Origin of the sequence: Curtobacterium sp. MMLR14_010, assembly GCF_001865015.1 — a bacterium.
Taxonomy (GTDB): domain Bacteria; phylum Actinomycetota; class Actinomycetes; order Actinomycetales; family Microbacteriaceae; genus Curtobacterium.
Genome location: NZ_MJGV01000012.1, coordinates 1 through 49,287, shown reverse-complemented (window position 1 = coordinate 49,287; position 49,287 = coordinate 1). Strand labels below are relative to the sequence as shown.

The 49,287-nt window shown below is 71.2% G+C and carries 43 protein-coding genes and 2 tRNA genes; 27 read left to right on the top strand and 18 right to left on the bottom strand.

Features of this window, described 5'->3' with window-relative positions:
- The first annotated feature begins 56 nt into the window (after positions 1–56).
- Entirely contained in the window at positions 57–890 is an 834-nt protein-coding gene (locus tag BIU98_RS02060) for an NAD-dependent epimerase/dehydratase family protein (RefSeq protein ID WP_071270704.1), read from the top strand.
- Between the two features lie 86 nt (positions 891–976).
- Here the strand turns inward: BIU98_RS02060 and BIU98_RS02055 are convergent, their stop codons facing one another.
- From BIU98_RS02055 to pepN, 3 genes are all read right to left on the bottom strand, one after another.
- On the bottom strand, positions 977–1,381 hold the full coding sequence (locus BIU98_RS02055; RefSeq protein WP_071270755.1) for a globin: 405 nt from the start codon (positions 1,379–1,381) through the stop codon (positions 977–979).
- 128 nt (positions 1,382–1,509) lie between these two features.
- Entirely contained in the window at positions 1,510–2,583 is a 1,074-nt protein-coding gene (locus BIU98_RS02050; RefSeq protein ID WP_071270701.1) for a mechanosensitive ion channel family protein, read from the bottom strand.
- Between the two features lie 78 nt (positions 2,584–2,661).
- A complete protein-coding gene (gene pepN / locus BIU98_RS02045; protein ID WP_071270752.1) occupies positions 2,662–5,241 on the bottom strand; it encodes an aminopeptidase N in 2,580 nt (859 codons plus the stop codon).
- 205 nt (positions 5,242–5,446) lie between these two features.
- Here pepN and BIU98_RS02040 point away from each other — a divergent pair, with 205 nt between their 5' ends.
- On the top strand, positions 5,447–6,016 hold the full coding sequence (locus BIU98_RS02040; RefSeq protein WP_254787766.1) for a disulfide bond formation protein DsbA: 570 nt from the start codon (positions 5,447–5,449) through the stop codon (positions 6,014–6,016).
- Between the two features lie 159 nt (positions 6,017–6,175).
- Here the strand turns inward: BIU98_RS02040 and BIU98_RS02035 are convergent, their stop codons facing one another.
- The gene (locus BIU98_RS02035; protein WP_071270695.1) at positions 6,176–6,703 is read right to left on the bottom strand and encodes a GNAT family N-acetyltransferase; all 528 of its coding nucleotides are present in this window, start codon (positions 6,701–6,703) and stop codon (positions 6,176–6,178) included.
- Here BIU98_RS02035 and BIU98_RS02030 point away from each other — a divergent pair.
- Genes BIU98_RS02030 through BIU98_RS02020 form a run of 3 tightly spaced genes read left to right on the top strand, consistent with a single transcriptional unit; the run spans position 6,702 to position 8,861 of the window.
- The gene (locus BIU98_RS02030; RefSeq protein WP_083392885.1) at positions 6,702–7,382 is read left to right on the top strand and encodes a helix-turn-helix domain-containing protein; all 681 of its coding nucleotides are present in this window, start codon (positions 6,702–6,704) and stop codon (positions 7,380–7,382) included. The two genes, BIU98_RS02035 and BIU98_RS02030, sit on opposite strands and share 2 nt — an antisense overlap.
- Before the next feature lie 9 nt (positions 7,383–7,391).
- Positions 7,392–7,880, top strand: a complete 489-nt coding sequence (locus BIU98_RS02025; protein WP_071270692.1) for a ribose-5-phosphate isomerase — start codon at positions 7,392–7,394, stop codon at positions 7,878–7,880.
- Positions 7,881–7,931: 51 nt separating this feature from the next.
- Complete coding sequence (locus BIU98_RS02020; protein WP_071270689.1) at positions 7,932–8,861, top strand: Fpg/Nei family DNA glycosylase; 930 nt, start codon at positions 7,932–7,934, stop codon at positions 8,859–8,861.
- A gap of 9 nt (positions 8,862–8,870) precedes the next feature.
- On the opposite strand, the gene BIU98_RS02015 is transcribed toward BIU98_RS02020, so the two are convergent.
- Together BIU98_RS02015 and BIU98_RS02010 are read right to left on the bottom strand one after the other, a co-directional pair.
- The gene (locus tag BIU98_RS02015; protein WP_071270686.1) at positions 8,871–10,340 is read right to left on the bottom strand and encodes an amidohydrolase; all 1,470 of its coding nucleotides are present in this window, start codon (positions 10,338–10,340) and stop codon (positions 8,871–8,873) included.
- The gene (locus tag BIU98_RS02010) at positions 10,337–10,987 is read right to left on the bottom strand and encodes an FMN-binding negative transcriptional regulator (protein ID WP_071270683.1); all 651 of its coding nucleotides are present in this window, start codon (positions 10,985–10,987) and stop codon (positions 10,337–10,339) included. Before BIU98_RS02010 ends, BIU98_RS02015 begins: the two co-directional genes overlap by 4 nt.
- Before the next feature lie 183 nt (positions 10,988–11,170).
- Between BIU98_RS02010 and BIU98_RS02005 the strand changes: the two genes are divergently transcribed.
- The 9 genes from BIU98_RS02005 to BIU98_RS19230 all read left to right on the top strand — a co-directional run bounded on the left by BIU98_RS02005 (position 11,171) and on the right by BIU98_RS19230 (position 20,434).
- Positions 11,171–12,757 carry an ABC transporter substrate-binding protein gene (locus BIU98_RS02005; RefSeq protein WP_071270680.1) on the top strand — a complete coding sequence of 529 codons (1,587 nt, stop codon included), beginning with the start codon at positions 11,171–11,173 and terminating at the stop codon, positions 12,755–12,757.
- A gap of 8 nt (positions 12,758–12,765) precedes the next feature.
- Positions 12,766–14,163, top strand: a complete 1,398-nt coding sequence (locus tag BIU98_RS02000; protein ID WP_071270677.1) for a M14 family zinc carboxypeptidase — start codon at positions 12,766–12,768, stop codon at positions 14,161–14,163.
- Complete coding sequence (locus BIU98_RS01995; RefSeq protein WP_071270674.1) at positions 14,163–15,104, top strand: ABC transporter permease; 942 nt, start codon at positions 14,163–14,165, stop codon at positions 15,102–15,104. Before BIU98_RS02000 ends, BIU98_RS01995 begins: the two co-directional genes overlap by 1 nt.
- A complete protein-coding gene (locus BIU98_RS01990; protein WP_071270672.1) occupies positions 15,101–15,991 on the top strand; it encodes an ABC transporter permease in 891 nt (296 codons plus the stop codon). The genes BIU98_RS01995 and BIU98_RS01990 overlap by 4 nt, the downstream gene beginning before the upstream one ends.
- 40 nt (positions 15,992–16,031) lie before the next feature.
- The gene (locus BIU98_RS01985) at positions 16,032–17,447 is read left to right on the top strand and encodes a serine hydrolase (protein WP_254787764.1); all 1,416 of its coding nucleotides are present in this window, start codon (positions 16,032–16,034) and stop codon (positions 17,445–17,447) included.
- Positions 17,448–17,482: 35 nt separating this feature from the next.
- Positions 17,483–18,049, top strand: a complete 567-nt coding sequence (locus BIU98_RS01980) for a GbsR/MarR family transcriptional regulator (RefSeq protein ID WP_071270669.1) — start codon at positions 17,483–17,485, stop codon at positions 18,047–18,049.
- Entirely contained in the window at positions 18,046–19,710 is a 1,665-nt protein-coding gene (locus BIU98_RS01975) for an ABC transporter ATP-binding protein (protein WP_071270666.1), read from the top strand. Before BIU98_RS01980 ends, BIU98_RS01975 begins: the two co-directional genes overlap by 4 nt.
- Positions 19,711–19,841: 131 nt before the next feature.
- Positions 19,842–20,165: a hypothetical protein gene (locus tag BIU98_RS01970; RefSeq protein WP_071270663.1), complete on the top strand. Its 324-nt coding sequence runs from the start codon at positions 19,842–19,844 to the stop codon at positions 20,163–20,165.
- 116 nt (positions 20,166–20,281) lie between these two features.
- Positions 20,282–20,434, top strand: coding sequence for a hypothetical protein (locus tag BIU98_RS19230; RefSeq protein WP_175481266.1), 153 nt, complete (start codon positions 20,282–20,284; stop codon positions 20,432–20,434).
- Here BIU98_RS19230 and BIU98_RS01965 read toward each other — a convergent pair.
- Genes BIU98_RS01965 through BIU98_RS01955 form a run of 3 tightly spaced genes read right to left on the bottom strand, consistent with a single transcriptional unit; the run spans position 20,407 to position 23,402 of the window.
- Positions 20,407–21,255, bottom strand: a complete 849-nt coding sequence (locus BIU98_RS01965; protein WP_071270660.1) for a DMT family transporter — start codon at positions 21,253–21,255, stop codon at positions 20,407–20,409. The genes BIU98_RS19230 and BIU98_RS01965 overlap by 28 nt on opposite strands.
- On the bottom strand, positions 21,252–21,914 hold the full coding sequence (locus BIU98_RS01960) for a response regulator transcription factor (RefSeq protein WP_071270657.1): 663 nt from the start codon (positions 21,912–21,914) through the stop codon (positions 21,252–21,254). The genes BIU98_RS01965 and BIU98_RS01960 overlap by 4 nt, the downstream gene beginning before the upstream one ends.
- A 30-nt stretch (positions 21,915–21,944) precedes the next feature.
- Entirely contained in the window at positions 21,945–23,402 is a 1,458-nt protein-coding gene (locus tag BIU98_RS01955) for a histidine kinase (protein ID WP_071270654.1), read from the bottom strand.
- An 83-nt stretch (positions 23,403–23,485) separates the two neighbouring features.
- On the opposite strand from BIU98_RS01955, the gene BIU98_RS01950 reads away from it, so the two are divergent.
- Positions 23,486–24,088 carry a hypothetical protein gene (locus tag BIU98_RS01950; protein WP_071270651.1) on the top strand — a complete coding sequence of 201 codons (603 nt, stop codon included), beginning with the start codon at positions 23,486–23,488 and terminating at the stop codon, positions 24,086–24,088.
- 131 nt (positions 24,089–24,219) lie between these two features.
- On the opposite strand, the gene BIU98_RS01945 is transcribed toward BIU98_RS01950, so the two are convergent.
- Positions 24,220–25,251: a LacI family DNA-binding transcriptional regulator gene (locus BIU98_RS01945; RefSeq protein WP_071270648.1), complete on the bottom strand. Its 1,032-nt coding sequence runs from the start codon at positions 25,249–25,251 to the stop codon at positions 24,220–24,222.
- Between the two features lie 136 nt (positions 25,252–25,387).
- Between BIU98_RS01945 and BIU98_RS01940 the strand changes: the two genes are divergently transcribed.
- The 7 genes from BIU98_RS01940 to BIU98_RS01910 all read left to right on the top strand — a co-directional run bounded on the left by BIU98_RS01940 (position 25,388) and on the right by BIU98_RS01910 (position 34,977).
- A complete protein-coding gene (locus BIU98_RS01940) occupies positions 25,388–26,680 on the top strand; it encodes a sugar ABC transporter substrate-binding protein (protein WP_071270645.1) in 1,293 nt (430 codons plus the stop codon).
- A gap of 36 nt (positions 26,681–26,716) precedes the next feature.
- On the top strand, positions 26,717–27,595 hold the full coding sequence (locus tag BIU98_RS01935) for a carbohydrate ABC transporter permease (RefSeq protein WP_071270642.1): 879 nt from the start codon (positions 26,717–26,719) through the stop codon (positions 27,593–27,595).
- Positions 27,592–28,551 (top strand): carbohydrate ABC transporter permease, encoded by a 960-nt coding sequence (locus tag BIU98_RS01930; RefSeq protein WP_217635653.1) that lies wholly within the window; start codon positions 27,592–27,594, stop codon positions 28,549–28,551. Before BIU98_RS01935 ends, BIU98_RS01930 begins: the two co-directional genes overlap by 4 nt.
- Positions 28,551–29,924 (top strand): glycosyl hydrolase, encoded by a 1,374-nt coding sequence (locus BIU98_RS01925; protein ID WP_071270639.1) that lies wholly within the window; start codon positions 28,551–28,553, stop codon positions 29,922–29,924. Before BIU98_RS01930 ends, BIU98_RS01925 begins: the two co-directional genes overlap by 1 nt.
- Before the next feature lie 25 nt (positions 29,925–29,949).
- Positions 29,950–32,973 carry a glycoside hydrolase family 38 C-terminal domain-containing protein gene (locus tag BIU98_RS01920; RefSeq protein ID WP_071270636.1) on the top strand — a complete coding sequence of 1,008 codons (3,024 nt, stop codon included), beginning with the start codon at positions 29,950–29,952 and terminating at the stop codon, positions 32,971–32,973.
- 13 nt (positions 32,974–32,986) lie between these two features.
- A complete protein-coding gene (locus BIU98_RS01915) occupies positions 32,987–33,970 on the top strand; it encodes an endo-beta-N-acetylglucosaminidase H (RefSeq protein ID WP_071270633.1) in 984 nt (327 codons plus the stop codon).
- Between the two features lie 92 nt (positions 33,971–34,062).
- Positions 34,063–34,977 (top strand): hypothetical protein, encoded by a 915-nt coding sequence (locus BIU98_RS01910; protein WP_071270630.1) that lies wholly within the window; start codon positions 34,063–34,065, stop codon positions 34,975–34,977.
- A gap of 166 nt (positions 34,978–35,143) precedes the next feature.
- Here the strand turns inward: BIU98_RS01910 and BIU98_RS01905 are convergent, their stop codons facing one another.
- Positions 35,144–37,039: a glycoside hydrolase family 2 protein gene (locus BIU98_RS01905; protein ID WP_083392883.1), complete on the bottom strand. Its 1,896-nt coding sequence runs from the start codon at positions 37,037–37,039 to the stop codon at positions 35,144–35,146.
- Between the two features lie 50 nt (positions 37,040–37,089).
- Here BIU98_RS01905 and BIU98_RS01900 point away from each other — a divergent pair, with 50 nt between their 5' ends.
- Positions 37,090–38,115 (top strand): LacI family DNA-binding transcriptional regulator, encoded by a 1,026-nt coding sequence (locus tag BIU98_RS01900; protein ID WP_083392882.1) that lies wholly within the window; start codon positions 37,090–37,092, stop codon positions 38,113–38,115.
- A 148-nt stretch (positions 38,116–38,263) separates the two neighbouring features.
- Here BIU98_RS01900 and BIU98_RS01895 read toward each other — a convergent pair whose 3' ends face one another.
- The 6 genes from BIU98_RS01895 to BIU98_RS01870 form a co-directional block, all read right to left on the bottom strand.
- Entirely contained in the window at positions 38,264–40,684 is a 2,421-nt protein-coding gene (locus BIU98_RS01895; protein WP_254787763.1) for a TIM-barrel domain-containing protein, read from the bottom strand.
- Positions 40,684–41,589 carry a carbohydrate ABC transporter permease gene (locus BIU98_RS01890; protein WP_071270627.1) on the bottom strand — a complete coding sequence of 302 codons (906 nt, stop codon included), beginning with the start codon at positions 41,587–41,589 and terminating at the stop codon, positions 40,684–40,686. The genes BIU98_RS01895 and BIU98_RS01890 overlap by 1 nt, the downstream gene beginning before the upstream one ends.
- Entirely contained in the window at positions 41,586–42,542 is a 957-nt protein-coding gene (locus tag BIU98_RS01885) for a carbohydrate ABC transporter permease (RefSeq protein ID WP_083392881.1), read from the bottom strand. Before BIU98_RS01885 ends, BIU98_RS01890 begins: the two co-directional genes overlap by 4 nt.
- A 32-nt stretch (positions 42,543–42,574) precedes the next feature.
- Positions 42,575–43,882 carry an ABC transporter substrate-binding protein gene (locus BIU98_RS01880; protein ID WP_071270624.1) on the bottom strand — a complete coding sequence of 436 codons (1,308 nt, stop codon included), beginning with the start codon at positions 43,880–43,882 and terminating at the stop codon, positions 42,575–42,577.
- A 470-nt stretch (positions 43,883–44,352) separates the two neighbouring features.
- Complete coding sequence (locus BIU98_RS01875) at positions 44,353–44,760, bottom strand: DUF3566 domain-containing protein (RefSeq protein ID WP_071270621.1); 408 nt, start codon at positions 44,758–44,760, stop codon at positions 44,353–44,355.
- Positions 44,761–44,970: 210 nt separating this feature from the next.
- On the bottom strand, positions 44,971–45,795 hold the full coding sequence (locus BIU98_RS01870) for an alpha/beta fold hydrolase (RefSeq protein WP_071270618.1): 825 nt from the start codon (positions 45,793–45,795) through the stop codon (positions 44,971–44,973).
- Between the two features lie 208 nt (positions 45,796–46,003).
- Between BIU98_RS01870 and BIU98_RS01865 the strand changes: the two genes are divergently transcribed.
- Positions 46,004–47,227, top strand: coding sequence for an endo-1,4-beta-xylanase (locus tag BIU98_RS01865; RefSeq protein WP_071270615.1), 1,224 nt, complete (start codon positions 46,004–46,006; stop codon positions 47,225–47,227).
- A gap of 39 nt (positions 47,228–47,266) precedes the next feature.
- On the opposite strand, the gene BIU98_RS01860 is transcribed toward BIU98_RS01865, so the two are convergent.
- Positions 47,267–47,340: transfer RNA gene (locus tag BIU98_RS01860), tRNA-Gly, on the bottom strand.
- 49 nt (positions 47,341–47,389) lie between these two features.
- Here BIU98_RS01860 and BIU98_RS01855 point away from each other — a divergent pair.
- From BIU98_RS01855 to tig, 3 genes are all read left to right on the top strand, one after another.
- The gene (locus BIU98_RS01855) at positions 47,390–47,746 is read left to right on the top strand and encodes a hypothetical protein (protein WP_139200519.1); all 357 of its coding nucleotides are present in this window, start codon (positions 47,390–47,392) and stop codon (positions 47,744–47,746) included.
- A 57-nt stretch (positions 47,747–47,803) separates the two neighbouring features.
- Positions 47,804–47,880, top strand: a tRNA-Pro gene (locus tag BIU98_RS01850).
- Between the two features lie 35 nt (positions 47,881–47,915).
- A complete protein-coding gene (tig, locus tag BIU98_RS01845) occupies positions 47,916–49,223 on the top strand; it encodes a trigger factor (protein WP_071270609.1) in 1,308 nt (435 codons plus the stop codon).
- The last annotated feature ends 64 nt before the right edge of the window (positions 49,224–49,287 follow it).

The window sequence follows — 49,287 nt, the reverse complement described above, 5'->3', positions numbered from 1 at the left end:
AGTGACGGCCTGACGCCGCCCACCACCCTGACCAGCACGCGTGGTTGTCTGGACCGATGCACGTCTTCCTGACCGGCGCGTCCGGCTACATCGGCTCCTCCGTCCTCCGCGCACTCGTCACCCACGGGCACCGCGTCACCGCCATCGTCCGCTCCGACGAGAAGGCCCAGGTCGTCCGTGACGCGGGCGGCCACGCCCTCGTCGAGGACGTCACCGACACCGAGGTCGTCGAACGACTCGCACACGAGGCCGACGGGGTCGTCCACACCGCCAGCGCCGCCGAGGTCGACCCGGACTTCGTGCGCACGGTCCTCGGCGCGCTCGAGGGCACCCCGAAGCCGTTCGTGCACACCGGGGGGATCTTCACCTTCGGTAACTCGACGGACATCTCGGAGCAGTCGCCCGTCTCCCCGCCAGCGCTCACCGCGTGGCGTGGCCCGAACGAGGCCCTCGTCCGTGCCAGCAGCGCGCGCACGACGATCGTCGCCCCGGGCATCGTCCACGGCCGTGGCGCCGGCATCCCCCAGATGTTCGTCGGCGACGGTGAGCACGAGGTCCGACTGGTCGGCGACGGCTCACAGCGCTGGACGACGGTGCACGTCGATGACCTGGCCGAGCTCTACGTCCTCGCGCTCGAACGCGGCGAGCAGGACGGGTACGTCCTCGCCGCGACCGGGGACAACCCCACCGTGCGGGAGATCGCCGAGGCCGGAGCACACGGGTCACCGGTCGTCGCCGAGAGCGTCGACGCGTCCCGCGAGCGGCTGGGCGCCGACTTCGCGGACGCCCTGCTCATGCACCAGGAGTGCTCCGGTGCGCACGCGCGCTCGGCCTACGGGTGGTCGCCGACCCGCCCCACGCTGCTGCAGGACCTGGCCGCGACCCACTGACGGACGGGAGGCTCGGTGCCAGCTGGCACCGAGCCTCCAGTCCGCCCTGTGGTCGCGACCGCGACCGCGACCGCGACCGCGACCGCTCAGTCGAACGTGTTCGTCATCGCGTGCGCAGCGCGGTCCAGGTAGCCCCAGAGCTCGGCCTCGTCGAGGGGCGCGAGCTCGAGTGACTCGACCGCGTCGCGCATGTGGAGCAGCCAGTGCTCCCGGGCCTCGGAGGTGATGCGGAACGGGTTGTGCCGCATGCGGAGGCGGGGATGACCGCGTTCCTCGCTGTAGGTGCCCGGGCCGCCCCAGTACTGCTGCAGGAACAGCGACAGGCGGCTGATGGCGCCCTCGAGGTCGTCCTGCGGGTACATCGGCCAGATGACGTCGTCGGTCTGCACGCCCTCGTAGAAGCGGCGGACCAGGCGGTCGAAGGTCGGGGCGCCGCCGATGCGGTCGAAGAACGACCCCGACGCCGACGAGCCACCGAGCCCGACCCGCAGCGTGATCGGCTGCCCGGCAACACCAGCAGCCCCGCTGACAGGAAGGCCACCGGGACCGCCGACGGGGAGACCTGCCGGCCTGCCGACGGGGGGACCGCCGGGGGCACCGCTCGGGGAGGGCAGGTCGGTCATCGGTCGTCCTTCCGGGGCTCAGGCTGGCCGGTGTCGATCGGCTGCCCGTACACGTTCGTCTTCCGGCCACGACGCGGCTGCTTCGTCTGCGGCACGGGGGTCGGCTGCGTCCGCGCGGTGCGGAGGCCGTTGATCGAGGTGGCGTTCTCCCAGCCCTCCGGCATGATCATCGCCATCGCCGGCAGGGTCACGCCGAGCTCGTCGACCGCGCGCTTGAGCCGGATGCGGAGCTCGCGGCCGACCACGTCGAGCTCGGATGCACGGGTCTTCACGACGAGGCGGAACACCATGCCGTCCTCGCTGATGGACTGCAGGCCCCAGATCTCCGGCTTCTCGACGATGCGCTGGCGCCACCGGGGCTCCTGCGACATCCGGACGGCGGCGGCGAGCAGGGCGTCCTGCACGGCGTCGATGTCGGTGTCGTACGGCACGGTGATGTCGACGAGCACCCGGGACCACCCCTGCGAGAGGTTGCCGACCCGCAGGATCTGGCCGTTCGGCACGAACCAGAGGATGCCGTTCACGTCGCGGATCTGCATGACGCGCAGCCCGACGTTCTCGACGACGCCGGTGGCCGGCCCGGTGTCGACGACGTCACCGACGCCGGCCTGGTCCTCGAGGATCATGAAGACGCCGGAGAGCAGGTCCTTCACGATGGACTGCGCTCCGACGGCCAGGCCCGCCGCGACGAGCGACGCGCCACCGACGATGCCGACGGCGGCGTTCGGGATGGCGACGGGGATGATGATCGCGAGCGCGATCACCACGACGATGACCGTCGCGAGGTTCTCGAGCACGCTGCCGAGCGTGCGCGTGCGCTGGACCACGCGGGCGGTCTGGATCGGGGACGCGATGAGCGCCTGGGTGTCGTCGGCGCCCTGGCGCTTCTTGACGCCGTTCACGATGCGCCCGACGACCTGGTTGATCATCCGACGCAGGATCAGCCGGAGCAGGATCGCCGCCAGGATCGTGATCACGATCGTGATCGGTGTCTGCCAGGCGTCGACGAACTGGGTGAAGGTGTTCGACGCCCACTTCGGGACGTCCGTGGTGTCTGCAGCCAAGATCATGTCCGGTCGATGGTAAGCGGACGGGGTGTGGTGTCCCTGGAGGAACACCACACCCCGTCGTGGTTCAGCGGTTCGGACTCAGACGTCCGCGGCCTGCACCCGGAGGGCACGCTCGGTGCCCGCGAGGTTCTCGGTCACGATGCGTCGGAGCGCCGGGGTCTCCGGGTGGGCCTCGAGCCAGGCGGCCGCGGCGTCACGGAGTTCGACCGAGGCGAGCGGCGCCGGGTAGAGCCCGGTGACGATCGTGTCGGCCATGTGGTAGCTCCGTTCGGCCCAGATGCGCGTCAGCACGTCGAAGTACCGGGGGACCAGGCCCTCGAGCACGACGGGCGCGTTCGTGTGCTGGAACCCGACCGTGATCTGGCGGACGATCGCGTTCGGCAGGGCGTCCGAGTCGACGAGCGACGAGAACGCGGCGAGCTTGCCCTCGGCGGTGGGGATCGTCGCACGAGCACGTGCGGCGGCCTGCTCGCCCGACGCGGTGCGGTCGGCGGCGAGTTCGGCGTCCACCTCGGCGTCACCAGCGGCGCCCGCGAGCACGAGGCCCTCGAGCAGCTCCCAGCGCAGGTCGGTGTCGATCTCGAGTCCGCTCAGCGTGACGGAACCGTCGCGCAGGCCGGAGAGCGTCGCGACGTGCTCCGGGGTCGACGCCACCTGGGCGAAGAACTTCACGAACTGGAACTGGGCGTCCGAGCCGGCCTCGGCCGAGGACGCCAGCTGCCAGAGCGTGTCGCCGACCGTGTGGACGGTCGCGTCGGACGTCGCCGGGGCGACGTAGTTCCGCGCGGTCAGCAGCAGCTGCGAGAGCGTGGTGCGGATCGTCGTGGACTCGGTCTCCGTGGCGATGTTGCCGAGGACCAGGCGGACGTAGTCGCCGGCGGGGGACTCGGCGTCGCGGGTGGCGTCCCACATCGCACCCCAGACGATCGAGCGGGCGAGCGGGTTCGCGATCGAGGCGAGGTGCTCGATCGTGGTGCGACGGGACTGCTCGTCGAGGCGGATCTTGGCGTACGCCAGGTCGTCGTCGTTGAGCAGCACGAGGTCACCGCGGTGGGTGCCGACGAGCTCGGGGACCTCGGTGCGGGCACCGTCGACGTCGATCTCGACACGGGCGGCCCGCTCGAGCTTGCCGCCGGCGGACGCGGTGTCCGCACCGAACGGGGCCGAGGGGTCGTTCGTGAACGCGTAGACGCCGATCGCCAGGCGGTGCGGGCGCAGCGTCGGGTAGTCCGCCGGGGCTTCCTGCAGCACGGCGAAGGACGTGATGACACCGTCCGCGTCGGTCTCGATCTCGGGGCGCAGGGTGTTCACGCCGGCGGTCTCGAGCCAGAGCTTCGACCACTCGCCGAGCTCACGGCCGCTGGTGGCCTCGAGCTCGACGAGCAGGTCCGCGAGCTCGGTGTTGGAGTGGTGGTGCTTCTTGAAGTACGCGGAGACCCCGGCGAAGAAGGCGTCGATGCCGACCCACGCGACGAGCTGCTTCAGGACGGAGCCGCCCTTCGCGTAGGTGATGCCGTCGAAGTTGACCTGGACGTCCTCGAGGTCGTTGATCGTCGCGACGATCGGGTGCGTCGAGGGGAGCTGGTCCTGGCGGTAGGCCCACGACTTCTCCATGGCCTGGAAGGTGGTCCAGGCCTCGGTCCACTCGGTCGCTTCTGCGGTGGCGATCGTCGACGCCCACTCCGCGAAGGACTCGTTGAGCCAGAGGTCGTTCCACCACTTCATCGTCACGAGGTCGCCGAACCACATGTGCGCGAGCTCGTGCAGGATCGTGACGACCCGGCGCTCCTTGATGGCGTCCGTGACCTTCGAGCGGAACACGTAGGTCTCGGTGAAGGTCACCGCGCCGGCGTTCTCCATCGCACCCGCGTTGAACTCGGGCACGAAGAGCTGGTCGTACTTCTCGAAGGGGTACGGGACGTCGAACTTGTCCTCGTAGTACGCGAAGCCCTTGCGGGTGGTCTCGAAGACGTAGTCGGCGTCGAGGTACTCGGCGAGCGACTTCCGGGCGAAGACGCCGAGGGGGATCGTGCGGCCGTCGCTGGAGGTCAGCTCGCTGCGGACCACGGCGTACGGGCCGGCGATGAGCGCGGTGATGTAGCTCGAGATGCGGGTGGTCGGCGGGAACGCCCACGTGGCGACGTCACCGTTGACGGTGGGCTCGGGCGTGGGGGAGTTCGAGACGACCTGCCAGCGCGACGGCGCGGTGACGGTGAAGGTGAACTCGGCCTTGAGGTCGGGCTGCTCGAACACCGCGAACATCCGGCGGGAGTCCGGGACCTCGAACTGGGAGTACAGGTAGACCTCGTCGTCGACGGGGTCGACGAAGCGGTGCAGGCCCTCGCCGGTGTTCGTGTAGAGCGCGTCGCTGACGACGACGAGCTCGTTGGTCTCCTGCAGGTCGGCGAGCTGGATGCGGACGCCGTCGTTGACCGCTGCCACGTCGAGCTCGGTGCCGTTCAGCGTGACCGAGTGCACCGTCCTGGTGATCGCGTCGATGAACGTCGACGCGCCGGGCGTCGCGGTGAAGCGCACGCGGGTGGTGCTGCCGAAGGACTCGGCGCCGCGCGTGAGGTCGAGCTCGACGTCGTACGACTGGACGTCGACTTCGCGTGCGCGTTCCTGGGCTTCGATTCGGGTGAGGTTCTCTCCGGGCACGGACGCTCCATCTTCGATGCGGGCGCGGACGATCGATGTCCGCGCAGCTGTGTCCCACTCGGCGTCGTGCACCGCGGGACGTGTCGGAACCAGCCTAGCGAGCGCGCGTACGCTCGCACCCGTGACCGAGACGACTGTGGACAAGACCGAGACGACCCGTACGGCTGTGGACTTCTGGTTCGACCCGAACTGCCCGTGGGCCTGGATGACGAGCCGGTGGGTGGAGGAAGTGGAGCGCCACCGCGACCTCGACGTGACCTGGCACGTGATGAGCCTGTTCGTGCTGAACGAGCACCAGGACATGCCGCCGGAGTACAAGGAACGCCTCGAGCAGGGCCAGGTCTACCCGCGCCTGGTCACGGCAGCGCGGCTCCGGCTCGGCGACCAGGTCGTCAAGCCCCTCTACGACGCCCTCGGTGAGCACATCCACCACCGCCAGGAGAAGGACCCCGCGCAGGTCGTCCCCGCCGTCCTCGCGGAACTCGGCCTCGACGCCGACCTCGCCGACGCGGCCTGGTCGGACGAGGCCGACGCCGCCACCCGCGAGAGCCACCGCGACGGCATCGAGCGCGTCGGTCAGGACGTCGGCACGCCGGTCATCGCCGTCGACGGCGTCGCGTTCTTCGGCCCCGTCATCTCCCCGGCGCCGAAGGGCCAGCAGGCACTCGACCTCTGGGACGGCGTCGTCGCAGTAGCCCGGTACCCGGGCTTCTTCGAGCTCAAGCGCTCCAGGGACGTCGGCCCGATCTTCGACACGGCCGCCGCCACCGACTGACGGGAGGCTCGGCTCGGCCCCGCCCCGCGCCCCGCGTCCGGCGAGACTCGGCTCCGCGGACACCGCGCGGCTTCCGGAAGCCGCATGCTGTCCGCCGGGCCGAGACTCGGGCGCGCGGCGGCCGCGCGGCGCGCGGCGGCCGCGCCGCCGCCGCGGCCGTCAGGACAGCGGCAGGCGCATGAGGGTGAGGTCGAGCCAGCGGTCGAACTTGCGCCCGACCTCGGGCAGCACGGCCACGACCTCGAACCCGAGGCGCTCGTGCAGGGCGATCGACCCGGTGTTCGTGCTGCAGATGCCGGCCATCATCACGTGCAGGTCCTGCCCTCGGGCATGGGCGACCAGGGCGCGCATGAGCTCGGAGGCGATGCCGCGTCCCCGGAACGCCGGCACCACGTAGACGCTGTGCTCGACGGTGTGCCGGTAGCCCGGGTGAGGGCGGAACGGCCCGTACGACACGTAGCCGGCGACCTGCCCGTCGACCTCGGCGACGAACACCGGCAGCCCCGCCGCACGGCGCTCGGCGAGCCAGCCGTCGAACCACTCCCGCGGCCAGGGCTCGTCCTGCCAGATGGCCGTCGTGTGCAGCACCGCGTCGACGTGCAGGGCGTGGACGACGTCGAGGTCGCGCGGCTCGCAGTCCCGGACCGTGACCGCTCCCGGCTCGTCCGTCGCATATGCTGTCGTCATGTCTCAGATCGTAGACGACGCGGGCGCGGAAGCGGAACACGACGCCGGGGCGGAAGCGGGACACGAGCCCGCGGACGCCGCCGACCAGCGCCGCCTCGGTGCCCGCTTGCACGCGCTCCGCGACGACCGTCGGTGGAGCCTCACGGAGCTCGCCGAGGAGTCGGGCGTCTCGCGCGCCATGATCAACCGCGTCGAGCGCGGGGTGTCCAGCCCGACGGCGACCATCCTCGGCCGGCTGTCCGGCGCGTTCGGCCTGACGATCTCCCAGCTGCTCGACGGCTCCCACGAGACACACGCGCACGCCGAGACGGAGCCAGCCGACCCCGACGACGCGACCGGCGTGCAGCGCGCCGCGACCGCCGACCACTGGACCGACCCGGACACCGGGTACCGTCGCCGTCCGCTCTCGAGCGCGGAGTTCCCCGTGGACGTCACAGAGGTGCGCCTCCCGGCGGGTCGTGCCGTGACCTACCCGGCGTCGGCGTACGCGTTCCTGCGCCACTGCATCTGGGTCGTCGACGGCGCGCTCGAGCTGGTCGTCGGCGGCGTGCCGACGACCCTCGGAGCCGGCGACCGGATCGAGCTCGGCGACCCCGCCAAGGTGACCTACCGGAACGACGGTGAGACCGAGTGCCGGTACGTCGTGGTCGTGGCGAGGGGCGCGCGCGGCCGGGAATAGGATCGGTCCATGCGCATCCACCTCGGAACGGACCACGCCGGCCTCGAGTTCGCCAAGACCCTCGCCTCGCACCTCGCCGAGGCCGGACACGAGGTCGTCGACCACGGCCCGACCGAGTACGACGCGCTCGACGACTACCCCTCGTTCTGCATCAACGCCGCACACGCCGTCGTCGCCGACCAGCGCGCGGGCGTCCAGGCGCTCGGCGTCGTCTTCGGCGGCTCGGGCAACGGCGAGGCGATCGCCGCGAACAAGGTCGAGGGCGTCCGGGCAGCGCTCGTGTGGAACGAGTCGACCGCGCTCCTCGCCCGCCAGCACAACGACGCCAACGTCATCTCGCTCGGGGCCCGTCAGCACACCGAGGCCGAGGTCATCGACTTCGTGGACCTGTTCATCGCCGAGCCGTTCTCCGGCGAGGAACGCCACGCCCGTCGCATCGCGCAGCTCGCCGAGTACGAGCAGACCGGCACCATCGCCGGCAAGCAGGTCGACGCGTAGCAGGCCGTCGGGGGACACGGACCGTCAGCGGCACCGGGTAGAACAGGACGCATGCCCGAGGGTCACTCCGTCCACCGAATCGCCAACCAGTTCACCCGCCACTTCGTCGGCAAGCGCTGCGAGGTCTCCAGCCCCCAGGGCCGGTTCGCCGCGGGTGCCGAACAGCTCGACGGCAAGACGCTCATCGCGGCGCGGGCCGTCGGCAAGCAGATGTTCCTCGAGTTCGACGACGACCTGTTCCTCCGCGTCCACCTCGGGCTGTACGGCGCGTGGGACTTCGCCGGCGTGATCTCCACCGCCGAGGCGCTGTCGGACGACGACGACCAAGAGGAGTCGCTGTCCTCCATCGGTGCCCCGCGGCTCGCCCGCTACCGGATGGCCGAGCAGGAGAAGACCGAGGACCCGATCGAGGCCTTCCCGCCGGACCCCGTCGGCCAGGTGCGCGTGCGGCTCCTGACCGAGGACACCGTCGCCGACCTCCGTGGCCCGACGAAGTGCGTCGTGGAGACCCCGACCGAGGTCCAGCAGGCCCTCGACAAGCTCGGCCCCGACCCGATGAACGACGACGGCCCCGAGGCCGAGAAGGTCTTCGTCGAGAACATCCGGAAGCGCAACGTCGCCATCGGGCAGCTCCTGATGGACCAGTCCGTGGTGAGCGGCATCGGCAACATCTACCGCGCCGAGCTGCTGTTCCGGCAGCGCATCGACCCGTACAAGGTGGGCAAGAAGATCACCGTGAAGCAGGCCAAGGCGCTCTGGGCCGACTGGTCGAAGCTCCTGCACGACGGCGTCCGCGACGGCCTGATGATGACGATGGACGGCCTGTCCGCCGCCGACCACAAGAAGGCGCTGCGCTCCCGGAAGGACCGCCACTGGGTGTACCACCGTCAGGGTGAGCCCTGCCGGGTGTGCGGCACCGAGATCCGGATCGCCGACATGGCCGGCCGCAAGCTCTACTGGTGCCCGAAGGACCAGAAGTAGGGCGTCCCGTCACAGGTCCAGGTGCGTCCACCGCCCGGCGATCGCGGTGCCGAGCAGCCGCATGGACCGCAGCGCCGCCGAGGACGCCGCCAGCGGGTCCGCCTCGGTGAGCACCAGGTCCGCGACGTCTCCGACGGACACGCCGACCCGTCCGTCGGTCGAGCCCCGCCACGCGGCGAGCGCCGACATCCGCTCGGCGGGGTGCCACGGCTCGCGACCGTCGCGGTCCCGCCCGACGGCCGCGGCGAGCGACACCCACGGGTCGAGCGGCGCCACCGGCGCGTCCGACCCGAGGAGCACCTCGGCCCCCGCCCTGACCAGGGACGCGAACGCGAAGGCCCGGTCGGTGTCGCCCGCCCAGTGCCGGTCGGCGATGTCCCGGTCGTCCATGGCGTGCTCCGGCTGCACCGACGCAGCGACCCCGAGCCGGGCGAACCGTTCGACGTCGGCGTCCACGAGCAGCTGTGCGTGCTCGATCGTGCCGCGGGCGCCGACGGCCTCGAAGACGTCGAGCGCGAGCGTGTTGGCCCGGTCGCCGATGGCGTGGATCGCGGGGACGAGTCCGGCGTCGACGGCGCGGCGGGTGACCGCCACGAGGTCGTCGAAGGCCCAGGCAAGCGAGCCCGACCCGTCCACGAGCGCCGCGGTCCTGGTGCCGAGGGAACCGTCGGTGATCACCTTGAACGGCCCCATCGTGAGCAGGCCGCGGGTGCCGGGGACGACGTCGCCGGTGCGCAGCCCGCGGGCGATGACGTCGGACAGCTCCGTCGCGTACACACCGGACGTCACGCGGAGTGCGTCCGTCCCGCCGTGGATGCGACGGACCCAGCGGTCCAGCCCGAAGCGCATCTCGAGGTCGACGACCCGGGTCACCCCGCGCGCGGCAGCGGCCTCGGCAGCGTCCGCGACGTAGCCGTCGAGCACGGCGCCCGGCACGCTGGACAGCGCGCCGGTGACGTCGAACGCGTCCTGCTCGCGCAGGACGCCGTCCTCGCCGGCCTCGAGCGGCCGTCCGAGGACCCGGCTGAAGTGGGCGAGTGCGCTGGTGCTGCACCAGACGGCATGCAGGTCCGCGCTGATGACGACGGTCGGGAGGCTCGGTGCGGCCGCGTCGAGCAGCGCACGTCGGGCGGGGCGCGGCCAGAGCCCGTCCCGGTAGCCGTGGCCGATGAGGACCGGGTCCGCCACCCCGGTGCGGGCGACGTCGGCGAGGAGGTCGGCGGTCGCCTCGGCGGAGTCGCAGCCGGTGACGTCGACGCGGCGCCGGACGAGCGCCCACTGGTCGAAGTGCGTGTGGTGGTCGACGAGCCCGGGTCCGAGCCAGGCACCACCGGCGTCCACGACATCGGTGTCGGGGCTCGACGGTGCCAGGGTGCCGGCCGGGGCGATCGTGGTGACGACGCCGTCGGTGACGAGCACGTCGGCCGGGGTGCCGGAGGTACCCACACGGCGGACGGAACGGAGCAGGACGGCGCTCATCGAGCCTCCCGTCCTTCCGTGGTCTCGTGCACCCGCTCCATCTCGGCGGCGAGCGCCGGCGAGGCGTAGGGCCCGTCGCCGCGGAGCCCCGCGATGACGTCGTCGACGACGGCCGGGGCCTTGTTCTGCGACAACTTCGCGCGGGCGTCGAAGCGGGTGACCCGGATCCGGATGCCGACCGTGCCCTTCGCCATGCGCCTGGCGGTGTCCTCGTCGACCTGGAGCGAGACCGGGTCGGGCATCACCCGTTCGAAGTGGTCGACGAGCTCGCCGAGGACGCGGAAGTTCTCCTCGTCGGACAGGATCTCCGGCGTTCCCCACAGGTGCGCGGTGACGTGGTTCCACGTCGGGACGAACTGCGACGCGGGGTACCAGGCGGGGGAGACGTAGCCGTGGGGGCCCTGCACGACGACGAGCACCTCGTGCTGCCCGAGTTCGTGCGCCTGTTCGTCAGGACGTCCGACGTGCGAGACGAGCACGAGCTGGTCGGGGTCCTCGTCGGGGCCGGGCGCCTCGAGCACGAAGGGGTAGTGCGAGGCCACGAGTCCGGCGTCCGTGTGCGACACGATCGTCGCCCACGGGTTGTCGTCGACGAGCCGCTTCACCTCGGCGACGTCGGTCATCAGGAAGTGCGGTGTGTGGCGCATGCCCCGAGCGTGGCACAGCGGGCTGTCCCAGCGCGACAGGTGTCGTTTCGCGGGTGTTTCTGCCCGGTAAAAGTTTCAGAGTCCATTGAAAGAAGCCTTGCGGTCGGGATTCGCCCGGGCCTAGCTTTCCGGACAACGACGACCGGGCAGTGGACCGGACGCACCCGATCGAAGGAGTTGTCCATGCGACGCAGGACGATCGCCGCGCTCGCCGCGGCTGCCACGGTGGCCCTGGTGGCGACCGGCTGCTCGGCGAGCGGCACCGCCGACTCCGCCGCGGACGCGAGCCTGGTGTACGCCACCGGCGAGCCCGACCACCTGACGCCCGGTCGCCAGACGGTCGCGTTCGACCAGGTGATGAGCCTGTTCGCCCCGCTGACGCAGACGGACGCGAAGGGCGAGCTCCACGACGTCGCCGCGAAGAGCGTCGAGAGCGACGACGCCACCACGTGGACGATCACGCTCCGCGACGGGTGGGAGTTCCAGAACGGCGAGGCCGTCACCCCCGAGAGCTACGTCAAGGCCTGGAACCACGTCGCCTACGGCCCGAACGCCTGGGAGAACAGCGGCCAGCTCGCGTCGATCGTCGGCTACTCGGACCTCAACCCGGCGAAGGGCACCCCGACGACCAAGGAGATGTCCGGGCTGAAGGTCACCGGGAAGGACACCTTCACGGTCACCCTGACCCACGCGGACAGCCAGTTCCCGCTGCAGCTCAGCCAGGCACAGACGGCGTTCTACCCGATGCCGTCCGCGGCGTACGAGGACCTGAAGGCCTACGACAAGAAGCCGATCGGCAACGGCCCGTACCGGATGAGCAAGGCGTGGAAGGCGAACCAGGAGTTCACCGTCACGGCCTGGAAGGGCTACGAGGGCGCGAAGCCCGCGACCCCGAACGTCACCTTCCGCAGCTACTCCGACATGAACACCGCGTACACCGACGTCCTCGCCGGCAACGCGGACGTGCTCTTCCTGCCGACGGACAAGATGACGAGCGCGAAGGACGACTTCGGCGACCGGCTGCACTCCTTCGACGCCCCCGGCATCGACTACCTCGGCTTCCCGCTCTGGGACGACCGCTACTCCGACCCCGACGTCCGCCGCGCGATCTCGATGTCGATCGACCGCGACCAGGTCAACAAGGCGATCTACGGCGGCCTGTACGACCCGGCGACGGCGCTCACCCCGCCCTCGATGTCCGGCACGAAGGAGGGCATCTGCGGCGAGGCCTGCGAGTTCGACCCGGCAGCGGCCAAGCAGCTCCTGGCGAAGGCGGGCGGCTTCGACGGCAGCATCGAGCTCGTCTACCCGGGCGGCAACGGCCTCGACTCGCTGTACCAGGCGTACGCCAACCAGATCCGGCAGAACCTCGGGGTCGACGCCGAGGCGAAGGCCACCACCGACTGGGCCTCGTACTACTCCGAGCTGACGGACAAGACCGTCAAGGGCCCGCACTTCGGCCACTGGGGCGCGCTCTACATCAGCCAGCAGAACACCCTCCGCGCGCTGTTCACCACGGCCGGCGGCTGCGCACCCTGCACGGGGTACTACCAGGACGACGAGGTCGACTCGCTGCTCGCGAAGGCCGACTCCGCCGGCACCCAGGCCGAGGCGAACGAGTACTACACGAAGACGCAGGAGGCCGTGCTCGAGGACTTCCCGGTCGTCCCCACCTTCTTCGACAAGTACTCCTACGTCACCAGCGACAAGATCGCGAAGCTCCCCGCGGTCGCCGGCAGCCCGGTGGTCGCCAAGATCGCCGTGAAGTAGGGCGCCGCATGGACAGCGACACCATCCTGCGGCTCGTCCGCGAGGTCCCCGACCGCGACGGCTTCCCGCTCGTCGACGACCTGCACGCCCGGTTCGACGCGCTCGCCGCTGCGCACCCGGACCGGGTCACGGTCACCAGGATCGGCACCAGCCGACTCGGCGAACCCCTGCACAGCTACCGCATCGGCACCGGGTCGCACGCCGCCGTCATCGTCGGCGGCGTGCACCCGAACGAACCGATCGGCTCGTGGACCGCGCTGCACCTCGCCGAGACGATGCTCGGCGACGACGCGGAGGCCACCGCGCTCGACGTCACCTGGCACATCGTCCCGACGATCGACCCGGACGGCATGCGGCTCAACGAGGCCTGGTTCCACGACCCGTACGACCGCGTCTTCTACTCGCGGCACTTCTACCGCCCGGCGCCGGACAGCCAGGTGGAGTGGACGTTCCCGAACAGCCACAAGTCGGTGTACTTCGACCAGGTGCTGCCGGAGACGCTCGCGTTCATGCGGCTCATCGACGACACGAAACCGGACCTGCTGGTGTCGTTGCACAACGGGGAGATGGGCGGCGTCTACTACTACCTCTCCGAGGACCTGCCCGACGTCGTCGACGTGCTGCACGCGGTGCCCCGGGCGCTCGGGCTGCCGCTCGACACCGGGGAGCCGGAGTCGCCGCACCTGCGCGAGCTCGCCCCGGCGGTGTTCGCGATGGACGGGGTGGCGGAGGTCTACGACTACCTCGAGGGCCTCGGCGTCGACCCCGGCGAGCACATCCATGGTGCGTCCAGCGCCGCGTGGGCCCTCCGCCACGGGGCGCTCTGCATGGTGGCCGAGCTGCCGTACTGGAGCCACCCGGACGCCGACGACCAGACCCCGACCGACGAGTCCTACGCGGACCTGCTCCGGCGGTGCGCGGACGACCTCGGCGGCTCCGGAGCCGAGCTCCAGCGGGTCCTCGACACCGCGTCGCCGATGCTCACGATCGAGACGCCCTTCCTCGACGCCTCGCGCGCCTTCATCCCGATGCTCACCGCGACGCCGGAGACCGACCGTGCCAGGGCCGACCGTGAACCCGCGAGCCGGATGGCCACCGTCGCCGAGCGCTTCGGCTGCGAGGACCTGGTGCGCTGCTTCCGGCTCCGCTACGGCGGCATGCTCCTCCGCGCGCTCGAGGCGGAGACGACCGCCGGCACGGCGTCCGCGCCGCTCCGGCGGCTCCGCGACGAGCTGGCAGAGCGCTACGCGCTCTGGCAGGCGGACGCGGTGACCGACGCCGCACCGATCCCGGTGGGGAAGCTGGTGGGGGTGCAGTACGGGGCGATCCTCGCCTGCGCGAGCCACGTGGCGGACCCGACACGAGCCTCCCGTCCGGTGTCCGCGACGATCCCGGGAGGCGCGTGATGCGTCCGACGCTCGCCGTCGGTCGGCGACTCGGCGGCCTGGTCATCGTCTTCCTCGGGGTGACCTTCCTCATCTACGCGATGACCTTCGCGCTGCCGGGCGACCCGATCCGGGCGCTCGGCGGTGACCGGCCGCTCAGCGAGTCGGTCGTGCGGGCGCTCCGGGCCGAGTACCACCTGGACCAGCCGCTGTGGCTGCAGTACGTGCAGTACGTCGGCGGGCTGTTCCGCGGCGACTTCGGCACCGACTTCACCGGGCAGCCCGTCGCGGCGCAGATGGCCTCGCGCTGGCCGGTGACGATCACGCTCGCGCTCACCGCGTGGGCGCTGGAGATCGTCCTCGGGATCGGGCTCGGCGTGCTGTCGGCGCTCAAGCGCGGCACCGTGCTCGACAAGACCGTCCTCGTCGGCACGATCGTCGTCGGCGCGGTCCCGGTCTTCGTGCTCGGTGTCGCCCTGCAGCTCGTGTTCTCGGTCCGGCTGCACTGGTTCCCCGTCGCGGGCGCCACCGCCGGCTGGCCGACCGCGTACGTGCTGCCCGCGTTCGTCATCGCGCTGTTCGGCCTGGCCGCGGTGTCCCGGCTCACCAGGACCTCGATGATCGAGACGCTCGACGCCGACTACGTCCGGACGGCCCGTGCGAAGGGCCTGACGCCCGGCCGGGTCGTCGCGGTGCACGTGATGCGCAACTCGCTCATCCCGACCGCGACCTACCTGGCGACCGACCTCGGCTACCTGATGGGCGGCACGGTGATCATCGAGGGCATCTTCAACCTGCCCGGGGTCGGGAACCTGCTGTTCCAGGGCATCCGCTCGCACGAGGGGGCCGTCGTCGTGGGGATCTCCACCGCCCTCATCCTGGTGTTCCTCGTCACGAGCGTGCTCGTCGACCTGCTGCACGCCGCCCTCGACCCGCGCGTCCGATCGGGAGCCGCCGCATGACCACGTCAGCCCTCGCCGCGACCGTCGACCCCGTCGTCGGGGTCAAGCGCCGCCCGCTCGCCGCTGCCGCCCGCACGCCGGGGTTCTGGGTGCCCGCGTCGGTCCTCGTCCTCGTGCTCGCCATCGCCGCGTTCCCGCAGCTGTTCGCCGGACTCTTCGGCAACGGCGACCCGCGTGTGTGCGACCTCGGCCGGAGCGGGGACGGATCCGCCGCCGGACACCCGTTCGGCTTCGACCTGCAGGGCTGCGACGTGTACGCCAACGTCGTGTACGGCACCCGCTCGTCGATCGCCGTCGCGGTGCTCACCACCGTGCTCGCGGGCATGGTCGCCGTCGTCGTCGGGACCGTCGCCGGCATGGTCGGCGGCTGGGTCGACGCCGTGCTCGCCCGCCTGACCGACGTGTTCCTCGGCTTCCCGTTCCTGCTCGGCGCCGTCGTGGTGCTCAACAGCGTCGGGGAGCGGTCGGTGCTCACCGTGTCGCTCGTGCTCGCGCTGTTCGGGTGGCCGACGATGGCCCGGCTCGTGCGGTCGAGCGTCCGCGGTGTGCGGAACGCCGAGTTCGTCCTGGCCGCACGCACGATGGGGCTCTCCACGTGGCGGATCACCACCCGGTACGTGCTGCCGTCGTCGATCTCCCCGCTGCTCGTCCTCGCCACCATCACCGTCGGCGGCGTCATCGTGTCCGAGTCGTCGTTGACGTACCTCGGCATCGGCCTCGAGAGCCCGGCGATCTCCTGGGGGCTGCAGCTCTCCGCCGCGACCAGCCAGTTCCTCCGCGCCCCGCACATGCTCGTCGCACCCGCGGCGTTCCTCGCCGTCACCGTGCTCGCCGTCATCGCGCTCGGCGACACCCTGCGGGCCGCACTCGACCCGCGTCGCCGCTGACGTCAGACTCGAACCCCTGCTCCACATGGAAGGAACCACCGTGACCGACACCGAGGCCACCCGCACCGCGTACCGCACGACGCTGCCCACCATCCGCGACTGGGTCGCGTACAAGGTCTGGCAGCTGCGGGTGCCCGGCGTGCAGGTCGCGATCGGGTACCAGGGCGAGGAGCTGTTCTCCGAGGCGTGGGGCCACGCCGACGTCGAGGCCGGCCGCCGCCTGACGACGAACGACCTGTTCCGGATCGCGTCGCACTCCAAGACCTTCACGGCGACGGCGCTGCTGCTCCTCGCCGAACGGGGCTCCCTGCGGCTCGACGACAGCGTCGGCACGTACGTCCCGGCGCTCGTCGAGGGCGGGTCGCCGATCGCCGACGCCACCGTCCGTGAGCTGATGGAGATGGGGGCCGGTGTGATCCGCGACGGCCACGACGGCGACTACTGGTCCCTCGCCCGGCCGTTCCCCGACGAGGACGAGCTCCTCGCGCTGGTGCTCGACCGCGGGCAGAAGGTGCCGACGGGCTCCTCGTTCAACTACTCCAACCTCGGGTACTCGCTCCTCGGGCTCGTCATCGCCGCGGCCTCCGGGCGGAGCTACAACGACTTCGTGCGCCAGGAGATCGTCGAACCGCTCGGCCTCCGGAACACCGGACCCGACTGGGACCCGGCGCGCGAGGACGACTTCGTGGTCGGCTACTCCGGCTTCCACGTCGCACGACACCGGCAGCGCATCGCCCACGTCGACACCCGCGCGATGGCCGCGGCGACCGGCTTCCACGGCACCGCGTCCGACCTGGTGACGTACTTCTCCGCGCACGTGCTCGGGCAGGGCGAGCTGCTGAGCGACCACTCGAAGCGCCTGGCGCAGCGGAAGTCGTGGAGCGCCTCCGACGAGGACCCGGCGGCCCGCGGCTACGGCGCCGGCTTCATCGTCGACCGGATCAACGGGCGCGAGGTCCGCGGCCACTCCGGCGGCTTCCCCGGCCACATCACCCAGTCGTTGTTCGACCCCGAGTCCGGCCTCGTCGTCTCCGTGATGACGAGCTCGGCCGCCGGCCCCGCGACGCTCCTCGCCACCGGGATCGTCAACCTGCTCGACGCCGCCGCCGACACGGCAGCACCCGGCGCGGTCGTCCCCGAGGACGTCGCCGCGCGCTACACCGGCCGCTACGCCAACCCGTGGGGACTCACCGACATCGCCCGCGTCGGCGACCGCCTGCTCGCGATCGACCCCTCCGGCCCCGACCCGATGGACTCGCCCACCCGGCTCGAGGTCGTCGACGCGGACACGCTCCGGATGACCCACGGCAACCGCTTCGGCTCCGTCGACGAGGACATCGTGTTCACCCGCGACGCCGACGGCACCGTCACCGGCATCCGCGGCAGCGGCGGCATGAGCGAGGAGCCGTGGGCGATCCCCGACGAGGCGCCCGAGGTCGCGGCCGGGCTCGCATAGCCTGGCGCGGACCACGGATCGACGAGGGGACCACCATGACCGAGCAGCAGCAGACCGTGACGACCGACGACCGCGTCCTGGACCCGGTGCGCCAGGCGTTCGTCGAGGAGTTCGCGCTGATGCTCGGTGACGGCGCGGGCATGCCCCTCACCGACGCCCGGGTCCTCGGCTACCTCATCATGACCCGCGCCCCGTACTCGTCCTCCGCCGACCTGCAGGCGGCCCTCGGGGCGAGCTCGGGGTCGGTGTCGATGGCGACCAGGCGGCTCGTCGACTCCGGCTTCGTCAAGCGTCACACGGTGCCGGGGGAGCGCAGCCACTACTTCCGCGCCGAGACCGACGTGTGGGGCAGCTGGCTGGCCAGCGAGCGGAAGTACCTCGACCGGCAGCGGGACATCATCGCCCGTGGGCTCGCCGTCGTCGAACAGGACGGCCACACCGGCCCCGGCGACGTGGACGCCCCCGTCCGCGAGCGCCTGCGCAACGGGCGCGACTACATGCAGTGGCTGCACGGCCACCACCGCAAGATGCTCGAGGACTGGGAGGCCTTCAAGGCCGCCCGCGACACGGGCGACGACGCACCAGGGACGGGAGCACCATGACCGAGCCGCGCGAGGACGTCCTCGTCGTCGACCACCTCACCGTCACGTTCGACGTCGAGGGCGAGGTGGTCCGCGCCGTCGACGACGCCTCCTTCACCGTCGGCCGTGGCGAGGTCGTCGCCGTCGTCGGGGAGTCCGGTTCCGGCAAGAGCATGACCGCGATGACCGCCATGGGCATCGCCCCCGACGGCGCCGTCGCCAGCGGCGCGATCCGCATCGGCGGCGTCGACGTGCTCAGCTCCGGCGAGCAGCACCTCCGCGAGGTCCGCGGCCGCACGGTCTCGATGATCTTCCAGGACCCCTCCGCCGCCCTGAACCCCGTCTTCACCATCGGGTTCCAGCTCGCCGAGGCCGTCCGCCGCGCCGATGCCTCCACCGACCGGGCGACGGTGAAGGCCCGGGCGCTCGAGCTCCTGCGGGCCGTCGAGGTCCCGGAGCCCGAACGCCGGCTGGGCCAGTACCCGCACGAGCTCTCCGGCGGGCAGTGCCAGCGCGTGATGATCGCGATGGCGCTCGCCGCCGACCCGGACCTGCTCATCGCCGACGAACCCACGACCGCGCTCGACGTCACCGTCCAGGCCGAGGTGCTCGACGTGCTGCGAGCACTCCGGGAGCGCACCGGCACCGCGATCCTGCTCATCACGCACGACATGGGCGTCGTCGCCGACATCGCCGACCGCGTCGTCGTGATGCGCCGCGGGCAGGTGGTCGAGTCCGGCAGCGCCACCGCCCTCTTCGCCTCGCCCACCGAGGACTACACGCGCGAGCTGCTGGCCGCCGTCCCACGGCTGCGGCCCGTCGACGGACTGGAGGCACGGCTCGACCCCGCCACGACCCTCCCGTCGACCGTCCTCGACGTCCGCGACCTCGTGGTCGAGTACGGCGGCGCGCTGCGCCGCCGGTTCCGCGCGGTCGACCACGTGTCGTTCACCGTCGGCCGTGGCGAGATCGTCGGCCTGGTGGGGGAGTCCGGCAGCGGCAAGACCACCATCGGCCGTGCCGCCGTCGGCCTTGCCCCGATCACCGCCGGCTCGGTGTCCGTCGACGGCGTGGACCTCGCCGGTGCCGGTCGCGCGGAGCGCCGGAGCATGCGCCGCCGCGTCGGGGTGGTGTTCCAGAACCCGCTGCGCTCCCTGAACCCCCGGTACACGGTGGGCCAGACCGTCGCAGAGCCCCTCCGGCAGATCCTCCGCCTGTCGGCCGCCGACACCGAGACCCGCGTCGAACGGCTCCTGTCGGACGTGGGCCTCGACGGCGGCTTCCGCGAGCGCTACCCGCACGAGCTCTCCGGCGGCCAGCGCCAGCGCGTCGCCATCGCCCGCGCCGTCGCACTCGACCCCGCGCTGCTCATCGCCGACGAGCCCACGAGCGCCCTCGACGTGTCGGTGCAGGCCCGCGTGCTCGACGTCTTCCGCGAGCTGCAGGAACGCCTCGGGTTCGCGTGCCTGTTCGTGACGCACGACCTCGCCGTCGTGGACACCCTGTGCGACCGCGTCGTCGTCCTGCACCAGGGACGTGTCGCCGAACAGGGCACGTGCGACGCCATCCTCCGCGCGCCCCAGGACCCGTACACCCGACGACTCATCCAGGCCGCCCCGGTCCCGGACCCCGAGGAGCAGGCCGTCCGCCGTGCCGCTCGTCTGGCCGCGCTCGCGTCCTGATCCGTCAGGCCGCGCGACCACGTGGGACCCGCGGTGCGGGGCCGGTGTCGACACGCCGATCCGAGCCTCCAGGCAGTCCGCCGTGACGCACCGGACTTGACGCCCGTTCGAACACACGTTCGAATGATGCGGTGGGACGGCGTCGCGAGAACCGGTGGCAGCCCCCGGAGCATCCGGAGGTCGAACGTCCGCACGCCTACTCGCTCTCCGACGACGCGCGGGGGCCGGACGCCTGCCACGCGGTGACCCCGATCCCGGTCTGGGCGTGGGTGCAGTTCCCGACCTTCCACGTCCGGGTGAAGGCCTTCGCGAAGAGCTGGACCCGTGATGCCGTGCTCGTGGAGTGGGCCCAGTTCGGGCAGCAGGCGCAGGCCTGGGTGTGGCGGTCGGCCGTCAAGCACCGGGTGCTGCGGGTCGACGCCGACCGCCGTGCGCGTGCACCGGACGCCGGATAACGCACCCGGTTGACAGGCGTCCCGGACGCGCGGGATGGTTCATGCAGTCGGGGTTCGCTGAGAATCTCGACGATCAAGACATCCGTTCGCGAGTGTCCCGACCGGAAGGAGACGCCATGACCCGTCATGAGGTCCCGTCCTGGGTGGCACACGTGCTCACCCCGCCCGAGGTCATCGCCGCCTACGTCGAGCGCCGTGTCAACGACCCCTCGCTGCTGTCCGGGGACGCGCACGAACCGACCTACGCGGACTTCCTCCGCGCCGAGTAGACGGTCACGCCGACGCTCGCGGCGGTGACGCACGCGAGCGCCAGCACCTCCACGGGTGACAGGGCCTCGTGCAGCACGAGCAGCCCGGCGAGCGCCGCCACCGCCGGCCCGAGGCTCTGCAACACACCGAACACCCGTGTCGGCATCCGGCGCAGCGCGAGCATCTCGAGCGCGTAGGGCAGCACGCTCGACAGGACGGCGACGGCCCCGAACACGACGAGCAGCGTCGGGTCGGCCACCACGCCGTCGACCGCGGTGCGCAGGCCGAACGGCAGCGACACCACCATCGCGACGAGCATCGACACCGCCAGGCCGTCGACGCCCGGGATGAGCGCACCCACGTGCCGGTTCATCACGATGTACCCGGCCCAGCACGCGGCGGCGGCGACCGCGCAGGCCACGCCCCCGAGTTCGGTGACGGCCGAGGGCCCGACGCCGAGGAGCACGACACCGGCGAGCGCCAGCACCGCCCAGAGGACGTCACGCCAGCGTCGGGTGTGCGCGAGGGAGAGCGCGAGCGGCCCGAGGAACTCGATCGTCACGGCGACGCCGATCGGGATGGTCGCGAAGGCCAGGTAGATGAAGACGTTCATGCCGCCGAGTGCCAGCCCGAGCAGCACGGCGGCGGTCCACCTGGCGCGGTCCCAGTGCCGGACGCGGGGCCGGACGACGAGGGCCAGGACGAGCGCGCCGATCACCAGGCGGAGCGTCGCCGCCCCGACCGAGCCGACCTCGTCGAAGCGGGTCTTCGCGACGGCGGCGCCGAGCTGCACGGAGACGATCGCGGCGAACGCCAGGAGCGGCGCCGGGACACGGGTCATCCGAGGTAGGCGAGCACGGCGAGCACGCGGCGGTGGTCCTCGCCGGTGTCCTCGAGCCCGAGCTTCGCGAAGATGCTCGACACGTGCTTCTCGACCGCGCCGGTGCCGATGACGAGCGCGCGGGCGATGGCGGCGTTCGTGCGGCCCTCGGCCATCAGTCCGAGGACGTCGCGCTCGCGGGGCGTCAGCGCGGCGATCGGGTCGCGGCGACGGCTCATCAGCTGCGTCACGACCTCGGGGTCGAGCACGGTGCCGCCGGCGGCGATGCGGCGGACGGCGTCGTCGATCTCCTCGAGCCGGGTGACGCGGTCCTTGAGCAGGTAGCCGATGCCGGCGGTGCCGGACGCCAGGACGTCCTCGGCGTAGGTGGCCTCGACGTACTGCGACAGCAGGAGCACCCCGGTGCCCGGTGCGAGGCGTCGGGTCTCGACGGCGGCGCGGACGCCCTCGTCGGTGAACGTCGGCGGCATGCGGACGTCCATCACGACGACGTCGGGGGCGGCGTCCGGGAGCGTCGCGAGGAACGACGTGGCGTCGGAGTACTGCGCGACGACGTCGATGCCGGCCTCGAGCAGGACGCGGGACAGGCCCTCGCGGATCAGGACGGCGTCGTCGACGACGACGGCCCGGATGCGTGCTGCATCCGGGCCGTCGGTCATGCTCCCCACCCTAGTGGGAGGGCACCGCCGTCATCGTGCGGCGGGCGTCGGGACCCCGTTCAGCGCGCCGAGCGGGATCCGTGCGGTGGCCTCGGTCGGGCCACCGGCGGGGCTCGACACGACGAGCTCGCCGTCGAGGGACTGCATCCGCCCCATGAGGCCCTGGATGCCGTGCCCCTCGCGGGTCCTCGCGCCGCCGACGCCGTCGTCCGTGACGCTGACCATGAGGTACCAGACCCCGGAGGCGTCGACGGAGAGCCCGAGGTACACGCCGGCCGTCGAGGCCCCGGCGTGCTTCGTCGTGTTCGTCAGGAGCTCGGAGACCGTGAAGTACACGTTCCGCTGGATCTCCGTTGCGAGCTGCAGCCCGTCGGGCAGACGGACGTCGAGGCCGACGGGGATCGGGGTCCTGGCGACGAGGGCCTCGAGGGCGGCGACGAGCCCGCGGTCGAGCAGGATCGGCGGGGCGAAGCCGCGGGACAGCGCCCGGAGCTCGTCGAGGGCGTCCTTGGCGTGCTCCGACGCCTCGGCGATGAGCTGCTTCGACGCCGCCGGGTCCTTGTCGAACGCCCGCTCGGCGGCCGCGAGGTCCATCCGCAGTCGGACGAGCCGCTGCTGGGGACCGTCGTGCAGGTCGCGCTCGATCTGGCGGAGTGCCTGGCCCTCGGCGGTGACAGCACCGGCGCGGGAGGCCTGCAGCCCGGCGACGCGCTGCTCGAGCACCTCGGCGCGGAACCCACCGAGCAGCCCGAAGTCGATCCAGTAGTGCGCGGCGACCGACCCGCGCGACCAGAGCGGCAGGAGGAGGACCGAGGCCACCACGCTCACGACGCACGCCGCGAAGCCGAGGCCCCACGCCCAGCCCTGGTCGATGCTGTTCACCATCAGGTACTGGTTGACCTGCCAGCCGTACCGCAGGGCCGTGAAGCCGGCGACGAACGGGCCGAAGAAGCCGACGACCAGCAGCGCACCGGCACCGACCGTGACGAGCGCCGTCAGCGGGTAGACGACCGCCGCGTGCAGCAGGTACAGCCAGTAGTGCGGGTTCGCGACGGCCGAGCCGGTGCGCGTCCACCAGTTCTGCTGCCAGCGCGGGGTCCAGTCGACCGGACGGATCGGCCGCGGGTCCGCCCACGAGATGCGCAGGCGCTCGAACTGCCCGAGCCACCGCGCGATGAACAGCGCGATGAAGAACATCAGCAGCACGAACGGGTTGAACAGGTCACGGAAGCCGCCACCGAGCACCGCCGCGGGGAACGCGAAGTAGAGCGTGCAGAGCAGCACCGCCGTCAGCGCCATGTACCCGAAGTCCCGCGGGAACCGGCGCCAGGCGTGGCGGTGGAACTCGCGCACGGTCATGCCGGGCGGGGTGTCGTCACCGCCGGTGCTCGTGTCGGGCAGGTCGGGCATGGGCGTGGTGGCTCCGGGGGGTACTGCGTCGTCCAACGGCACGGTGGTGGCCAGGTCGAGACGGTCGGTGTCGGTCATGGATCCAGCATCGCGAGGTCGGACGCTCCGACCCATCCTGCCCTCTCCCGGACTCCTGGTGGGGTTAGCCCTACCCTGGTGCCATGGGGTCGATGACGACGAACCGGCAGGAACAGTGGACCGCGCTCGCCGGGGTGGTGGTGGCGCTCGCACCGGCGCTCTCGGGGGTGGTCGGTCTCGTGCTCCTGACGGACTGGTACCTCGAACCACCCGTGCTCATCGTGGCGGCGGTCATCGGTGGCGTCGCCGCGGTGCTGCTCGCGCTCGCCGCGCACCGTCGCCACGACCGTGTCACGCTCGGGTTCGCCGTCTCGGTGCTGTGCTTCGCGCTGTGGTGGCTGCCCCTCGGTGGAGCGTCGTTCGCCGTCTCGTCGATCCTGACGCTCGCGTCCCAGGCGCTCGCCGTCGCCTTCGGCGTGATGGTCGCCCGTCGCGGCCGTGGGGCCTCGCGGGTCGCCGGCTGGGTGATCGCCGTCGCCGCCGCCGTCTGGCTCGTCGGCGGCTTCACCCTGTGGTTCGGGACGAGCCCGAGCGCACCCCAGGGCCTCGTCGACGTCCTCGTCACGCTCCCCGCGGCTGGTCAGGCCGTCGCCTTCCTGACCGCGGCCCTGCTGTTCGTCGTGCCCCTCCTCCGCCCGGTCGGCACCGGCGCCCGGTACCTCTGGTCCACAGCCGAGGTGCGCTGACCCGCGTCCACCCGCCCTCCACACATCGAGGGAGCAGTAATCGTCGGTTCCGTTCAAGGGACTCGACGATTCCTGCTCCCTCGATGCAGGCCCGGGCGTGGGGCGGGCGCGACCGCGGGAGCAGGGGCGGGTCAGGGGGCGATGCGGCCCGTCGACTCGCGGACGCTCAGGGTCAGCAGCGGGCCCGGCAGCGACGGCAGCGGGTCGTCGGCGTCGATCTGTGCGCGCAGGAGCGTGGCGGCGCGTTGCCCGAGCTCGACGGTGTCGCGCGTGAGCGAGGTGATCGCGGGCCGCACCAGCCGGATCATCGCCGAGTCGTCGAACGACACGATCGAGACGTCGGCGGGCACCCGCACGCCCATCTCGCTCGCGACGCCGAGGCCCGCGACCGCGAGCACGTCGTTGTCGAACACGATGGCCGTCGGGCGGACACTGCGGGAGAGAAGTTCCCTGGTGGCTGCGGCACCGTTCTCGGCGGAGTAGTCGGTCGGGATGGACTCGGCGGCGTCGAGCCCCTCAGCCGCGGCGAAGTCCCGCAGCCGGTCGATGCGCATCGCCGTGTGCTCGAACTCCGGGCGCCCGGCGACGTGCGCGATGCGACGGTGGCCGAGGGCGTGCAGGTAGCGGAGGACCGTGGTGGTGGCGGCGGAGTCGTCGATCCAGACCGTGGGGGCGGCTCCAGCAGGAGAGGGGTGCGACCCGACGACGACGGTGGGCAGGCCGAGGTCGTCGAGCAGCCGGAGCCGGGCGTCGTCGTGCCGCGGGTCGATGACGATCACGCCGTCGACGCGGTGGCCGTTCCACCAGTCGCGGTAGGTCTGCAGCTCCTCGTCGGCGTCGCGGGCGACGAGCAGGGTCATGCCGACGTGGGTGCCGGCGAGCCCGAGCTGGATGCCGGAGATCAGGTCGCCGAAGAACGACTCGGTGCCGAGCGTGCGGGCGGGACGGTTCAGCACGAAGCCGATCGACCCGGCCTTCGCGCCGCCGAGTGCGCGTGCCGCGGTGTGCGGCTGCCAGTCGAGCTCGCGGGCCACGGCACGGACGCGCTCCCGGGTCGCCGCGGACACCCCGGGGCGGTCGTTGAGGGCGAACGAGACGGCGCTGATGGACACGCCGGCCTTCGCGGCGATGTCGGCGATGGTCGTCCGGCGCTTGCTGGCCATGCGCTTGACTATAGCGCTTTAGTCGTCGATAGTCGGCGTCACACAGTCGTCCGGCCGTCGGAACTGAACCGGTTCAGCACCGCAGGACCGTCGGCGACGCGCACGACCATCCGCACGCACGAAGGAGTCCGCAGCGATGAGAACCACCACACGTACGACGACGGGACGCGCCGTCGCGGTCCTCGCGGGGGTCGCAGCAGCGGCACTCGCACTCACCGGCTGCTCGGCCGGGGGCAGCTCCTCGGGCAACGGCGGCGACGACGTCTCCGGCTCGATCACCCTGCAGACGTGGGCGCTCACGCCGACGTACACCGACTACCTCAATGGCGTCGTGAAGGCCTTCGAGAAGAAGTACCCGGACGCGAAGGTCAAGCTCGTCGACCAGCCCGGTGACGGCTACGCGGACAAGGTGCTCAGCCAGGCCTCGTCGAACTCGCTGCCGGACGTCGTCAACCTGCCGCCGGACATCGCCCTGCCCCTCGCCAAGCGCGGGTTCCTGCAGGACGTCGCGAAGGACGACAGCAAGCTCTCGAGCACCTACGTCAAGGGCGCGCTCGCGGCGTACAACTACAAGGGCGTCGACGGCACGTTCGGGTACCCCTGGTACCTCAACACCGACATCGACTACTGGAACAAGACGATGTTCACCAAGTGCGGTCTCGACCCGGCCAACCCGCCGAAGACGACCGACGACCTGTTCACGCAGGCGGAGACCATGCACCAGCAGTGCCCCGACGACTACCTGATGAGCCGCAAGCCCGGGCTGAGCGACTTCTCGCTCGCCGGCGTGAAGATCATCAACGACCAGGGCACGAAGTTCACCTTCGCGAACTCGTCGAAGGCCGCTGACCTCATCAGCAGGTACGCCAAGGCGTACAAGGACGGCCTCATGCCCTCGTCGGTCCTCAACACCGACTACCTCGGCAACTCCACGCTGTTCACGCAGGGCAAGGTCGCCTGGACCACCGGCGGCGCCACCGCCATCAGCGACTTCGAGAAGAACAATCCGTCGCTCAAGGGCAACATCGTCGTCTCCCCGGCGCTGGACAACCCGCCGCTCTACGTGCAGGGCCTCAGCGTCTCGGCGAAGAGCAAGCACCTGGCCACGGCCGAGGCCCTCGCGTCCTTCATGACGAACGCGAAGAACCAGGAGGCCTTCGCGCACCTGGTGAACATCTTCCCGTCGACCACCTCGTCGCAGTCCGACCCGTTCTTCTCCAAGGACGACGGCACGACCCAGGGCAAGGCCCGTGTCCTCGCGAACGAGGCCCTGAAGACGGCGAAGAACCTCAACCCGGTCGAGGCCAACTCGGCGATGACGGACTTCCTCGACCAGCAGATCGCGCTGGCGATGAAGGGCGGCGTGACCCCGGAAAAGGCGCTGCAGAACGCCCAGACCAAGATGAACACGCTGCTCGCCAACGGCTGATCCGGCCCCCGAGAACAAGAGAGAGGGAGGATCGCCATGCGCGCCAACCGCTGGTTCACCCCCTGGCTGCTCGTCCTGCCGGCACTCGTCTGGCTCGTCGCGTTCAGCCTCTGGCCGTCGATCAACACCGTCCGGCTGTCGTTCACCAACGCCAGCCCGCTCGGTGGGGTCAGCCGCTGGGTCGGTCTGCAGAACTTCCAGACCCTGCTCGCCGACCCGCAGGTGTGGGAAGCGCTGCTCAACAGCGTCATCTACATGGCGGTCTGCCTGCCGCTCCTGACGGTCCTCCCGCTCCTCATGGCCGTGCTCGTGCAGCAGAAGCTGCCCGGCATCGCCTTCTTCCGCACGGCGTACTACACGCCGGTCATCGCCAGCGCGGTGGTCGTCGGGCTGATCTGGAACTGGATCCTCGACGACCGCGGCGTGATCAACGAGATGGTGCAGTCGCTCGGCATCGCGCAGAGCAGCATCCCGTTCCTCACCGACCGGTGGCTCCTGCTGTTCAGCGCGATCAGCCTGACGGTCTGGAAGGGCCTCGGGTACTACATGATCATCTTCCTGGCGGCCCTCGGGAACGTCGGCAAGGAGCTGCACGAGGCCGCGGCACTCGACGGCGCCGGCTCCGTCCGCCGCTTCTGGTCGGTCACGATGCCCGGCGTCCGCGGCACGCTGACCCTCGTCGGGATCCTCGTGTGCGTGAGTGCGCTCCGGGTGTTCAGCGAGCTCTACATCCTGACGAACGGGACGGGCGGCCCCGGCGGCCAGGACAACTCCCTCGTCATGCTCATCCAGCAGTACGCACGGGGGTTCACCGGCAACCTCGGGTACGCCTCCGCGCTGAGCCTCCTGCTCTTCGCCGTGACGCTCATCCCGATGCTCGCCCTCGCGCGCATGAACAGCAAGGCGGACCGATGACGAACACGACGACCGAACCGGTCATCGGCGGGAACGCCGGCACCGCCGCACCGACGCCGGACGTGACCGGCGCGACGGGCGGAGGGGGAGCCTCCAGGCCGCCCGCCAAGCGGCGCCGCGTGGTCTGGGGCGTCATGTCCACCCGCGAGAAGGCGATCCGCTACGTGCTGCTCATCGTGGTGCTGTTCATCACGATCGGTCCGTTCCTCTGGCAGCTCTCCACCTCGCTCAAGGGCCCGGGGGAGGACATCTACACGGCGAACCCGTCGTTCATCCCGAGCCAGCCGACGATCGGCAACTACCTCCGGGTGGGCGACGCGATCCCGGTGTTCGGCTACATCGGCAACTCGCTCATCGTCGCCGCGATCGACGTCATCGGGAACATCGTGTTCGCCACCCTCGCCGGGTTCGCGCTCGCCCGGCTGCAGTGGCGCTTCCGCAAGGCCGTGCTCGGCCTGTTCCTCGCCACGCTCGTGCTCCCCGGCGAGGCGACGATCATCTCCCAGTTCGTCACCGTCAAGGACCTCGGCCTCGCCGACAACCTGGTCGGCGTCGCCCTGCCCGGGATGATCGCGGCGCTCAACGTCCTGCTGATGTTCAACGCGTTCCGGCAGATCCCCGAGGAGATCGACCAGGCCGCGGTGATGGACGGCGCGAACTCGTGGCAGCGACTGCGGTACATCTCGCTGCCCGCCGTCCAGGGCACGATCGCCGTCATCGCGATCTTCGCCTTCATCGGCGCGTGGGACGACTTCCTCTGGCCGCTCATCGTCCTGCAGTCCCCGGACAAGCTGACGCTGACCGTCGGGCTCGAGTACCTCCGCGGCACGTTCGGCACCGACCAACGCCTCATCGCGGCCGGCACCATGATCGCGTTCATCCCGATCGCCGTGATCTTCGCCGTCCTGCAGCGCTTCTTCTTCAAGGGCGTCGAAGAGGGCGGCGTGAAGGGCTGATGCGGTTCGGCGTCAACTACACACCGTCGGTCGGTTGGTTCCACTCCTGGCTCGACTTCTCGGCGTCCGACACGGCGAGGGACCTCGAGGCGATCGCGGGGCTCGGCGCGGACCACGTGCGGGTCTTCCCGCTCTGGCCGGTCGTCCAGCCGAACCGGACCCTCATCCGGCCGCAGGCACTCGCCGACGTGGCACGGGTCGTCGACATCGCGGCGTCGTTCGGCCTCGACGTCAACGTCGACGCCCTGCAGGGACACCTGTCGAGCTTCGACTTCGTGCCGTCCTGGCTCGACTCGTGGCACCGGCGCAACATGTTCACCGACCCGGACGTCGTCGCCTCCACGGCCGCGTACGTCGAGGCCCTCGCCGCCGCGGTCGGCGGCCGGCCGAACCTGCTCGGCATCACCATCGGCAACGAGGTCAACCAGTTCGCCCACGCCCCGCACCCGGCCCCGCACGCCATCACGGCGGAGCAGGGACACGCGTGGGCAGCGGCGATGGTCGCCGCGGCACGGTCCGGGCTGGCGTCCGTCGGCCGGGAGGCCCGGCGTCTGTCCGACCCGTCAGTCGCGCCCGGCAGCGAGTCGGCTCCAGGGCCGCTGGTCACCGTCGCCCAGTACGACGCGGCCTGGTACGACGATGCCCAGCCCTTCGGGCCGGAGCACGCGGCCGACCACGGCGACGCCACCGTCACGCACTCGTGGGTGTTCAACGGCTCCGCTGCGGTCCACGGTGCCCTGGGCGCCGGGTCGGTGCGGCACGGGGAGTACCTGCTGCAGCTCGCCGCCGCCTGGAACCGCGACGCCGCCCGGCCGAACTGGCTGCAGGAGGTCGGTGCGCCGACGAACGTGGTCGACGTCGCCGACGCACCGTCGTTCACCGAGCAGACCATCCGGCACGCCCTCGACGTGCAGCACCTGCTCGGCGTCACGTGGTGGTGCTCCCACGACGTGTCCCGGTCCCTCGCCGACTTCCCGGAGCTCGAGTACGACCTCGGCCTCCTGACGAACGACGGCCGCGTGAAACCGACGGGGGAGCGCTTCCGTGCCATGGCGACCGCGTTCGGCGACGGCGCGTCCCCGGCCCGGATCGCGCCGACCGTCGGGCTCGTGCTCGACGACGTCGCGCAGGACGGCGCACCCCGCGGTGGTGTCCGGGCCGACTGCGCGCCCGGCGGACGCTTCGCCGCCGCGTGGCTCGCCCTCGCCGAGCAGCACGGCGTCGGCCCGCAGGTCGTCCTGCGCTCCCGGCTCGGCGACACGGACCTGCTGGCCGCCCGTGGGGTCACGAGCACGATGGACGTGCCGACCGACCTCGCCGCGGACACCGCACACACCCCGATCTCGGTCGCGCACCCCGCGACCATGCCCTGATCCTCCCCAGTCCCCGGAAGGCACCATGCACGACGACATCCCCCTCACCATCGGCCGCGCACGACGGGTCCTCGACGAGCGCATCACCCCGGCGGTGCACGCCACCGCGACGCCGCTCGACACCGCCTGGCACGAGCTGCCCGGTGAGCCGGTCCCGCCGGCCGAGGGGCTCGCGCTGACGTTCGAGCCGTACGAGGTCGGCACGCCGTGGGGCGCCGCGTGGGGCACGACCTGGTTCCGCCTGACCGGCACCGTCCCGGTCGCCTGGGCCGGCCGCCGCGTCGAGGCCGTCATCGACCTCGGGTTCGACAAGAACATGCCGGGGTTCCAGTGCGAGGGCCTCGTGTACCTGGCCGACGGCACCCCGGTGAAGTCGATCAACCCCCGCAACCAGTGGGTGCTCATCGCCGAGGACGCCGTCGGCGGCGAGACCGTCGAGTTCTTCGTCGAGGCCGCGTCGAACCCCGTGCTGCTCGACTACCACCCCTTCCTCGTGACGCAGGAGGGCGACATCCAGACCTCGTCGTCGAAGCGGCTCTACACGTCGCGCCGGATGGACCTCGCCGTGTTCGAGTCCGCCGTGCACGAGCTCGCGCTCGACATCGACGTGCTGCTCGAGCTGCAGGAGGAGCTGCCCCAGGGCCCGCGACGGATGCGCATCCTGCAGGCCCTCGACGACGCGCTCGACGCCCTCGACCTGCAGCACATCGCCGAGACCGCCCCGGATGCCCGGGCCGCGCTCGTCGAGGTGCTCGCGGCCCCGGCCGAGGCCTCCGCGCACCGGATCTCCGCCGTCGGCCACGCGCACATCGACTCCGCGTGGCTCTGGCCCGTCCGCGAGACGATCCGCAAGGTCGCGCGCACCACGTCGAGCATGACCGAGCTCATCGACCAGACCGACGACTTCCTCTACGGCATGTCCAGCGCACAGCAGTACGCCTGGATCAAGGAACACCGACCCGAGGTCTACGCGAAGGTCAAGGACGCCGTCGCCGCTGGTCGCTTCCTGCCGCTCGGCGGGATGTGGGTCGAGTCCGACACCGTGATGCCGACCGGCGAGAGCATCGTCCGGCAGTTCTCCCAGGGCCAGCGGTTCTTCGAGCGCGAGTTCGGCATCCGGCCCAAGGGCGTCTGGCTGCCCGACAGCTTCGGGTACTCGCCGGCGCTCCCGCAGCTGATGCGCCGCGCGGGCTTCGAGTGGTTCTTCACGCAGAAGATCTCCTGGAACCAGGTGAACAAGTTCCCGCACCACACGTTCCTCTGGGAGGGCATCGACGGGTCGCGGGTGTTCTCGCACTTCCCGTCGATGGACACCTACAACTCCCGGCTCTCCGGGTCCGAGGTCGCGAAGGCCTCGCGCCAGTTCCGCGAGAACCGTCTGGCCTCGGGCTCGATCGCCCCGGTCGGCTGGGGTGACGGCGGCGGTGGCACCACGCGCGAGATGACCGGCACGGCCGCACGCCTGGCCGACCTCGAGGGCAGCGCCCGCGTGACGTGGGAGCACCCGGACGCGTTCTTCGACCGGGCGAAGTCCGAGCTGGAGCACCCGCCCGTGTGGGTCGGCGAGCTGTACCTCGAGCTGCACCGCGCGACGCTGACCAGCCAGCACCAGACGAAGCAGGGCAACCGCCGCAGCGAGCACCTGCTCGTCGAGGCCGAGCTCTGGGCCGCGACCGCCGCCGCCCGCACCGACTTCCCGTACCCGTACGACGAGCTCGACGCGCTGTGGCAGCAGGTCCTGCTGCAGCAGTTCCACGACATCCTGCCGGGCACCTCGATCGCGTGGGTGCACCGCGAGGCCGTCGAGCGGTACGCAGAGGTCGCGGACCGCCTGGAGGCCCTCATCGCCTCCGCCCTGTCGGCACTCGCTGGTCCCGGGGACCGCACGATCGTCGTCAACCCGGCCCCGAGCCTCCAGGGCGGTGCCCTCGCGCAGAGCGCGGTCCTGACCAGCGACCTGGAGGCCGCGATGCCGGTCGCGCTGACCGAGGCCGACGGCGGGTTCATGCTCACGAACGAGCTGGTGCGCGTCGTCGTCGACGCCCGCGGACTCGTCACCAGCGCCGTCGACCTGTCCACCGGCCGCGACGCGATCGCTCCCGGCCAGGTCGCGAACCTGCTGCAGCTGCACCAGGACTTCCCGAACATGTGGGACGCGTGGGACGTCGACCGCTACTACCGCAACCGGGTCGAGGACCTGGTGTCGGTGACCTCGATCGACGCCTCCGTCGATGACGCCGGTGTCGCGCGCGTCGTCGTTTCGCGGGCCTTCGGCGACTCGACCGTGACGCAGGAGATCGTGCTGGAGCCGGGGTCGCGGACGCTCGAGTTCGACCAGACGACGGACTGGCACGAGACCGAGAAGTTCCTCAAGGTGGCGTTCCCGCTCGACGTCCGCGCCGAGCACACCATCGCGGAGACCCAGTTCGGCGCGCAGAAGCGGGCGACCCACACGAACACCTCGTGGGAGGCCGCCAAGTTCGAGACCTCGATGCACCGCTACGTGCTCGTCGAGGAGCCCGGCTTCGGCGTGGCCCTGGTGAACGACTCCATCCACGGGTTCGACGTCACCCGCGACGCGGTCGACGGCCACGTCACGACGACGCTCCGGCTCTCGCTGCTGCGGGCACCGCGGTTCCCCGACCCGGAGACCGACCAGGGCGTGCAGACGCACCGGTACGGGCTGGTCGTCGGCACGGACGTCGTCGGTGCGACCACCGCCGGCATCCTGATGAACACGAGCGCGCGGACCGTCACGGGCGGGTCCGGCTTCGGGCCGCTCGTGCAGGCCTCCGGGGACGTCGTGGTGTCGAGCGTCAAGCTCGCCGACGACCGCTCGGGCGACCTGGTCGTCCGCGTGTACGAGCCGTCCGGACGTCGGGGGACCGGTGGCCTGGCGGTCGACGGGCCCTTCGGCGAGCCGGTCGAGGTGACGCTGCTCGAGGAGCGCGACCCCGCGCTGCCGGGCGTGGCCGCCATGACGGACGGGGTGGCCGCCTTCGCGGTCGACGCCTTCGAGGTCAGGACCTTCCGCTTCCCGCGGATCTGAGATGAGGAGTGACATGAAGCAGTCAATGAAGATCGGGATCGTCGCAGCACTCGTGGCGATGGTGGCGGTGCCGATGGTGCCCGCCGCAGCGTCGGCTGCTCCCGCGGCAGCGCAGGGCCACGGGCACGGGCACGGGTACGGCACGGGCCACGGGCACGGGCACGGACGTCCGGGGCATGGACGGCCGGGGCACGCCGCTCCGACAAAGTCGGGTCCGACGAGCATCGCCTACGTCGAGGTCAACAACGACGAGCTCGCCAACGTCGGCCGGTACACGCTGGCCAACGGCGCGAACGCGTTCGACGTGGCGATCATCTTCGCCGCGAACATCAACTACGAGGACGGCAAGGCCGTGCTCGTGAAGAACGAGAACGTGCAGCGCACGCTCGACCAGGCAGCGACGCAGATCCGGCCGCTGCAGGCCAAGGGCATCAAGGTGTCGCTGTCGGTGCTCGGGAACCACCAGGGTGCCGGGCTCGCCAACTTCACCTCGAAGGCCGCGGCGCGGGACTTCGCGGCGCAGGTCGCGGCGACGGTGAAGCAGTACGGGCTCGACGGCGTCGACCTCGACGACGAGTACTCGGACTACGGCGTGAACGGCACCCCGCAGCCGAACCAGCAGTCGATCGGCTGGCTCATCTCGGCGCTGCGGGCGGACATGCCCGGCAAGCTCATCTCGTTCTACGACATCGGCCCGTCGTCCGACGCCCTGAAGACCGCGAACCCGTCGATCGGCAAGAAGCTCGACTACGCCTGGAACCCGTACTACGGCACCTACACGGCGCCGACGATCCCGGGCCTGCCGAAGTCGAAGATCTCCGCGGCGGCGGTCGACATCCAGAACACCCCGCAGGCGACGGCCGTGACGCTGGCGCAGCGCACGAAGGCCGACGGCTACGGCGTGTTCATGACGTACAACCTGCCGGGTGGGGACGAGAGCGCGTACGTGTCTTCGTTCACGAACGTGCTGTACGGCCAGGCGGCGGTCTACCAGTAGGACCTCCTCCCGCGCGGTGACGGATCCGGTTCGCTCCCCTCGGGGATCGCGGACCGGATCCGTCATGCTGTCGGCTGCAATACGGTGTCGGGATGGACACGGACCTCCGGCAGGACGACGGCACGACGGACGCCGTCACGTGGGCACGCGAGGTGCTCGCCGAGCAGGGGACCGCGGTGCTCGGCGTCGACGAGGTGCACCGCCGGGCGTGGAGCACGGTCTGGCGGGTGCGTACGGACGCAGCCGCCGACGCCGTCGCTGGTGGTGCTGCATCGGGTGACCTGTTCCTCAAGACCGCGCCCGCCGGGGTCTCGCCGGAGCCGGCGCTCCTCGAGGTCCTGGCCCTGCACGGGGTCCCGCACGTGCAGCGTCCCGTCGCCGTCGAGGGTGCCCACGTGCTGCTGCCGGACGGCGGCCCGGTCGTCCGACAGGCACCGGACCGCGATGCCCGGTGGCTCGAGGTCATGCGGCACTACGCCGAGGTGCAGTGGGCGACCGAGCCCCCAGCTGCCGAGGACCTGGTCCGCGCCGGCGTGCCCGACCTCCGGCTGTCCGTGCTGCCCGACGCTGCCGCCGAGGTCGTGGCGCGCTGGGTGCCCGAGCGGCCGGAGTTCGTGCCGGTGCTGCGTGACCTGGCGGCCGAGCTCGACGAGCTGCTGCCGATGGCGACCCTCGACCACGGCGACCTGCACGACGGCAACGCCTTCGCCGCCGACGCCGTGCCGTTCGACTGGGGCGATGCCTGCGTGTCGCACCCGTTCCTCAGCCTGCTCGTCGCCGGGCAGCAGGAGGTGCCGGGCGCGACGGCGGCCTACCTCGACACGTTCTTCGACGAGCCCGGCGCTGCCGACGACCCGGACGTGCAGCACATCGTCGGCCTCGCGACCCGGCTGGCCGTCGTGCCGCGGGCGCTGAGCTGGCAGCGGGCGATCGACGCCGCCGGCGCCGCGATGCCGCCCGAGCACCAGGCGGCCCCGCGCGACTGGCTCCTCACCCTCGGAACCTGACGCCACCCGCGCGCCCGCGCGCCCACGCGCCCGCCCGCCCCCACGCGCCCGCGCGCCCGCCCGCCCGCGCATCGAGGGAGCAGCAATGGTCGGGTCCACCTGACGGACCCGACGATTCCTGCTCCCTCGATGCGAGCCTCCCGGCCAGCGAGCGGCCAGCGAGCGGCTAGCGGCCTGTGACCGCGCGCCGGATCTGCTCGATCGGGACCTTCGGGGTGCGGTCGGCGTTGAGCAGGCCGTTCGTCTCCTGCATGGTGTCCGTGAGCTGCGTCCAGCAGGACCCGGCCAGGAACGAGCTCGCACGCACGGCGTCGTACAGCGCGGTGATCCGGGCGACCCAGTCGTCGCCGTCGGTGGCGGAGGTGTAGCCCCACCCGTCCTCCCGCTTCGACCCGGGCTGGTAGTCCACCCCGCCGAACTCGGTCAGCATCACGGGCTGGCCGGCGTCGGACGCCCCGCCGACGAACTGGAAGTGCCCGGACGGCGCGATGCCCGACACCGCAGCGGTGCGTGCGGCGTCGTCGGCGTAGGTGGCCGCGAGTCGGGTGCCGTCGCCCTCGTAGTCGTGGATCGTGACGATGTCGGTGTGCTGCTGCTCCCACCCGTCGTTCGTGATGACGGGGCGGGACGGGTCGAGCGCCCGGGTCAGGTCGGTGAGGGCCCTGGCGTAGGCCTGCTGCGCCGGGTCGTCGACGACGTGCTGGATGCCCCACGACTCGTTGAAGGGCACCCACGTGGCGATCGACGGGTGCGAGGCGTCCCGCTCGACGACCGCGATCCACTCGGCCGTCAGGCGCTGCACGGCGACGGGGGAGAACTCGTAGGCGCCGGGGGCCTCGGCCCAGACGAGCAGCCCGAGCCGGTCCGCCCAGTACAGGAAGCGCGGGTCCTCCATCTTCTGGTGCACCCGGGCGGCGGTGAAGCCGAGCTCCTTGATGAGCTCGACCTCGCGACGGTGGGCGAGCGGCTCCGGGGCCGCCAGGTGCGACTCGGGCCAGAACGCCTGGTCGAGCACGCTGCGGACGTCGTACGGGTGGTGGTTCAGCAGGAAGCGCCCGCCGCCGACCCCGACGGTGCGGACGCCGAGGTAGCTCGTGACGGTGTCGAGCACGCGGCCCTCGGCGTCGACGAGCTCCAGGGTGGCGTCGACGAGCCGGGGCCGCTCAGGGGACCACGTCAGCTCGTCCTCCGCCTGGCCGTTGCGCTGCCGCCCGATCGGAACCGTCACGTCGAGCGTCGGGTGGTGCGAGGCCGCGTCGAACTCGGTCGTGCCGAGGTCCTCGTCGCGCTCGTCGAACCGCAGCGCGACCCGGAGCCGGGACCCGATGGGCGGACGCCCGCGGAACCGGACGCTCAGGTCCACCGCGGTCGGTCCGGCCGGGGTCCAGCGGAGCGTTGCGACGGACGCGGTGGGCACGGCCTCGAGCCAGACGGTCTGCCAGATGCCGGTAGTCCGGCGGTACCAGATCGCATGGGCGTCCTGGTGCCAGTCCTGCTTGCCGCGGGGCTGGGTGAGGTCGTGCGGGTCGTCCTCGGCACGGACGACGAGCCGGTGCTCGGTGACCAGTGCGCCCGGCCCCGCGCCGGCACCGCTGCCGAGCAGGACGTCCGTGACGTCGAACGTGAAGGGCGTGTGCCCGCCCTCGTGCTCGCCGACCAGGTGGCCGTCGACCCACACGCGGGCCCGGTGGTCGACGGCCCCGAAGTGCAGCAGCAGCCGCGGACGATCGGCCCCGTGGCCGGCGGCGACGAGGTCCTCGGGCCGGATCGTCCTGGCGTACCAGACCACGGGGTGGAACCCGGTGTCGCCGATGCCCGACGCGGGGGACTCCGGCGGGAACGGCACGACGATGTCCCGCGCGTCGGGGAAGCCCTGCGCCCAGCCGGCGTCCGTACCCGTGTCCTCGTCGTCGTGGCGGAAGTCCCACGTCCCCGTCAGGTCGGCCCAGGCGCCGCGCAGCAGCTGCGGCCGCGGGTGGGTGCCGTCCTGACGGCTGGCGAGCGGGGGAGCGGCGGGAGCGGCAGGTGCGGCGACGGCGACGTCGTCGATGACGGAACTCATGCCCGTAATTTACAGCGCTGTAAATCCCGCGTCAACGGTACGGTGACCCGATGGGCAAGGTCACGCTGCAGGACGTCGCCGACCACGCGGGCGTGTCGATGAAGACCGTGTCCAACGTGGTGCGGGGCTACCAGCACGTCAGCCCGTCGATGCGGGACCGGGTGCAGGCCGCGGTCGACGAGCTCGGGTACCGCCCGAACGTGTCCGGACGCAGCCTCGCGACCGGACGCTCGAACATGCTCGCGTTCGCCTTCCCCGACCTCCGTCGGCCCTACTTCGCCGAGCTCGCGCACGTCTTCTCCCGCGTCGCGGTGCAGCACGGCTACCAGCTGCTGCTCGAGGAGACCGGCGGCGCAGCGGACGGCGAGCGCTCGGCCGTCCGCGGGCGCGAGGCCGGCGTGGTCGACGGCGTCGTCATCCACCCGCAGATCATGACGCCGGCGGAGATCGACGCGATCCGCGGAGACACCGCCGTCGTGTTCCTCGGCGAGGACGTCCCGCCCGAACACGCGGACCAGGTCGCGATCGACAACGTCCGCGCCGCCGCTGAGGCCGTCGACCACCTCGTGGCCCTCGGCCGCCGGCGGATCGGGTTCCTCGGGCACGAGGTCGGTCCGGCATCGCGCACCTCGGCGTTCCGGCTCGAGGGGTACCACGTCGGCCTCGAACGTGCCGGCCTGCCCGTCGACGACGGCCTGCTCGTCGCCCGCGAACTCGGCGACGCCCGCGGTGCCGAGGAGTCCTTCGGCCGGGCGCTCGACGACGGGCTGGTCATCGACGGCCTGGTCTGCCGCGACGACCTCGCCGCCGTCGGTGCCCTCCGCGCCATGCGCCTGCGCGGCCTCGAGGCCCCGCAGGACGTCGCCGTCGTCGGCTGGGACGCCATCGGGCTCGCCGCCAGCCTGGTCCCGAGCCTGACCTCGGTCGCGCCCGACACCGTCGCGCTGGCCGAGACGGCCCTGACGCTGCTGTTCGAGCGCATGGACGGCCACGACGGCCCCGGCCGGACCGTGTCGGTCGGGCACCGGCTGCTCGTCGGCGAGAGCGCGCCGTACCCGGACGGCTCCGTGGACTGACGGCCCGCCTGCCCGGCTCACCACGCCGTGTGGTCGGGAACCGACCGGACAGGAGGCCCGACACCGGCCCGCACCGCCGCTCCCGGTCCGCAGCACCTGCGGTCCGCAGCATCCGTGGCGGGCCCGACCCGAGCCTCCCGTCCGTCGGTCAGACCGCGGGGTGGACGCTCCCCAGCAGCTCGACGAGGGCGGCGCGGAGCGCCTCCGGCAGCCCGACCGTCTCGAGCTCCGCGATCCGGTCCGCGCGCGGGGTGTCGCGGGCCAGCAGGGTCCACGCCTCGAGCTTCTCCGGGTTGCCGACCTGCGCGCGTTCCAGCACCTGGCGGACCGCGTCGCGGGCGTCGAGCCCGACCGTGGGCGGGCCGGCGAGCGTGACGGTCGCACCCGTGTCGGTGTCGGCCGTGACGTCGACGGAGAACCGGTCGTGCGCCTGGGCGTCCACGTGCTGTCCGGGTGCCGGTACCGCCAGGAAGGTCACGCGCCAGTGCCGCTCCGTCGGGACGGCCGTACGGTCGCCCTCGGCGGGGTCGATGTGGAACATCGCCGTCTCGGCGTCCCACGACAGCCGGGTGGTGCACGTCGAGGCGGGGTCGCTCTCGCGGTCCTCGACCAGGGTGAACGAGCCGGAGACGCCGGGCGCGACGAGCACCTCGAAGGAGGTCGGGTTGACGGTGGCGTCGACCTCGTCCTCGGCGGCGAGGGGCAGCACGCCACCGGCGCGGAGCAGCACGGGGACGCCGTCGAGCCCGCGGTGCAGGTCCACCCAGCGGTCGCCGGCGTACGTCGTACCGGTGAAGACGTCCGTCCAGCTGCCCGGCGGCAGCCAGGCGCGGGCGCGTCCGAGCAGGGTCGACGGCTCGCGTGGCTCGACGATCGGCGCCACGACGAGCTCGCTGCCGAAGGCGTACACGTTCGGCGCGCGGTAGGCCTCGTCCCGGTGCGGCTCGAGGTGGTACAGCGGCCGGACGAGCGGGGTGCCGGCAGCAGCGCGGTGGTTCATCGTGTGCAGGTACGGCACCAGGCGGTGGCGGAAGCGCAGGGCGTCGCCCATCGCCGCGCGGGCCTCGGCCGGGAAGGCCCACGGCTCCTTGCGGATGAACGGGTTGTTCGCCGAGTGCAGGCGCATGATCGGCGAGAACACGCCGAACTGCACCCAGCGGGTCGCGAGCTCGTCGTCGCGGACGCCGCGGGTGTGCCCACCGACGTCGTGGCTCCACCAGCCGTAGCCGATGTTCGCGGCCGTGGCGGTGAACTCGGGCTGGAACGCCAGCGACGCCCACGACACGACGGCGTCGCCGGAGAACCCGACGGCGTAGCGGTGGCTGCCCGGGCCGGCGTAGCGCGAGAACGTCATGCCGGCGCCGCCGTCGCGCGCGGAGTCGAGGTGGTGGAAGTGGTTGAGCAGCCACAGCGGGTCGACGCCGGGCAGGCTCGTCGTGCGGCCCTGCTGCCAGTCGATCCACCAGAAGTCGACGCCCTGCTCCTCGAGCGGACGGTGCAGCACCGCGAAGTACGCGCGGAGGAACGTCGGGTCGGTCGGGTCGAACGGGATCGGGGTCTCCGTCGCCGGGTCGATGCCCATCGCCTCGGCCATCGCGGGGTAGGCGTCCTCGAACGCCCGGACGCCGTCGGCGGGGTGCAGGTTCAGCGTCGTGCGCATCCCGCGGCGGTGCAGCTCCCCGAGGAACGCTTCCGGGTCCGGGATCAGATCGGGCTCCCACGAGTACCCGGTCCAGCCGTTGCCGAAGCGCTCCGGCACGGAGTCCACCCGGTGCCAGTCCATGTCGATCACGGCGACCGAGAACGGCAGCGACTCCTCGGCGAACCGGTCCATCAGCGCCAGGTACTCGGTGTCCGAGTACGGGTGGTAGCGGCTCCACCAGTTGCCGAGTGCCCAGCGGGGGAGCAGCGACGGCGCCCCGGACACGGCGTAGTAGGCCTGGATGGCAGCGGCGTAGTCCCGCCCGTGGGCGAAGACCGTGACGTCACGGCGGCCGGGCACGCGCGTGCCGATCCAGCCGTCGTCCTCGAACAGGAACGACTCGGAGTCGTCGAGCACGGTGATGCCGTCGCGCGCCAGGAGCCCCTGCTCGAAGGGCATCCGACCGTCCACGTCGTCGAGCGTCCTGCCCGTGCCGCCGAGGTCCCGCGCGGGCTGTCCCCAGCGCCAGCGGTTCGCGTCGGGTCCGAACGTCTCGACGACGAAGCCGCCGGGGGAGAACTCCTGGCCGTCGTAGCGGAGCCGGGCTCGTGCCGTGGTGACCTCGACGCCGCTGCCGACGCGGACGACGGTGTGCTCGGGGACGGGCAGGTCGCGGCGGAGGGCGAAGGTGGAGGCGCGGTCCTCGAAGCCGCCGTCCTCGCTCCACTCGACGCGGAACAGGCCGTCGCCGAGGACGGTGACGCGCCAGTGGTCGCCGGTGGTCACCGCCGCCGGGTCCGCGTGCGGGGCGGAGCCGGGGAAGGGGCGGATGACGTCGGCGGTCGCCGTCGTCTGGTCGGTCGCGTCGGTCTGGTCGGTCGCGTCGGTCTGGCTGGCCGTCCCGGTCTGCATGGTCTGGTCGGTCATCAGTTCTTCACCGCTCCCTGGGTCACACCGCTGATCACCCAGCGCTGGGCGAACAGGTAGACGATGATCGTCGGCGCCATCGCCATCAGGTACGAGGCGAAGGCGACGTTGTAGTTCGTGCCGAACTTGCTCTGGAAGATGTTCTGCACCACCGGCAGCGTCTGCAGCGTCGGGTCCGCGGTGATGAGCGACGGCAGCATGAAGTCGTTCCAGGACGCCAGGAACGCGAAGATCCCGACCGTGGCGTTCATCGGCGCGAGCAGCGGCAAGATGATCTGCCAGAAGATCTGCCACGTGCTCGCCCCGTCGATGCGGGCGCTCTCCTCGAGTTCGACCGGGATCGACCGTAGGTACGCCGAGTACAGCAGCACCGAGAACGACAGCTGGAACATGGCGTGCAGGATGCCCACGCCGACCGGGTTGTCGAGCCCGATCTCGGCCGTCAGCTTGATCTGCGGGAGCGCGATCACCGGGAACGGCAGGAACATCGCGGCGAGCAGGTAGACGAACGACCAACGGAAGAAGCGTCGGTGCCAGTTCCGGACGATCGCGTACGACGCGAACGAGCTGAGCAGCAGCGTGGCCACGACGGTCAGCGCGGCGACGCCGAGCGAGACCGAGAACGACACCGGGAAGCGGGTGAGCTGCCACGCCTCGGCGAAGCTCGCCGGGTTGAACGGGTTCGGCAGGGACAGCGCGTTGCCGTCGACGGACTGGGCGCTCGTCTTGAACGCCATGGCGACGGTCACGAAGAGCGGCACGAGCACCGTCAAGGAGGCCACGGCCAGGATCGTGGTCAGGACCCAGTTGGTCCCGCCCAGGCGTCCACGGCGTCGGCGCGGAGGGCGGTCGGGTCCGGAGGTCGGCGGGCGGTGGGCAGGGGTGCGGGTGTCGAGGGCGGTCATGCGAGTCGCAGGTTCCTTCCGCGGGTCGCCGCGAGCTGCAGCACGGAGATGAGGACGGTGATGATGAAGAAGACGGTCGCGTTGGCCATCTGGTACGCGTAGTCGCCCCCGGTGAAGCCGGTGAAGATCGTCATCGCGACGCTGCTGGTCGCCGTGCCGGGGCCGCCGCCGGTCAGGCCGACGATGACGTCGTACGCGCCGAGGTAGCCCTTCACGCCGAGCACCGTGTTGATCACGATGAACCCGCTGATGAGCGGCAGGGTGATCGAGCGCAGCTGCTTCCACGCGCCGGCGCCGTCGAGCGCGCTGGCCTCGTACAGGTCGGTCGGGATCGAGGTGAGGCCGGCCGTGTAGACCAGGAGCGCCCCGGGCACGGTCTGCCAGGCGGAGACGATCACGATCGAGACCCACGCCAGGTTCGGGTCACCGAGGATGCTCTGCTCGAGCGGCGCGAACCCGACCGAGGTCGCCAGGGCCGGCAGCGTGTTCGAGAACAGGTAGTTGAAGACGTAGGCGACGATGATGCCGGACACGACCATCGGGATGACGAACACCGAGCGGAGCCCGGCGGCGAACTTCACCCGCTTCGTCAGCGCGATCGCCAGCGACAGCGCGATGGCCTGCGTGACGATCACCGTCACGACGGCGAACCCGAGCGTGAACCCGTACGAGCCGAGGATCGACGGGTCGGACACCAGGGCGCGGTAGTTCTCCAGGCCCAGGAACTTCCACTGCCCGAAGCCGAGGTAGTCCGTGAAGCTGTAGAAGATGCCGACGCACGCCGGTGCCACGACGAAGGCCGTGAAGAGCACGAGCGTGGGGATGATGAACGCGTAGTACATGCGCTCGGTGCGGCGCATGGACCCGACGCGGTGGTGCACGCGCGTGGCGGCGGTGGCCGGGCCGGGCGCGGGCTGGTCCGTGTCGGGGGACAGCGGGGTCTGCATGGTCATGAGGGCTCCTGGGGGTCTCGGTCGCTGCCGGGTCAGACGGTGGCGGACCGGCCGGCGAGGCGTCGCCAGTCCGCGTCGAGCCGCTGCAGCATCGAGGTGAAGTCACCGCTCCGGATCGCCGACTGCAGGTAGTTGCCGAGGGGGATCGAGGTCGGGATGAAGGTGCCGGCGCCCTGGTAGAACGCGGCGTCGTCGACGTAGCTCTGGAGGCCGGCGAGTCGCTCGTCGGACTGCGGCGGGGCGTCCTTCGTCGTCGAGTAGGCCAGGTTGTCACGGTTGTAGGCGTCGAGCACCTCGGGCTGCATGAGGAACTCGACGAGCTCCTCGGCGCGCTCGACGTTGCCGCTCGCCGTGGGGATCCACAGGCCGAGGTCGATGTTCACGCGGGCCTTGCGGTCGGCGGGGTCGTTCGTCACGGGGAGGGCGAACGTCCCGACCTCGAGCTTGTCGTCGATCAACGCGATCTGCCCGAGCGCCCATGGCCCCTGCAGGTACATCGCCGCCTTGCCCTGCCCGAACGCCAGGTTGCCGTCGGCGTAGGACCGGGTCGCGTGGTCGGGGTTGAAGAACGTGGAGATGCGCTTCGCCCGCTCCATCGGCACCGCGAGGGTCTTCTCGAACGACACCTCGGAGTCGGGGCCGACGTCGGCACCGATCGTCTTCATCTTCCGGAAGAACGCGCCGGGCTCGACGAGGCTGCCGACCGAGTAGTCGAAGAGCCCCTGCCAGAGCGTCCACGTGTCGCGGTCGGTGGCGTAGATCGGGGTGACGCCGTCCTTCTGCAGGGCGGTGCACACGTCGACGAACTCGTTCCACGTCGTCGGGACGGGCAGGTCGTGCTCGGCGAAGATCCGCTTGTTGTAGATCACGCCGGCGGCCGCGAGCGAGTACGGCAGCACGCTCGTCTGGCCCTGGTAGGTGGCGTACTGCTCGCCGAGCGTCCGGATGCTCGGGCGGATGCGGTCGGCCGACGGCAGGGAGCTGAGGTCCCGCAGCACGCCGCGCTCGACGTACCGGGCGAGTTCGAGGTTGTCGTTGAAGCAGCCGACGTCGGACGGCTGCCCGCGCACGAACTGCGGGGCGATCGCCGTCGTGCTGTCGTGCACGACGCGGACACCGGTGTTCTCGCGTTCGAACCGCCGCAGGAGCTTGTCGAAGTATGCGATGACCTCCTGCTTCTGCTCGTAGAAGCGGATCGTCGTCGCGCCGCCCGAGGCCGCGCCACCGGGAGCCGCGCACCCGGCGAGCGCCATCGTGCCGAGGGCCACGCCGCCCGCTGCGCCGGTGAGGAAGCCGCGGCGACTGAGTGCGCTTCCGGTGATGCCTGTCCTGCCGACCATTGCTGCTCCCTCTCGCGCGTCGTCGCGCGAGACCATCTTTACAGCGCTGTAAACCGCATGTCAACGTTGTAGCGCGAGGCCTGACCGGCAGCCGAGTGTCGCGGGCGCACCCGGTCGAGGGAGCAGGAATCGTCGGGTGCGGTCAGGCGACCCGACGATTCCTGCTCCCTCGGTGCGCGCTCTGGCGGGGGTGGTGAGCGGTCAGGACACACCGCTCAGGTCCGCCGACGGGTCAGGTCCCGTCGGTCGGGGCGTCGCGGAGCGACGACCTCTGACCACCCGGCGGCACGCATGCGGGGTGTCGTGACCACTCGCCTGGCCGGCACGGCCCGGACGGGAGGCGCGGTGCGGGCTGGCACCGAGCCTCCCGTCCGGCGGGTGGGTGCGCCGAGCGATCGAGGGAGCAGGAATCGTCGGGTGCGGTCAGGCGACCCGACGATTCCTGCTCCCTCGATGCGGGGCTGGCGGGGTCACTCGTTGGCGAAGCCGACGTTCAGGCCGCCGGTGACCAGCACGCTGAGGTTGTAGAGGATGCTGACCACGGCGCCGAGCACCGTCCCGACGACGACGTCGAGGATCCCGAGGACGCTCGCGAAGCCGACGACCTGGCCGAGCGACACCTCGTCCTTGATCGAGTACGCCTTCTGCTGGAGGACGTCCCGCAGCAGGCCGTCGACCTTGTCGAACACGCCGGTCGAGTCGAGCACCATCCACACCAGGCCCACGGCGACGACGAGCACGATCGCCCCGGCCAGGGCGACGAGGAACGACAGCTTCACGACGGACCAGAAGTCGACGTGCACCAGCCGGAGCCGGACCTGGCGGGTGCTGACGGGCTGCTTCGTCTTCTGCTGGAGCTTCTCGGCGACAGTGGTCATTGCTCGACTCGTCATCTCCGGCCTCGGTGGGCGCGGGTCGGGAACGGGCTTCCAGTCTGGGAACGGACCAGACCCCGTCGCATCGGTCGCACGGGGGACACGTTTCACCGCCGAGGATGACCCGAGGCACCCGTCCGCGGTGCGGCAGCTGTCACTGGGCTGCCGCACCGCGGGTGCGACAGCCGCTACCGGCTGCCGCACCGCGGGGCGTCAGGCGCGGAGCCAGGCCAGGATGTCGGCGTTGATCGTGTCGGCCTCGGTGGTCGGCATGCCGTGCGGGAAGCCGGGGTACGCCTTCAGGGTGCCGTTCTGCACGAGCTCCGCCGAGAGGGGGCCGGCGTCGGCGAACGGCACGATCTGGTCGTCCTCGCCGTGCATGACGAGGGTCGGCACGCTGATCTTCTTGAGGTCCTCGGTGAAGTCGGTCTGCGAGAACGCGACGATGCCGTCGTGGTGAGCCTTCGCGCCGCCCATCATCCCCTGACGCCACCAGTTCTCGATGATCGCTTCCGAGGGCTCCACGCCCGGGCGGTTGTAGCCGTAGAACGGACCGGAGGGGAGCGCCCGGTAGAAGTTCGACCGGTTCGCGGCGAGCTGGGCCTGCAGGTCGTCGAAGACGCTCTTGGGCAGGCCGCCGGGGTTGGCGTCCGTCTGCACCATGATCGGCGGCACGGCGCTGATCAGGACGGCTCGTGCGACCCGCTCCTCGCCGTACTGCGCGATGTAGTGGGCGACCTCGCCACCACCGGTCGAGTGACCGATGTGGATGGCGTCGTGGAGGTCGAGGTGTTCCGTCAGTGCCGCGAGGTCAGCGGCGTAGTGGTCCATGTCGTGCCCGTCCGACGTCTGGCTGGAGCGGCCGTGCCCGCGTCGGTCGTGCGCGATGACGCGGTACCCCTGGGCCAGGAAGAACAGCATCTGGGTGTCCCAGTCGTCGGCGGACAGCGGCCAGCCGTGGCTGAAGACGATGGGCTGACCCGAGCCCCAGTCCTTGAAGAAGATGTCGGTGCCGTCTGTCGTGGTGATCGTGCCCATGAGAGCTCCTTTGTGTACGACGCCGCCAGCACTGGCGGCTCCGGGTGGGAGGAGGCCTGGCGACGGTGGCTGCTCGCCGGGTCCGCTCTCAGTGTGGCGAAGGTCGGGGCCGTCGACGGGAAAGTTGACACATTGTTCACGAACGCGCACCCCGGTGCTATGTTGGCGCGCACAACAAAACCCGGACGACGACGTCGGAGGACGCGCGATGACGCACGGAACAGACCACCGCCACGGAACGACGACCCTCACGGTGGTGGACGGGAACGGCGCCCCGGTCCCCGGCGTCGACGTCATCGTCGAGCAGACCCGGCATGCCTTCTCCTTCGGCAACATCGGGTTCGACTTCATCGGACTCGCGAACGGTGAGCCCGGCGTCGGCGACGACCACCTCGCTGACCTCTACGCCGACGTGTTCAACGTGGCGACGCTGCCGTTCTACTGGGGGCGGTTCGAGCCGGAGCGCGGGCGCCCGGACACCGCCCGGCTGCTGACCACGGCGCAGTGGTTCCGCGACCGTGGCGTCGCCCTCAAGGGGCACCCGCTCGTCTGGCACACCGTGCAGCCCGACTGGCTGCTCGGGTTGCCGCTGGACGAGGTCGAGGAGCTCCAGCGCGCACGCATCCGCCGCGAGGTCAGCGAGTTCGCCGGGGTCATCGACACCTGGGACGCGATCAACGAGGTCGTGATCATGCCGATCTTCGACAACGGCGACAACGCGATCACCCCACTCGCCCGGGCCCGGGGCCGCATCCCGATGATCCGGATGGCGTTCGAGGAGGCCCGCGCAGCGAACCCGCACGCCACGCTCCTGCTCAACGACTTCGACCTGTCCAGCGCGTACGAGTGCCTGATCGAGGGCGTCCTCGAGGCCGGCGTGCAGCTCGACGCCATCGGGCTGCAGACCCACATGCACCAGGGCTACTGGGGCGAGGACACCATGCTCGCGATGGTCGACCGGTTCGCCCGCTACGGCCTGCCGCTGCACCTGACCGAGACGTCGCTCGTGTCGGGCGACCTCATGCCCGCGCACATCGTCGACCTCAACGACCACCAGGTCGACTCGTGGCCGTCGACGCCCGAGGGGGAGGCGCGCCAGGCCGACGACGTCGAGCGGCACTACCGGAGCCTGGTCGGACACCCGTCCGTCGAGGCGATCACCTACTGGGGGATCACCGACGCCGACGCCTGGCTCGGCGCCCCGATCGGGCTCGTCCGGGCTGACGGCACGCCGAAGCCCGCGTACGACGCGCTGCGCCGCCTGGTGAAGGAGGAGTGGTGGCTCGGCCCGACGGCGATGCGCACGGATGCCCGCGGTGAGGTGCAGGTGCGCGGCTTCCGCGGGGAGTACCGGGTCGACGTGCGAGGTGCGGCGACCGGCTTCACCATCGGCGATGCGGACACTGACGTGAGGGTGATCTGGAGGGGATGACCGGAATCGGTCATCGCCGCAGCGCCAGTGATCGTGATGTGGAGGGGATGACGGGAATCGAACCCGCGTAGCCAGTTTGGAAGACTGGGGCTCTACCATTGAGCTACATCCCCGCGCCTGCACACGTGGCGCAGCCCCACCACTGTAGCGGACGAACGGCACGTGAGCGGACGATCAGCACCGAAGCGGACGGCTGCCGGCAGCGTGGTCGTGCTCCCGCCGGACGAGGCCTCCCAGCGGACGATCCGACGCTCCCGGGTCCTCTCCTACGCCCTCGTCGTCCTCGCCGCGGTCGTGCTCTCGCTGCGCCCGGAGGTCCTCGGCGATCCGCAGGCCCAGCCGTGGCACGCGCTCCTGCATGTGTGGCGGATCGTGCTCGGCCTGGTGCTCGCGCTCGCCGCACTCGGCGTGCAGATCGTCGTCGGCGTGCAGTGGCGGAAGGGGCTCTCGGCTGTGGAGGACGACGAGCTTCCCACAGGCCGCGCGGCTCCCGGGGACGGCGCAGCACATCCCCGCTAGACTCATCGGCGTCGCATGCGCCCTACCGGTGTGCGCGAGCACCCTGGCCCAGTCAAACGGGGCGTAGCTCAGCTTGGTAGAGCGCCCGCTTTGGGAGCGGGAGGTCGCAGGTTCAACTCCTGTCGCCCCGACCAGGACACACCACCGACAACCATCAGGAGAATCCCCCTTGGCCAACAGCACCGTCGACAAGGTGAGCGAGACCCGCGTCAAGCTCACGGTGAACGTGACGCCGGAAGAGCTCAAGCCGAGCCTCGACCACGCCTACAAGCACATCGCCGAGCAGATCAACATCCCCGGCTTCCGCAAGGGCAAGGTCCCGCCGGCGATCGTCGACCAGCGTGTCGGCCGCGGCGAGGTCCTGAACCACGCCGTCGGCGACGCGATCGACACCTTCTACCGCCAGGCGGTCGAGGAGCAGGAGCTGCGCATCCTCGGCCGTGCCGAGGCCGACGTCGCCGAGCTGCCGAACGTCAACGACTTCACCGGTGACCTCGTCCTCACCTTCGAGGTGGACGTCCGTCCCGAGTTCGACCTCCCCGACTACTCCTCGTACGAGCTCACCGTCGACGCGGTCGAGGTCTCCGACGACGAGATCGACGAGGAGCTGCAGAACCTCCGCACGCGCTTCGGCACCCTCGTGACGGTCGACCGTCCGGCCACCACCGGTGACTTCGCCCAGATCGACCTCACCGCCACCATCGGCGACGACGAGGTCGACTCGGCCACGGGCGTCTCCTACGAGCTCGGCTCGGGCGACCTGCTCGAGGGCATCGACGAGGCCCTCGAGTCCCTCACCGCCGGCGAGTCCACCACCTTCGAGTCGAAGCTCGTCGGTGGCGACCGCGAGGGCGAGATCGCCCAGATCGCCGTGACGGTCACCGCCGTCAAGGAGCGCGAGCTCCCCGAGGCCGACGACGAGTTCGCCCAGATCGCCAGCCAGTTCGACACGATCGACGAGCTCAAGGGTGACCTGAAGGAGCAGATCGCGAAGTCGAAGACCTTCGGTCAGGGCTCCGCGGCGCGCGACCAGCTCGTCGAGAAGCTCCTCGAGGACGTCAACATCCCGATCTCGGAGAAGCTCATTGAGGACGAGGTCCACCGTCACCTCGAGCAGGAGAACCGCCTCGAGGACGACGAGCACCGCAAGGAAGTCGCCGAGTCCAGCGAGACCGCCTTCCGCTCGCAGATCCTGCTCGACTCCATCGCGGAGAAGGAGCAGATCCAGGTCTCGCAGGAAGAGCTCACCCAGTACCTCATCCAGGCCGCTGCGCAGTACGGCATGGAGCCCGGCGAGTTCATCAAGGTGATCGACCAGAACGGCCAGATCCCCGGCATGGTCGGCGAGGTCGCCCGCTCCAAGGCCGTCGCCACCGTCCTCGCGCAGGTCACGGTGAAGGACTCCAACGGCGAGCCGGTCGACCTGTCCGCGTTCACCGCGGGTGTCGCCGAGCCGACCACGGTCGACGCCGAGTAGTCAGCTGCTCGACGCGACCAGCGTCATCGACAGGAGGCGCGGTGCCAGCTGGCACCGCGCCTCC

What these genes read in the sequence shown, in the direction of transcription:
- BIU98_RS02060 (WP_071270704.1), top strand. Translation starts at nt 57, where the DNA reads ATGCACGTCTTCCTGACCGGCGCGTCCGGCTACATCGGCTCCTCCGTC.
- BIU98_RS02050 (WP_071270701.1), bottom strand. Translation starts at nt 2,583, where the DNA reads ATGATCTTGGCTGCAGACACCACGGACGTCCCGAAGTGGGCGTCGAAC.
- BIU98_RS02040 (WP_254787766.1), top strand. Translation starts at nt 5,447, where the DNA reads ATGACGAGCCGGTGGGTGGAGGAAGTGGAGCGCCACCGCGACCTCGAC.
- BIU98_RS02030 (WP_083392885.1), top strand. Translation starts at nt 6,702, where the DNA reads ATGTCTCAGATCGTAGACGACGCGGGCGCGGAAGCGGAACACGACGCC.
- BIU98_RS02035 (WP_071270695.1), bottom strand. Translation starts at nt 6,703, where the DNA reads ATGACGACAGCATATGCGACGGACGAGCCGGGAGCGGTCACGGTCCGG.
- BIU98_RS02025 (WP_071270692.1), top strand. Translation starts at nt 7,392, where the DNA reads ATGCGCATCCACCTCGGAACGGACCACGCCGGCCTCGAGTTCGCCAAG.
- BIU98_RS02020 (WP_071270689.1), top strand. Translation starts at nt 7,932, where the DNA reads ATGCCCGAGGGTCACTCCGTCCACCGAATCGCCAACCAGTTCACCCGC.
- BIU98_RS02015 (WP_071270686.1), bottom strand. Translation starts at nt 10,340, where the DNA reads ATGAGCGCCGTCCTGCTCCGTTCCGTCCGCCGTGTGGGTACCTCCGGC.
- BIU98_RS02010 (WP_071270683.1), bottom strand. Translation starts at nt 10,987, where the DNA reads ATGCGCCACACACCGCACTTCCTGATGACCGACGTCGCCGAGGTGAAG.
- BIU98_RS02005 (WP_071270680.1), top strand. Translation starts at nt 11,171, where the DNA reads ATGCGACGCAGGACGATCGCCGCGCTCGCCGCGGCTGCCACGGTGGCC.
- BIU98_RS02000 (WP_071270677.1), top strand. Translation starts at nt 12,766, where the DNA reads ATGGACAGCGACACCATCCTGCGGCTCGTCCGCGAGGTCCCCGACCGC.
- BIU98_RS01995 (WP_071270674.1), top strand. Translation starts at nt 14,163, where the DNA reads ATGCGTCCGACGCTCGCCGTCGGTCGGCGACTCGGCGGCCTGGTCATC.
- BIU98_RS01990 (WP_071270672.1), top strand. Translation starts at nt 15,101, where the DNA reads ATGACCACGTCAGCCCTCGCCGCGACCGTCGACCCCGTCGTCGGGGTC.
- BIU98_RS01980 (WP_071270669.1), top strand. Translation starts at nt 17,483, where the DNA reads ATGACCGAGCAGCAGCAGACCGTGACGACCGACGACCGCGTCCTGGAC.
- BIU98_RS01975 (WP_071270666.1), top strand. Translation starts at nt 18,046, where the DNA reads ATGACCGAGCCGCGCGAGGACGTCCTCGTCGTCGACCACCTCACCGTC.
- BIU98_RS19230 (WP_175481266.1), top strand. Translation starts at nt 20,282, where the DNA reads ATGACCCGTCATGAGGTCCCGTCCTGGGTGGCACACGTGCTCACCCCG.
- BIU98_RS01965 (WP_071270660.1), bottom strand. Translation starts at nt 21,255, where the DNA reads ATGACCCGTGTCCCGGCGCCGCTCCTGGCGTTCGCCGCGATCGTCTCC.
- BIU98_RS01960 (WP_071270657.1), bottom strand. Translation starts at nt 21,914, where the DNA reads ATGACCGACGGCCCGGATGCAGCACGCATCCGGGCCGTCGTCGTCGAC.
- BIU98_RS01955 (WP_071270654.1), bottom strand. Translation starts at nt 23,402, where the DNA reads ATGACCGACACCGACCGTCTCGACCTGGCCACCACCGTGCCGTTGGAC.
- BIU98_RS01950 (WP_071270651.1), top strand. Translation starts at nt 23,486, where the DNA reads ATGGGGTCGATGACGACGAACCGGCAGGAACAGTGGACCGCGCTCGCC.
- BIU98_RS01945 (WP_071270648.1), bottom strand. Translation starts at nt 25,251, where the DNA reads ATGGCCAGCAAGCGCCGGACGACCATCGCCGACATCGCCGCGAAGGCC.
- BIU98_RS01940 (WP_071270645.1), top strand. Translation starts at nt 25,388, where the DNA reads ATGAGAACCACCACACGTACGACGACGGGACGCGCCGTCGCGGTCCTC.
- BIU98_RS01935 (WP_071270642.1), top strand. Translation starts at nt 26,717, where the DNA reads ATGCGCGCCAACCGCTGGTTCACCCCCTGGCTGCTCGTCCTGCCGGCA.
- BIU98_RS01930 (WP_217635653.1), top strand. Translation starts at nt 27,592, where the DNA reads ATGACGAACACGACGACCGAACCGGTCATCGGCGGGAACGCCGGCACC.
- BIU98_RS01925 (WP_071270639.1), top strand. Translation starts at nt 28,551, where the DNA reads ATGCGGTTCGGCGTCAACTACACACCGTCGGTCGGTTGGTTCCACTCC.
- BIU98_RS01920 (WP_071270636.1), top strand. Translation starts at nt 29,950, where the DNA reads ATGCACGACGACATCCCCCTCACCATCGGCCGCGCACGACGGGTCCTC.
- BIU98_RS01915 (WP_071270633.1), top strand. Translation starts at nt 32,987, where the DNA reads ATGAAGCAGTCAATGAAGATCGGGATCGTCGCAGCACTCGTGGCGATG.
- BIU98_RS01910 (WP_071270630.1), top strand. Translation starts at nt 34,063, where the DNA reads ATGGACACGGACCTCCGGCAGGACGACGGCACGACGGACGCCGTCACG.
- BIU98_RS01905 (WP_083392883.1), bottom strand. Translation starts at nt 37,039, where the DNA reads ATGAGTTCCGTCATCGACGACGTCGCCGTCGCCGCACCTGCCGCTCCC.
- BIU98_RS01900 (WP_083392882.1), top strand. Translation starts at nt 37,090, where the DNA reads ATGGGCAAGGTCACGCTGCAGGACGTCGCCGACCACGCGGGCGTGTCG.
- BIU98_RS01895 (WP_254787763.1), bottom strand. Translation starts at nt 40,684, where the DNA reads ATGACCGACCAGACCATGCAGACCGGGACGGCCAGCCAGACCGACGCG.
- BIU98_RS01890 (WP_071270627.1), bottom strand. Translation starts at nt 41,589, where the DNA reads ATGACCGCCCTCGACACCCGCACCCCTGCCCACCGCCCGCCGACCTCC.
- BIU98_RS01885 (WP_083392881.1), bottom strand. Translation starts at nt 42,542, where the DNA reads ATGACCATGCAGACCCCGCTGTCCCCCGACACGGACCAGCCCGCGCCC.
- BIU98_RS01880 (WP_071270624.1), bottom strand. Translation starts at nt 43,882, where the DNA reads ATGGTCGGCAGGACAGGCATCACCGGAAGCGCACTCAGTCGCCGCGGC.
- BIU98_RS01875 (WP_071270621.1), bottom strand. Translation starts at nt 44,760, where the DNA reads ATGACCACTGTCGCCGAGAAGCTCCAGCAGAAGACGAAGCAGCCCGTC.
- BIU98_RS01870 (WP_071270618.1), bottom strand. Translation starts at nt 45,795, where the DNA reads ATGGGCACGATCACCACGACAGACGGCACCGACATCTTCTTCAAGGAC.
- BIU98_RS01865 (WP_071270615.1), top strand. Translation starts at nt 46,004, where the DNA reads ATGACGCACGGAACAGACCACCGCCACGGAACGACGACCCTCACGGTG.